Below are 55,873 nucleotides of genomic sequence, written 5' to 3'. Positions count from 1 at the left end.
GCACGTCGACTACGACACCCAGGTCCGCACGCCGCGCGCCAGCGCCCACTGGTACGCCCGGCTGGCCCGGAAGGGGATCATGTAGCCGTCCCGCCCGCCGAGGCCCGCGGCGGCCGGCGCCCGGTCCGAGATCACGCGAAGACGTCTGCGTGGTCCTCGGCCCAGGCCCTGAAGGTGCGGGCCGGGTGGCCGGTGAGCTGCTCGACCGCGCCGGTGGTCTCGACGGGGAGGCCGTCGGTGGAGGCCCAGTACGCCAGCAGCGCCTCGGCGTAGGGGCCGGGTATCCAGCCGTCGACCTCGGCCTTCCACTGCTCGGCCGGGACTGCCTCGAAGGGCAGGGGCCGGCCGAGGACCTCGCCCAGTATCGAGAGCTGGGCGGCGAAGGTCAGCGACTGCGGGCCGGTCAGCGTGTACGCGCGGCCGGCCAGGGCCGGATCGGTGAGGACCGCGAGGGCCGCCTCGGCGAGGTCGGCCTCGTGCACGGGGTCGCAGTGGGCACCGGGGTAGGGCAGACGGACTGGGCGGCCCGACGCCACCGACCGGGCCCACCCTCGGGCATTGCTCGCGAAGGACCCCGGCCGCAGCAGGGTGGTGCGCAGCGGGGAGGCCGACAGGGCCTGCTCGACCACGAGGTGGGAGGCCGACAGCGGGCTGTCGGCGGCATCCGGGGCGAGCACCGAGGAGGAGGACAGGAGCACGACGTGCTCCACCCCGGCGGCGAGCGCCTCCTCGACGAACGCCTCGATGCCGGACGCCTCCGCGTAGAGGAAGACGGAACGGATTCCGGCGAGGGCTCCGCGACACGTCGCCGGATCGGTGAGATCGCAGTGGACCGCACCGGGGGTGTCCCGCTCGCGGGAGCCCAGACGGTAGGGGATGCCGCGGGCGGCGAGAAGGCCGACAAGACCGCGGGCGACGGCACCGCGGCCGCCGGTCACGAGAATGGACATGGCTGTTTCCTCATTCCTGAGTGGAGCGGACCGACGCTAGGATGACGATGACTACGCGGCACAGATTCTGCACCACACATCCTCTGCGTCACACAGATAAATTTGGAGCACGGAGAATCCGATGTCAACCGATTCCCCCCGTACGGGTGATGAGTGGAGCCGCGCCGAGCTGCTCGCGCGCATCGTCGTCGAAAGCCAGCGGCACTACGCCGACTACTCCCTCTTCAACCAGGCGATGGCCGACTCGGTCGGTCTGCACCCCACCGACATGCAGTGCGTCGCCCTCCTCGACATGGAGCCCGGCCCCGTCAGCACCGGCGACATCGCCCGCCTCACCGGCCTGACCTCCGGCTCGGCCACCCGTCTCGTCGACCGGATGGTCAAGGCGGGCATCGTCGAACGGCACGCCGACCCCCACGACCGCCGCCGCTCCCTCGTCTCCCTCTCCCCCGAGGCCCGCAAGCGCATCGGCGCGGCGTGGGACACCCCGGGCCGTGCCTTCGGCGCCGTACTGGAGAGCTACTCCGACTCCGAACTCGCCGTCATCGCCGACTACCTGCACCGCGCCGCCGAAGTGGGTCGGTCCCAGGCCAAGCGGCTGACCTCGGGCGAGCCGGGCTGACGCGCCGCGAAACCGAGCGAAACCGAGCGGAACCGGCAGCCGGACGAACAGCGGAGCCGACAGCGCAACCGGCTGCGGAACCGACCGCGCGAGGGCTTCCGCAGGGACCGCCGCGGCACTACGGTCCGGGGCAACGGGCAACAGCGCGCGCCGGAGAAACGGGAGGGTCGGCGCGCGGTTGGAGGTTGTCCGTGTCCCGGCCCACGCCCTCGTCCGCACCCACGCCTGCGCCCGCGCCCCCGCCCTCGTCCTCGTCCGCACCCACGCCGCCTCCCCCGCCCGGCGGCCTGCGCGCGGTGTTCGCCCTCGGCGGCAGCGCCCTCCCCCTCCACGCGTTCCTCGCGCGGCTCCCCGCCGCGCTGTGCCCCATCGGAACGCTCATGCTCCTCACCGAACGCGACGGCATCGCCGCCGCGGGCCCCGTCGCCGCCGCGCTCTGGCTCGGCCAGGCCCTCGGCGGCCCCGTCATCGGCCGGGCGGCCGACCTGCGCGGCCACCGCCCCGTACTGCTCCTCGCCTGCGCCGCGAACGCCACCGCCCTCCTCGCCCTCGTCGCGGCCGTCCTCGGCGGGTGGCCGCCGGGCGCCCTCCTGGCGCTGGCCGCCGCGGCCGGTCTGACCGTCCCGCAGGTCGGCCCCCTGGCCAGGGCTCGCTGGGCCCGGCTGGCCGGCGGGGACAGGCGCCTGCTCGGGGCGGCCCTGTCCTTCGACACCACGCTGGACGAGGTCGGCTTCATGGTCGGCCCCGCGCTGGCCGGCGTCCTGGCCGTGACCGTGCACCCGGCCTCGGCGCTCGTCCTCGCGGCCGGGCTGATCCTGGTGTCCGGCACCCTGTTCGCGGTGCACCCGACCGCTCCGGACCCGGCCGCCGGCTCCCCGGGCGCCGGCTCCCCGGGCGCGCGGGCCGGCGTACGGCTGTGGTCGCCCGGGCTGGTCCTGCTGTTCACGATGGCCGTGCTGCAGGGAGCCGCGTGGAGCGGGGCCAACACGGGCGTCAACGCCCTCGCCGCGTCGCTGGGCGAGCCCGGCGCGGCCGGGCTCGTATGGGCCGCCATGGCCGTGACCAGCTCGATCGCCGGCTTCGTCACGGTCGCCCGGCCCGGCTCGGCGGACCTGGCCGTACGGCTGCGGTGGACGATCGCCCTCCAGGCCCTGCTCACGCTCCCCCTGCTCGCGGTGTCCGGGATGTGGGCGGCCGCCTTCGCGGTCGCGGGCATCGGCCTGGCCGTGGCCCCGCACCTGATCGCGCTGTTCGGACTGGTGGAACGGTCCGGCCCGGCGGAGCGGATGGGCGAGGCCATGACCGTCATCGGCAGCGGCCTGATCCTCGGCCAGGCCCTGGCCGCGGCGCTCGCGGGTCCCCTGGCGGCCGCCCACGGCCACCGGGCCGCCTTCGCCGTCTCCTGCGCCGCGGTCACGGCCTCGGCCGCACTCGCCGTGGCGTGGACCGCGGGCGCGAGGAATCGGTCCGGCCCTCCTGCCCCTGAACGGACGTGATCGAACTGTGGCCCGTTCAACCCCGGTCAGGCATAGGAGACTTCCGTGCCACTCGGTACGCTGAGCCGATTTTCGAATACTTTCAGCCACTAGGTCAGGGGGGCCGGTGCGCAGTCGCCGACTCGTTGTCTCAGCTGCCGCTCTCGCGGTCGGCATAGGTCTCGTACCGGGCACGGCGCAGGCCGCCGGTCCTGCGACGCCCGGGGTTTCCGCACCGCCCCCGGAAGGCACTCCTGACGCCGCTCCCGATGCCACCGCCGACGAGTCGGCCGCCGCCGAGTCCGGATCCTTCCGCAGTCCGGGCGAACGCACGGTCCGTACGGCCCTGCCCTCCGGCACCGCGAAGGGCGGCTCGGCACAGGCCTCCGCCAGTGCCTCGAAGCTCGAACTCGGCATGTGGGCCGACATCAGGACCGCGCGCAGCGTGTCCTTCGGCGTCAACCTCTACAACGGCGAGCCCGTCCCCCACGAGGTCACCATCGCCTGGGGCGACGGCACGACGCACCAGGCCACCGTCACCGGCGGCGACATCCTGCGCGATGTCAGGCACACCTACTCCCGGCCCGGTGACTACACCATCTCCGTGACGGCGACGGACACCGTGAACCACGTCCAGGCGGTCAACCAGCTCCAGTTCTCCACCGCCGGCTCCTTCTTCGTGCCGCACGCCCCCACCCGGCTGCTCGACACCCGGGCCGGCATCGGCGCGGCGAAGGCCAAGGTCGCCGCCTACACGCCGGTCAGGCTGAAGATCGCGGGCAGCGCGAAGGTACCGGCCGGGGTCGCCGCGGTGGTCCTCAACGTCACCGTCACCAACACCACCGCCGCCGGCCACGTCAGCGTGTACCCCTCGGGCAGGGAACGGCCCGAGAGCTCGAACCTGAACTACGCCACCGGCCAGACCGTCCCGAACCAGGTGATCGTCCCGGTCGGCAAGGACGGGTACATCGAGCTGTACAACGGCGGCTGGAAGGCCGTGGACCTGCTCGCGGACGTGACCGGCTACTTCGACCGGGCGGCCGACGACGGCTACACCTCGCTGAACCCGGCCCGCTTCGTCGACACCCGCGAAGGCCTCGGCACGGCGCGGGGCCAGGTCGCCGGGCAGGGCACCTTCGGGGTCCAGATCACCGGCAGGAGCGGCATCCCGGCCGGTGCCACGGCCGTGGCGCTCAACGTGACCGTCACCAACCCCCGGGAGGCGGGCCACCTGACGGTCTTCCCGAGCGGTCAGGCGGCCCCGTCCACCTCCAGCCTGAACTTCACCGCCGGCCAGACGGTCGCCAACTCGGTCATCGTCCCCGTCGGCGCCGACGGGAAGATCAACATCCGCAACGGCGCCTGGGCCGGAACGGACGTCATCGTCGACGTCGTCGGCTACTACGGCGCCGGCAGCAAGGCGGCCTTCACCAGCACGACCCCCGGCATCTGGAAGGGCGCGCCGTGGCGGCTGATGGACTCGCGGCGACTGCCGGCCGGCAGCTGGCCCTGCCTCGCCGGCGGGTACTTCCCCATGAACCTGGACTCCATGAACCGCGGTGACCTCCCCATCGAGGCCTACGTCCTGAACGTCACCGTCGCCGCCACGACCGGAGCGGGCCACCTCTCGGTCGCCCCCGACCCGTATTCGATGGACGCGTACCGCAACGGTCGCCCGGTCCCGCCGCCCCGCCCCACCAGCTCCGCGCTGAACTGGACGGCGGGCAAGGACGTCTCCAACCTGGTCCAGGCGAAGCCCGGCCCGCACGAGATCGTCGACCTGTGGAACCAGAGCAGCCGCGAGGTCCACTACATCGTCGACTGGTTCGGCGAGTACGACGCCTACTGACCGGGACGCCCCCGGGCCCCCGGGCCCGGCCCGGGGGCGCGACGCCGCGCGCGACGTCGATCAGAACCTTGTCGCCGCCGGGTCAGCCCCGGCCCAGGATCCCGATGTCGGAGAAGAACCGGTACCGGTTCGGGGCGTCCGGGAGGAACCAGTGGAAGCCCTCCTCCAGGAAGACGGCCACCATGCTCACGACGATGACCGCGCCCAGGAACCAGAGCGCGAACAGCCCCGCCGTCCGCAGCAGCCCTGGCGCGGTCGCCGGAACGCCGTGCTCCGCCGTCGTGTGCGCCGTGGCCAGGGCGATGCCGACGACGACCACCGACACCTGGAAGAGGATCAGCGCCCACACGTACAGGTGCAGGCCGAACACCTCGCCCCCGTACCCCTTGGCACCCGGCAGGATGTGCAGCGTCGTCTGCCGCCAGGACGCGAACGAGCCGCCCATGAGCGCGACCAGCGCCAGGCCCCAGCCCGTCATGTAGTGGCGGCCCGTGACCGAGCCGCGCAGCAGGGCCGTACGGATGATGTACGCCGCTCCCAGCGCCGCCAGCAGCATGAACATCCGCTGCACCACGCAGAGCCGGCACGGGAACTCCCGCGCCCCGAACTCGTGGACGAGGCTCGCGCCCACCACGCCCGCCCAGCCGATGGCGAAGAAGCAGGCGAACCAGTACTGGACCTTGCCCGGCTGGGTGGCCTCGGGCGTGCTCGCCGGGACGAGGCTCTCGATCGTCGCCATCGTCACCAGCTCAGCGTCAGGGCCAGGCTGCCGGTGATGTGGCGTGCCATCAGCAGGGTGACGGCGATGAGCATGACCCACCACGCCCCGAGCACGAGCATCCGGGACGTCTCCCGGTACATGGCGATCAGCGTGGCGAGGAGCCCGCCGAAGATGAGGGTGTCCATGCCGCGGACCGTACCCAGACCAGGACATCCTGCCTGCTAGGCGCGCCCCCGGTCACGGCGTGGCGCGCCCCCGGTTACGTCGGTTGCCGCGTCGGCCGCGGCCGGGCCGCCCCCCGCCCGGGCCGCCCGTGCTCCGGCCGTCCAGGCCGATCCACACGCGGACCTCGGTGCCGCCGAGCACCGAACGCCCCAGCCGCACGTCCCCGCCGGTCGACTCCGCGACCCGGCGCACGATGTCCAGGCCGAGGCCCGTGGACCCGTCCCGGCCGCCGTCGTTGCCGCGGCGCAGGGCGGCGTCCGGGTCGGCGATGCCGGGGCCCGCGTCCGAGACGAGCACGATCACCGCGTCGCCGGCGTCGTGGACGTCCACCGCGAAGGGGGTGCCCTCGGGGGTGTGCCGGAAGACGTTGCCGAGCATGGCGTCGAGGGCGGCGGCGAGTTCGGGCCGCGCCACGGGGATGCGTACCGTACGGTCCACGCCCGCGAGCCGCACCTCGCGGCCCTCGTCCTCCGCGAGCGCCGACCAGAAGTCCATCCGGTCGCGGATCACCTCGGAGGCGTCGCAGCCCGCGCCCGCCCCGGTCATGCCGGTGGCCGGGCGCTGCTCCCGGGCCGTGCGGATGATCGTGTCGACCTCGCGCTCCAGCTGCTCCACCGCAGCCCGGGTCTGTTCGGCGGCCGGGCCGTCCCCGAGCGAGGCGGTGTTGAGCCGGAGCACCGTCAGCGGGGTGCGCAGCCGGTGCGAGAGGTCGGCGGCCAGTTCCCGCTCGTTGGCCAAGAGCTCGACCACCTGGTCCGCCATCGCGTTGAAGGCGAGGGCCGCGGAGCGCAGCTCCTTCGGGCCGGCCTCCGGCACGCGCGCCCCGAGCCGCCCCTCGCCCAGCTGGTGGGCGGCGTCCGCGAGCCGTTCGGCGGGCCGGACCAGCCGGGCGCCGAGCCGGTCGGCGACCGCGACCGAGCCCACGATCAGCGCCAGTCCGACGCCCGCCAGCACCAGCCAGGCGGTCGCGACACCATTGCTGACCTCGCTCTCCGGTACGAAGACCTCCACCACGGCGATGTCCCCGGACCCGAGCGCGGTGGGCTGGAGCAGCGCCGAGCCGCCGCCGGACAGCTTGGCCGTCGTGGCCCGCCCCATCCGCCGGGTCTCGGCGATGGCGCGTTCCCCGGCGCGGCCCTGGCCGATGCTGACCGGCGGGCTGTCGCCGATCGCGGGGACGTGGACGGCCATCCGCCGGGCGGCGCCCATCTGCGTGGACTCCACCGCCTTGCTCAGCTGCGTCGGGTCGGTGGTGATCGACAGCGTCGGCCCGATGGTGGCGGCCTGCCGCTCGGCGTTGGAGAAGGCGCGGTCGCTGGCCATCTCCTGGACGACGAGCCCGAGGGGTACGGCGAAGGCCACGACGACCATGGCCGTGACCGCGAGGCACACCTTGACCAGGGCCCATCTCATCGCGGCATCACTGCGCCCGCCGCAGCCACCGCAGCCCCTGTGGTCACCGCGGTCACTGTGGTGGCTCCAGCTTCACGCCGACACCGCGCAGGGTGTGCAGGTACCGGGGCCGGGCGGCGGTCTCGCCGAGTTTGCGGCGCAGCCAGGACAGGTGGACGTCGATGGTCTGGTCGTCGCCGTACGACTGCTGCCAGACCTCGGCGAGCAGCTCGCGCCGGGCCACGACCACCCCGGGCCGCCCGGCGAGGAAGGCCAGCAGGTCGAACTCCCGGCGCGTGAGGTCCAGTACCGCCCCGTCGAGCTCCGCCTGGCGGCGCAGCGGGTCGATGGCGAGGCCCCCGACCCGCAGGACGCGCGAGGGCGGTTCGGCGCCGGCGGCGGCCCGGGCGCGGCGCAGCACGGCGGCCATCCGGGCGGAGAGGTGCTCGACGGAGAAGGGTTTGGTCAGGTAGTCGTCGGCGCCGTCGTTGAGCAGCCGGACGATCTCAGCCTCGTCGTCGCGCGCGGTGGCGATGATCACGGGCACGTCGGTGATGCCGCGCAGCATCTTGAGCGCCTCCGACCCGTCCAGGTCGGGCAGGCCGAGGTCGAGGATGACCACGTCGAAGCGGTGGTGCGCGACCTCGCGCAGGGCCTCCAGGGCCGTGCCGACGCTGCGCACGGTGTGCGAGGCCTCGGTCAGGTGCCGGATGAGGGCGGAACGTACGAACTGGTCGTCCTCGACCACGAGCACACTTGCCATGGGCCGCACGGTAGTCCATCCGGGCGACTGCACGGGGTGTCGGGCCACTCTTGTGACGCGTGGTGCAGTATGTGCCCTGATGCGAAGAGGACTTGTGCATGCCATGGCGTGGATGCTCGCGACCGGGGCGGCGGTGACGCTGTGCTGGTGGGGTGTCCATACCGTCATGTCGGGCACGGCCTACGACCGGCCGCTCGCGGTGCCGCTGACCGGGCAGCCGCTGTCCTCCTCGACGCAGCGCGCGCAGCCCCAGGGGTCCCCGTCGCCGACCCCGTCCGCCCCGACCTCCCAGTCGCCCGGCCCGACGGCGTCGCCGACGGCCGGCGCCTCCGCCGACAAGCCGGCGCCGAAGCCCTCCGCCTCACCGGACGGCCGGCAGCAGGCGGGCGGCCAGGACGCGGGGAAGGTGCAGGCCTATCCGGTCTCCGGCGGCCGGGTCACCTTCTCCCTGGGCGCCTCCTCGGCCGAGCTGGTCTCGGCGACCCCGGCGGCGGGCTGGCGGATGCAGGTGTGGAAGCAGGACTTCTGGATCCGGGTCACCTTCACCCGGGATGGCCGCGAGGTGTCGGTCTTCTGCACCTGGCACGACCATCCGCCGCTGGTGGAGATCGTCGACCCCTGAGGCTGCGCGGGCGGACGCCGTGCAGGGCCGCACCCCCGTGGGTCCCGGCCCTGCACGGATCACGCCCGGTCTCAGAACTTCGGCGCGAGCTCCGACCCGAAGGTGTAGGTCCCCGAGAGGCGCAGCTCATTGGTGTCCGCCAGGGTGGCGGTGGCCGAGCCGGGCTTGGACAGCCAGGAGTGCTGGTTGTAGTACCCGTTGTGCGGGGTGATGCAGTCGCTCCAGGTGTACCAGCCGGCCGCTATGAAGATGTCGCGGTTGGGGACGCGGGCGCCGCCGAGGATCTGGGACCACTTGTAGTCGCCGGTCGCCAGGTAGATGTCCCTGGTCACACAGGCGCTCTGCATGGCCTCCGTCGGGAAGGCGGACAGGGTCACCGAGCGCGTGTTGTACGCCGTGGCGGCCGCCTCCGCGGGTGCTCCGGCGAGGGCGAGAATGGCGGTGGCGGAAGCCGCCGTCGCGGCAATCTTGGCAAGCTTGTTCATGGCAGGAATGGCTCCTTTTTGCGGTGAATCGGCCTCACTGATCGACTTCACGCTATCCAGTTGACGGGAAGCGGATCTACGTAAAACCTGGAGCCACCTTGATAAGCGTGAGTTATCAATGAGCGGGGGGCTCCGAGGTGGAACTGCGGGACGTAGAGGTCTTTCTGGCGCTGGCGGACGAGCTCCATTTCGGGCGGACGGCCGAGCGGCTGCACATCTCCCAGGCCCGGGTCAGCCAGGTCGTCAAGAAGCTGGAACGGGCCACCGGTGCGGCCCTGTTCGAGCGCACCACGCGCACCGTGCACCTCACGCCGATCGGCCGCCGCCTGCGCGACGACCTCTCGCACGCGCGGGACCTTTTCCAGGACGCGCTCGTGCGGGCCAACTGCTCGGCCCAGGGGGTGGGCGGGGCATTGCGGCTGGGAGTGCCCGGAGCCATGGGGCATGAAATTCGGCCTTTGATCGAGGAATTCCGGTCACGCCATCCGGGCGGTGAAGTCCAATTGCTGGAGTCCCGCCTTTCCGACCCTTTCGGCCCTCTCCGCGCCGGCCAGGTGGACGCCCAGGTCCTGTGGCTGCCGGTCCAGGAACCGGATCTGGTCGTCGGCCCGGTGGTTCTGACCGAAGGGCGGGTGCTCGCCGTGCCGGCCGGATCCGACATGGCCCGCCTGGACTCCGTCACCTGGGACCAGCTCGACGGCCACCCGGTCGCCGACATCGGCAGCATGGCGCCGCCCTACTGGGGGGAGGCGCTGGCGCCGCGGCGGACACCGGGCGGACGCCTCATCAAGCGGGGTCCGGCCGCCTGCACCATCCAGGAGGTGCTGGCCCTGGTCGCGGACGGAAAGGCCGTCGGCCCGCTGCACCAGCACTCCACCCGGTACTTCTCCCACCCGGGCATCACCTACGTGCCGCTCCGCGAGGCCCCGAGCACCCAGTGGGCCCTGGTGTGGTCCAGCACCACCTACCGGAGCGGGGTCGTGCGCGCCTTCGCCCGGGTGGCGGAGGAACTCGTCGGCCCTTCGGCTTGACGGCCGGAAGGAGGGCCTACCGGAAGACGGAGGGCGGCGGCTGGGGCGAGGCCACCGCGGAGGCGTCGGCCACCGGGGCCGCGCCGCCCGCGAAGTCCGCGAGGGCCCGGCCGTGCTCGACCCGGCCCGGATGCGGGTCGCTCGCGACCCGGCGGGTGAATTCCGCGACGGGCAGTTCCCGGTCGGCCGCCACCAGCACGGCATTGCCGAAACGTTTCCCCCGCCACACCACCGGGTCCGCGGCCAGCGCCAGCTCCGTGAACCGGGACGCCGCCGTCGCGATCTGGCCGCGCAGGTGGGTCAGCGGCGGCCCGTCCGCGAGGTTCGCCACGTACCACCCGGTGGGCGCCAGGGCCCGGCGTACGTCGTCCAGGAACTCGGTGCTCGTCAGGTGCGCCGGGGTGCGCGCCCCGCTGAACACGTCCGCGATCACCAGGTCCGCCCAGCCGTCCGGCACCTTCGCCAGGCCGGCCCGCGCGTCCACCGCCCGGACCCGGATCCGCGCCTGCGGGTCCAGCGGCAGGTGCTCCCGTACGAAGGCCACCAGGGCGGCGTCGATCTCCACGACCTGCTGCGTGGAGCGGGGGCGGGACGCCGCGGTGTAGCGGGCGAGGGTGAAGGCGCCGCCGCCCAGGTGCACCACGTTCAGGGACTGGCGGGCGGGTGCGGCGAGATCGATGAGGTGGCCGATCCGCCGCTGGTAGGAGAAGTCCAGGTACGCCGGATCGTCGAGGTCGACGTGCGACTGCGGGGCGCCGTCGATCAGCAGGGTCCAGGCGCCGGGGCGCTCGCGGTCCGGCTCCAGCTCCGCCCGGCCGCCGTCCACCTGCCCGGCGACCGCCTCCGCGCCGCCCCGACCGCGCTGCCTGCCCTTGTTCCTGTCCTTGCCTGCCACCACCCCATTGTGCGGGGCGGCCGGCCGGGAGGAGTCAGCGGCAGTTGTCCGCGGCCTCGATCAGCCGGGCCGCCTCGCCCAGCGCCGCGCGCAGCACCTCGGGGTCGGTGACCGGCCCGACCGCCTCCGGCGGGAGCAGCCAGCCCGTGGCCCCCGCGGTGGGGGAGACGGCGTCGCCGAAGCGCATCCCGCGCCCGTCGGACTGCGTGCACGCGCTGCCCGGCAGGTCCCAGGCGTCGGCGGTGCCGGGCGGGACGAGGAAACCGAGGGTGCCGCCGGACCCGTCGTGCAGGACGGGTCCCACCGGGCCGGACCGGCCGGCGGAGCGGCGGATGATGTCGACCGCCTCCAGGCCCTGCCGCGCGGGCACGGTCACCAGGTCCAGATCCAGGTCCGGGGCCGTGCCGGGTCCGGACGCGGTGTTCGTTGCAGTGCTCTCCATGCCGGCCTCCACCAAGGGGAACCCCTCCTCGATCCGTATCCGCATGGGTTCAACGCACGGGAACGTCAACGGGTGACGCACCAAAGACGCCGCAAAGGATGGCAGTTCATGGCGGATCACGGGTGAGATATCCGTTTTGTAGCTAAACATCGCGTGAACACCCCCTCGCTGGCGGTACGTTCATGCGCGCCGGGCCCAACTGCACCAGCCACCGCACCGGCGCTGGGTTCCTTGCCAGAGAGGTCACGTCCATGGCGGCGTTCCCCCACTCACCCAACTCCACGTTCCGGCGGCTGCGCGGGCAGCACTCCCCCGCCGAGTTCGCGGCCCTGGTACGACGGGCGGCGAAGGAAATCGGAGAAACGGTTTCCTGCGACGCGCGCTACATCGGCCGGGTCGAGTCCGGCGAGATCCGCTGCCCCAACTACGCCTACGAGCGGGTCTTCCTCCATATGTTCCCCGGCCGCACCCTGGCCGACCTGGGCTTCTCCCCCCGCGAGAGCGTCCGCGGGCGCGCCGCGCAGCGCGGCCCTCAGCCCGCGGCCCTCCCCGTCCCCCGTTCCCCTTCCAGTGCCAAGGAGAGCGACGTGCTGCGTCGCGCGTTCATGGCGGGCGGCTCCGCGACCGTGGCGGCCGCGACGCTCGGCCTCACCCTGCTCGGCGACAACCGCCGGCTGCCCTCGCGTGCCGGCGAGTCCGAGGCCGCCGCCGTCGAGGACGCCGTACGCCGGATCCGGCTGCTGGACGACCGGCACGGCGCGGACGCCCTGTACCGCAAGGCGTCCGAACCCCTGCGCACCGCCTACGCCCTGCTCGACGCCGGGGCGACGCGGCAGTCCACCGAGGACAGGCTGCACTCGGGCGCCGGTGAACTGGCCGTCTCGGTCGGCTGGCTGGCCCACGACTCCGGACGCTTCGACGACGCCCGCTCGCACTACGCGGAGGCACTGGCCACGGCCCGGGTGGCGCGGGACGCGGGCCTGGAGGCGCACGCCTTCAGCAACATGTCCTTCCTGGCCCGCGACACCGGCCGGGCCCGCGAGGCGGTACGCGCGGCCCAGGCGGGCCGGCGCGCCGCCTCCGCGCTCGGCTCGCCCCGGCTGCTGTCGCTGCTGGCGCTGCGGGAGGCGGGCGGCTGGGCCGGGCTGGAGGACCGCAAGGCCTGCGAGGAATCGCTGGCGCGGGCGCACCGGGAGTTCTCCAGGGGAGCGGCGGAGGCCGACCCGGAGTGGATGTCCTTCTTCGGGGAGGCGGAGCTGGAGTCGCTGGAGGCGCGGTGCTGGTCGGCGCTCGGGGAACACGCCCGCGCGGCCCGGCACGCGCGGCGGGCGGCCGACCTCCAGGATCCGCACTTCGCCCGGAACGTGGCCCTCTACACCGCCGAGCTGGCCGGTGACCTGGCGCGGGCCGACGCCCCCGACGAGGCCGCGTGGGCGGGCGGCCGGGTACTCGACCTCTTGGGCGAGGTGCAGTCGACGCGGGTCCGGTCGATGCTCGCGGAGACGGCCGCGACCCTGGTCCCCCACCAGCGCTCGCCCCGCGTGGACGCGTTCCTGACCCGCCACGCCTCTATCTGAGGCTCGGCTCCGGCCACTGCCCTGGGGCTCCGCCCCGGACCCCGCGCCTCAATCGCCGGCGAGGCTGAATGGGGCCGGGTTTCCCCGGGGCGGGATGCGAGGGGTGGGGCGGTGCCCCGCCGGAGTGTCTCCTCGGCTCGGCGCCTGCGGGGTGTCGCGGCCAGGCGGCCGTGGTCGCGCGCTCGTCCTGCGGGGACACTCCGCCGTGTCCCCACCCCACGCCAGCGCTTTGCCCGGACAGGACCATGCCTCCGGGAACCGGGCTCGCGCTGCTGGAGTGGGGACGGTGAGGGGTGTCCCCGCAGGACGAGCGCGCAACCACCCTGCACAGCCGAGAAGTGGCCGCACGCGCCGAGCCGAGGAGACACCCCTCGGCGGCACCGCGACCCACCCGCACCGCGCCCGAATCCCGCCCCGCATCCCGCGAGGGAACCCGCACCGAGCCCCGATCCCGCCCGACTGCTACCCCCGCGGAGCGCAAAGGCAGAGCCAGGGGCACCCCGGTCCGCCGAAGCCAGCGCTACGCGTCCAGGTGGCCCGTGTCGTTCCAGCGTTCCAGTGCCGGCGCGCCGTACGCCCAGCCCAGGACCGACAGGGACGTCGGTTCCAGGCGGATCCGGGCGCCGAAGGAGGCTTCGAAGCCCAGCCAGCGCGCGGCCAGGGTGCGCAGGATGTGCCCGTGGGCGAAGACGAGCACGTCCCGCTCCGCCGAGCGCGCCCACGCCACCACCTCGTCGGCGCGCGCCGAGACGTCGGCGACGGACTCGCCGCCCGGGACCCCGTCGCGCCAGATCAGCCAGCCCGGCCGGACCGCCTGGATCTCGGCCGGGGTCATGCCCTCGTAGTCGCCGTAGTCCCACTCCAGCAGCGCGTCCCACGGTTCGGCCCGGGCGCCGAAGCCCGCCAGGTCGCAGCTCTCGCTCGCGCGCAGCAGCGGGCTGGTGCGCACCTCCAGGCCGGGCAGGCCCCGCCACGGGTCGCGGGCCAGGCGTTCGCCGAGCAGTTTCGCGCCCTGCCTGCCCTCCTCCAGCAGCGGCACGTCCGTGCGTCCGGTGTGCTTGCCGAGCTGGGACCACGCCGTCTGGCCGTGACGGGCCAGCAGGATGCGGGGGGCCATGCGAATCTCCCGATCGGTGCGAGATTGTGCGTTTTTACGATGGTTTCCTCGTGCGTCCATCATCCATCACGCCCCCGCCCGGCCCTCCCACCGGCCCGTTTCCCCGCTCCGCACACGATTGTCAGTGGCGGATGGGACACTTCCGCGGGTGAGCTCTTACCCGCCCAGCAGTCCCGCGCAGCCGACCACGCTGCGGCAGCGGCTCGCCGGCCTGCGAGGCCCCGCCGTGCCGCCCCGCCCGCTCGACGCGCGGGCACTCGCGGCCCTCGCCGCCAACCCCGGCTGCGGCAGACGCGCACTGCTCGACGGTGCCGGTGTGGACAAGAACGCCCTCGCCACGGCCCTCGGCTCGCCCGCCGCCTTCGGCCAGTCGCAGTTCGCCATCGTCCGCGGGAACTCCTTCGAGGCGAAGGTCAAGGGCGACGGCGGGGCCGAACTGCTGCGGCTGGTGCACGCACACCTCGACACGGCCGCCGAGCCGCCCGGTTCCGGCGCGCTCGTCCCCGACCTGACGGCCGCCGGGCCCGAGGGCCGCGCCGCCCGGACGGCCCTCGCCCTGCGCGAGGCCACGTCGGCGAAGGACTGGACCCTGCTCGACCACCCGATGCTGGCCCTGGAGGTGGCCGGCACCCCGGCGTACCTGGAGCCGGACGCCGTCGTCGTGCACCCCGACGGCCGCTGGACCGTGGTGGAGATCAAGTCGTTCCCCATGATCGACGCGGCCGCGGACGCGGCGAAGGTGGGCGCGGCGGCCCGCCAGGCCGCCGTCTACGTACTGGCCCTGGAGCGGATCGCCGGGAAGGTGGCCGGCGCCGAGGTCGGGCACACCGTGCTGCTGGTCTGCCCCAAGGACTTCTCCAACCTGCCGACCGCCGCCTCCGTCGACGTCCGCCGCGAGCGCGCGGTGACCCGCCGCCAGCTGGACCGGCTGACCCGGGTCGAGGAGCTGGCCGCCGCACTGCCGGAGGGGCTCAGCTTCGACCCGGAGCGGACCGCCGAGGAGCTGGCCGAGGCGGTGTCCGCGGTGGACGCCGCCTACGCGCCCGAGTGCCTGGCCGCCTGCGAGCTGGCCTTCCACTGCCGGGAGAAGGCCCGCGCGGCCGACGAGGTGACGGCACTGGGCCGGTCCGTACGGGGCGAGCTGGGCGCGCTGACCACCGTCGAGCAGGCCCTCGCGGCCGCCGCCGGCGGCGGCTGCGCCGACGACCCCACGGCCGCCGCCCTGCACCGCGCGGCGCTGCTGCGCGCCGAGGCGCTGGAGCCGGCCGCCGCCCTTCCCCGTCCGCACGTCCCGGAGTCCCCCGAATGCCCCTGCTGAGCACCCTGGCCCGGCTGGAGGCCGTCCGCGCCGGCCGCGCCCAGCCGCTCGCGACGGTGCGCCACCGCCACCTGAGCGACAAGCCGCTGGTCTTCGTGCCGCTGACCACGGCCGGTGAGGCCGGAGCCCCGCTGGGCGCGATGGTCGGCACCGATCCGAACGAGCCGCGGGTCTTCGTGATACCCCAGCCCCGCGACCGGGACCTGCGCTGGGCGTTCCTGGCCGACCTCGCGGTCCACGTGCTGGCGCACATCGACGCGTACGCCGACGAGGTGGAGCCGGCCGAGCGCAGCGAGACCGACCCGGAGACGGGCAAGCGGGTCAAGGTGGAGACCGAGCTGTGCGTGGACGCCCCGCAGCTGATCGTGCCGAGCCGGGCGGGCATCGAGTACGTGCGGCTGCTGGGCCGGTCGATGCGCTTCCGGCGTACGGCGGAGGAGGATCCGGACAATCCGTATCCGACGCCGTCGCGGGTGCCGCTGCTGGGCCGCTGGTTCACCCACCTCGGCGAGCGGGCGCGGGTGCCCGGGTCCTCGATGCTGCTGTCGGCGACGGACCTGCTGTCCCGGCACTGGGCGACGGGCCAGAGCAATCTGGAGGACCAGCACCTGGGCGCGCTCATGGCCTGGATCGACCCGCCGGCGGGCGGGTCGGGGGCCGAGGCGGCCCTGCGTGCGGAGGTGGGCCGTGACGGGCACGGCCAGTTGCTGTGCCCGCCGGCCGGTCCCGCGACCGATCCGGCGTTCGACAACAAGCTGTTGGCTCCTGCCATCTCCCGCTACGACGCCGCGCGCGCGGCCCTGGCGGCCGGGCCCGGGGACGACGACCGCGAGGTGCGCGCGGCCGAGCGGGCGGTGCGCCGGCTGGTCGTGGACCAGATGTCGAACACCTGGTGGGCGACGTGGGAGGCGATCGGCCTGGTGCGCGGGCTGCCGCCGGGCGAGCGGGCGGAGGAGCGCTGGACGCGCGACCGCTGGTCGTACACCGGTCACCGGGACCGGGTGCGGGCGGGCGAGCCGCCGCAGCCGCGCCGCGACGACGCGGTGACGGCGGCGCAGAAGCTGGCCACGCGGGAGACGGAGCAGGTGCGCCTGGACGCGCAGGAGGCGCTGGACGACCCGCTGGTCATGGCGGGCCGGCGGCTGGCGGGCGAGGCCTTCGCGGGCGAGGTCACCGAGGTGGTGATGGAGTGGACGGAGTCGAAGCGGCCCAGTCCGCGGCCGCTGGTGACGGTGTCCACGCGGGACCGGCCGCAGCTCGCGGACGGCGGCGCCCCGAAGGTGTACCGCTCGCTGGACGGGCGGCCGCAGAGCGCGCAGTTCGTCCGTTTCGAGGAGGACGGGCGGGTGGTGCTGCGGCTCCTCGACAAGATGGGCCGCGGCCGGGACCCGGAGCCGGGTTCCGTGCCCGAGGAGGGCGACCGCGTGTGCTGGACGCTCTTCGAGCACGACGCGCGCGGCGGCCCGAAGCTCCCGGACCCGGAGCAGACGCCGTGGACCCATGGCGGCCCGCCGGGGTCCGGGTCCGCCGTCCACCTTCCCGACGCCGTCACCGACGAGGACATCCTGTGACCCCTGTGTCCGCGCCCGCCGCCTTCGACCCGGGTGCCGCGGCCGCCCGGGCGACCGCCGCGATCCTGCACGACACCCTGCACGGGACCGAGCGGGGCGTGGTCGTCGATTCCCCGCCGGGGGCCGGCAAGTCCACGCTCGTCGTCCGCGCGGCCCGGGAGCTGGCCGCGGCGGGGCGCCGGCTGATGGTGGTGGCGCAGACGAACGCGCAGGTCGACGATCTGGTGCTGCGGCTGGCCGAGAAGGACCCGGAGCTGAAGGTGGGCCGGCTGCACAGCAGCGAGGGGGATTCCTACGATCCTGCGCTGCGGGAGCTGCCGTCGGTGACCCTCTCGGCCAAGCCGGCCGACCTCGCGGAGCTGCCGATCACCATCTCCACGGCGGCGAAGTGGGCGTTCGTCAAGGACGTGGAGCCGTGGCAGCACGCCATCGTCGACGAGGCGTACCAGATGCGCTCCGACGCGCTGCTGGCCGTGGCCGGGCTGTTCGAGCGGGCGCTGTTCGTGGGCGACCCGGGGCAGCTGGACCCCTTCAGCGTGGTCGGCGCCGAGCAGTGGGCCGGGCTGTCCTACGACCCGTCGGCGTCGGCGGTGAGCACGCTGCTCGCGCACAACCCGCAGCTGCCGCAGCACCGGCTGCCGGTGTCCTGGCGGCTCCCGGCGACGGCGGCGCCGCTGGTCTCGCGTGCGTTCTACCCGTACACGCAGTTCCGCAGCGGTACGGGGCCGGGCGACCGGAAGCTCTCGTACGGGGTGCCCTCGGACGGGTCGGGTCCGGACCGGGTGCTGGACGAGGCCGCCGAGGCGGGCTGGGGCCTGCTGGAGCTGCCGGCGCGGCACACGCCGCGCACCGACCCGGAGGCGGTCGGCGCGGTGGCCCTGGTGGTGCGCCGGGCCCTGGACCGCGGTGCGGTGACCTCCGACGAGCGGTCCCCGGGCCCGGTGGCGCTGACGGCCGACCGGATCGCGGTCGGCACGGCCCACCGCGACCAGGCGGCCGCGGTGCGGGCGGCGCTGGCCTCGCTCGGGGTCTCGGGGGTCACGGTGGACACGGCGAACCGGCTGCAGGGCCGCGAGTACGACCTCACGGTGGTGCTGCACCCGCTGTCGGGGCGCCCGGACGCGACGGCCTTCCACCTGGAGACGGGACGGCTGTGCGTGCTGGCCTCCCGGCACCGGCACGCCTGCGTGGTGGTGGCCCGGGCGGGCATAGCGGAGCTGCTGGACGACCATCCGTCGACGGAGCCGGTGCAGCTGGGCGTGACGGTGAAGTTCCCGGACGGCTGGGAGGCGAACCACTCGGTCCTGGCGCACCTGGCGGAGCACCGGGTGTCCTGGCGGCCGTAGGGCCGTAGAGGCGTCGGCGCGGCTCAGTCCCGGCCCTTGCGGGGGGCGGCGAACCGGTGGCGCAGCACCTCGCCGATCTCGGCCAGGGCCCGGAGCTGCTCCGGGGTCAGGACGTCCACGAGGTGGCGGCGCACCGATGCGACGTGGAACGGGGCGGCGTCCGTGATCGCGGCCACCCCGGTCCCGGTGAGGACCACCTCGGCGCCCCGGCCGTCGGTCGCGACGTCCTCGCGGCGGACGATGCCGCGCTGTTCCATGCGCGTGAGCTGGTGGGACAGCCGGCTGCGGGACCACTGCATCAGCTCGGCGAGCGCGCTGATGCGCATGCGGTGGCCGTCCGTGGAGCCGAGGACGGACAGCACGTCGTAGTCGGCTTCGGAGAGTCCGCTGTCCTGGCTGAGGTCGCGTGCGATCTCGGCGTTGACCAGCGGGAACATCCGGCGCCACGCGTACCAGGCGTCCTGCTCGGCCTCGGTGAGCCAGCGGGGCTCGGATGCGGGGGTCATGCGTTCCACTTTAGCCAGATCGGTGACACATCATCTACCTTGTTGACACGTCACTCACATAACGCTTTGATAGATGACACATCAACAACCGCACCGACCGGGAGCCGCTTCCATGACCCGCCTGCACGTCGTCTCCGCCGCCACCCGCCCCACCTCCTCCGGCCGCCCGCTCGCCCGGTGGGTCGCCGGCCAGGCCCGCGACCACGGCGCCTTCGAGGTCACCCCCGTCGACCTCGCCGAGATCGCGCTGCCCTTCCTGGACGAGCCCGAATACGCCTCCACCGGGAACTACGCCCACCAGCACACCCGCGACTGGAGCGCCCTGGTCGACTCCGCCGACGCCTTCCTCTTCGTCCTGCCGATGTACAACGGCGGCTTCACCGCCCCCTTCAAGAACGCCATCGACTTCCTCTACGACGAGTGGAAGGGCAAGCCGGTCGGCATCGTCAGCTACAGCGCCGGCCCCACCGGCGGCGCCCCCGCCGCCGAGATGCTGCTCCCGATCCTGACCCGTCTCGGCATGCTGCCCGCCGAGCACTCCGTCGCGATCCCGGGCATCCCGAAGCTGATCGGCGCCGAGGGCTTCGAGGCCCCCGAGACCCTCGCGGACGAGCTGGCCGCCGTCCTGGCCGACGTGGCCGAGCTGGCGGCGAAGCGCGAGGCGGAGCTCGCGGCGGAGGCCGTGGTCACCGTCTGAGCGGCCCCCGGCCGGGTGGTTTTCGCACGCCGCGCCGCTGACGGCCGATCACCTGAGCGACTCCCCCGCCACCCGGTCCACCCGTCTGCTCGCGCGCCCCACCGGCCGTACAGGTGTTCCCACCCGTCGGGGCGCGCTCTTGCGGGGCGTTGGACAATGGACGGTGGCCCGGAAGGATTTCGCACGCAGCAGCAGGAGGACAGGGATGGCAGAGCCCGAGCGGACCGAGCGACGGCTGCGGCCGGCGCCGCTGCTCTTCGAACCCTCGGAGGCCGTGGCCGATCCGGAGCACTTCTTCGACCTGGAATCGATCGAGGACCCGCGGGAGCTGCTGGCCCGTGCGACCGAGCTGACGCTGGCCTTCCGGGCGGCGCAGGAGCGGGCGGTGGAGTTCCAGGCCCTGGCCGCGGCGCAGCTGGCGGACCCGCGGCGCTTCGACCGGCTCACCGCCGGGGCCATCGCCGAGCAGGCGGAGTGGACCGAGGACTACGCCCTCAAGATGATCGAGTTCGGCGAGACCCTCCAGCGCGGCCGCGCCGACCTGGCGTGACAACCGACTGTCATATGCGGGGGCAATGTACTCCCGACCTACCCGCCCTGTCCCGATTTTCGGTAACTCCGAGGGTTCGGATCGCTACGGCGGGTAGACCTTGGCATATGACGACGCTGACGACGGCCCACGGATGCACCGCCCTCCACGCGCCCGGCGAGCGCACGCGCACCGCGCCCGCCGCGCACGTCACCCCGCAGGGGGCCGCCTGGCTCGCCTCGGCCTGCGCGAACCCCCGCCGCACCCTCGCGCTGTGGGAGGCCCGGCCCGAACTGCCGGCGACACTGCCCTGCGGGAACGCCTTCGACGTCGTCAACGTCCCGCTGGTCCTCGGGCGGCGCGTCCTGGACCTGCTCCGGGCCGAGGGCCCCGGCTCCGGCCCGGTCGCCGTGCACCGCGGCCGGATGCTGCTCTTCGCCGCCCCCGGGGCCGCCCACCGGCTGCCCGCCCTGTTGGCGTGGGAGGAGTGGGGTGCCTCCCGCGGCACCCCGGCGCCCCTGTGCCACGGCCGCGGCGACGCCGTCACCGTGCCGCCGCTGGCGGCGGGCCCCGGGCCGTCGCGGTGGCTCGTGGCCCCCGACGCCCGGGAGCCCTGGCTCCCCGGGGCCGAGGCCCTGCTCTGGGCCTTCGTACGGGCGGCCCGCACCGCCGCACCGACGGGACCTGGGGATATCGATTTTTCGTTCCGCCGATCCTCCTGCTAATGTCTTCCTCGTCAGCAAGCGCCGCTAGCTCAGTTGGTTAGAGCAGCTGACTCTTAATCAGCGGGTCCGGGGTTCGAGTCCCTGGCGGCGCACAGACGGAAGAAGGCCCCCCACGCGAGTGGGGGGCCTTCTTCGTGTGCCGTCACAGCGTCACGCCATCAGGTCGTCACGTCGTGATCTTCACCGTGTACGCGCCGGACCGGGTCCGGTCGGCCACCTCGATGGTGATCCGCTCCCCCGGCACCGTGAACGTCTCGCCCACCTCCAGCGGCGCGTCCGCCAGCGGCGGGTACACCGACCGGTCCCAGCAGGCCTCCGTCCCCGGGTGCGCGTCCATCACCTCGATGGGTCCGCCGCCCGAGGCCGCCTCGTTGCGCACCCGGTAGACGAGGACCCCTTCGGTGCAGGTGTCGCCGTCGTTGCCGGACGAGCCCCGCGCCTCGACGGCGATCGCGCTGCCGGGCCCGGTACGGACGACCGCGAGCCGGGTCCCGCCCGTGCCGCCGCTCGGCGGGGCCTGCCCCAGCGGCTGCAGGGTGTGCAGGGACGAGCCCGACTGGACGCAGTCCACCTGGGAGGCGTCCAGCCAGCCGAGCTTCCACTTGTGCCAGGCGAAGAGGTCGGGGGACATCCCGAACTGGCTGCCCATGACGTCCCAGTCCCCGACGTAGGTGTCCCAGTCGCCCTTGCCGTCCGTGGGCCGGTGGTAGAGGTCGGGCAGGTCGAAGACGTGCCCGGTCTCGTGGGCCAGCACGTTGCGGTCCGGCGGGTGGCGCTCGAAGACGGTGACGATCCGCCGCAGTTCCGTGCCGTCCGCGACGATCGGGCGGTCGAAGTTCACGACCTTCGTGGCGTCGGAGTCCACCCCGGGCGCGTCCGGGTCGGCGACGAAGTAGACGATGTCGTACTTGCCGAAGTCCACCTGCGCGTCGGCGGCGGCGACCGCGTCGCGCAGGTAGGCGGCCCGGTCGCCGGGGGCCCAGTCGCGCTTTATCCCGTACGCGGTGGACGGCCGGGGCATCCGGATCCACTGCTTCTGCGGGTGCGGGACCAGGCGGAACCGCCCGTACGAGGCCTGCTCGAAGAAGTCGCTGGTGGCGGGGAAGTAGTCGCGGGTGAGCAGTTCGGGCGTCAGGGTGCCCTCGTGGTCGGGGAAGGAGAGGAAGACCATCACCGCGTCGAGGGTGCGTTCGGGCTTGGGGTAGGCGCCGTTCCAGGTGTCCAGGCCCAGGGAGTGGTGCGCCCCCGTGCGGGTCAGCGCGCAGGGCCCGGCGCCCGGGTCGGCCACCGCGGGACCCGCGACGAGCGACATGGCGGCGAGCGCCGTCAGGGAAGTGAGTGCCGCGGCGGTACTTCGGACGCGAGAGCGGTCCACTCCCCCGGGTGTCTGCTGTCGCGTCACATCGACCTCCGGTGGTGGATTGATACCTGTTTAGCCACCTTGAGGCGATTGTCTTACTAATGCCCAGTTCCAGTGCCCCGCACGAGTGAGGGGTGGGGCAAGCCGGTGACCCCCGAAGTTCACGGGGGTGCCTACAGAACGTCACGACCGATCACCTGAGATCAACAGGACCCCCGTCCCGCTCATTGCCGCGCAGAAACGATCACGCGATCTTGGTCCGCCGATCCGTCATCACGCCGAACTCCCGCGTCTCAACCGGTGACGCCGCTGGATAGGGCCTCCCGGCAGCCTCTATGATCGGCACACTTTCCTGCACGGACACTCACGAACACTGCGGGGCCAACGGTGAGCGGAACCTCAGAAGGAACCGGTTCGGCGGCCGACGGCATCCGATCCGCCATTACGGAGCGTCACCCTGCGGTGCCGTCAGTGCCGTCGGCACCGGCAGCGCCGTCGGTGTCCCATCGCGCCGCGTCCGAGCTGCGCGACTACCGGGCCGCCTTCAACGCGGCGCACCTCCCCATGGCCGTCGTCGACCGCGAGGGCTACGTGGTGACGGCCAATCAGGCCTTCGCCGGCCTGCTGGGCAGCGAACCCCACGCGCTAGTCCACCGCTGCGCCGCCGATCTGGTGGACCTGGCCGCGGAGGCCCGGACCTGGGCCGCCTACCAGGAGGTCCTGCGCGGCCGGCAGGCACGGCTGCGCTGCACCCGCCGCCTCAAGCACCCCGACGGGCACTCGCTGTGGACCGAGGTCACCCTGGGGCCGGTACCGGGCACCGGGAACGTCCTGCTGTCCGTCTCCGACATCAGCGACCGGCGCGACCTCCAGGCCCGGCTGCGGCACCTGCAGATGCACGACCCGGTCACGCGCCTGCCCAACCGGGCACTGTTCTTCGAGCGGCTCTCCGCCGCCCTGGAGGCGTCCTCGTACGAGCACGGCGGGGGCACCGGCCGGATCGGCCTGTGCTACCTCGACCTGGACGGCTTCAAGGCCGTCAACGACACCCTCGGCCACCGCGTCGGCGACCGGCTGCTGACGGCCGTCGCCTCCCGGCTGACCCAGTGCGCCGACCAGTCCGGCTACGGGCGCACCGGCGGGCACCTGGTCGCACGCCTCGGCGGCGACGAGTTCGCCCTGCTCGTCGAGGACTCCACCGGCACCGAGCAGCTCGCGGACCTGGCGCGCAGCGTCCTGGCCGCCGTGCAGGAGCCCTTCGACCTGGCCGGGCAGCGGCTGTCGGTGTCCGCGTCCATCGGCGTGGTGGAGCGGGCCACGGACGGCACCTCGGCGACCGGGCTGATGCAGGCCGCCGACACGACCCTGTACTGGGCCAAGGCCGACGGCAAGGCCCGCTGGACCCTCTTCGACCCGGAGCGCAACGCCCACCGCATGACCCGGCAGGCGCTGTCCTCCACGCTGCGGCCGGCCGTGGAGCGGGGCGAGTTCGCCCTGGAGTACCAGCCGCTGGTGGATCTGGAGAGCGGTGCGCTGCGCGGTGTCGAGGCCCTGGTGCGCTGGCGGCACCCGCAGTTCGGCACGCTGACGCCGAATCGGTTCATCGGTATCGCCGAGGAGGACGGGTCGATCGTCCAGCTCGGGCAGTGGGTCCTGCGGACCGCGTGCCGGCAGGCGCGCCGCTGGCAGATCGAACAGCCCAGCGACACCCCGGTCTTCGTGTCGGTCAACGTCGCCGTGCGCCAGGTGTGGGACTCGGACCTGGTCGGCGACGTCGCGGAGATCCTCGCCGAGACGGGGCTGGCGCCGCAGCTGCTCCAGCTGGAGCTGACCGAGTCGGCGGTGATGGGCTCCGCCGGAAGGCCGCTGCAGGCCCTCCAGGCGCTGAGCGACATGGGCGTCCGCATCGCCATCGACGACTTCGGCACCGGCTACTCGAACCTGGCCTACCTCAGCCGGCTGCCGGTCTCGGTGCTGAAGCTGGACGGCTCCTTCGTCCGGGGCTTCCGCTACGACGAGGGCGCGCACCCCAACCCGGCCGACGAGACCATCGTCGAGGCCCTGGTCCAGCTCGCGCACCGGCTGGGCCTCACGGTGACCGCGGAATGCGTGGAGACGGCCGGTCAGGCGGCCCGGCTCCGCCGCGTCGGCTGCGACACGGGCCAGGGCTGGCTGTACTCGCGGGCCGTCGCCCCGGACGTGATCGCCCGCATGATCGGCCGCCGCGTGGAGGCGGCGGCCCCCTCCCAGCCCGACGAACCGGCCCAGCACCCGCTGGTCTGACGGGCCGTGTGACCGACCCGCTCCGAACGTGCCGGAAGGCCGGACCGTCCGAGGGCGGTCCGGCCTTCCGGTGTGCGGACGTGCGGGTCAGCCGCTGATGGCCTTGTCGTAGCGCAGGGCCACGTAGCCGGAGGCGGCGTGGCCGGCGATGCGGCCGTCGCTGCCGCCGCTCAGGTAGTCCTGGCCGCGCATCATGTCGTCGTTCGGGTTGGACTCGTGGATGTAGGAGAACTTCCCGGCGCCCTTGTCGATCCACTTCTCGAAGAGCACCACGTGCCCGTCCGAGGTGTTCAGCGCGTCGCCGGGCTGCAGGTCGGACTTGGAGATGGTGGTGCTGACGCTCGGCAGGCTGGCGGTGGTGTAGCTGGTGGAGGCGTGCCAGGCCATGGAGATGAAGCCCGAGCAGTCGGTGCGGTAGGTGTGGTCGCCGTCCGGGTCGGAGGCGTACGCGCTCTGGCTGTAGGGGATGTCCCGGCCGAGCCAGTTCAGGGCGCGGCTCATGATCTCGCTGCGGGCGATCTGGCCGCCCTTGGTGGAGGGGGTGGGGGTCGGCGGGGCCGGCGGGCGGTAGGTGCAGTCGCCCGCGAACGCGGACAGCAGCGTCTGGGTCCAGCCGCTCGCGTCGACCGGGTCGCCGGGGTGGTAGGCGATGTCGTCGCCCTTGCCGTCGGTGGGGTCGGCGTCGTGGTACCAGTACATACCGCCGTTCGTCCGGCCGTAGTAGAGGCCGCCGCCGGGCGAGACCAGGCTGTCGACCGCCGACCAGCCGCTGCCCTTGAGCTCCGAGCTCTCCCAGTCCCCGACGCCGTTGATCTGGTACGACAGCAGCCGCCCGTCGGCGGTGCTGGCGACGAGGACGTCGTCGCCGGCCGCGGCGAGGGTCTTCAGGACGAAGCCCTCGTCGATGACGACGTGCTTGGCGATGTGGGCGGGCCCGGCGGGCTTGGCCTGGGAGACGTTGTACCGGTGGAGCTGGCCGCCGACGGTGCCGTAGAGGTGGCCCGCGCCGTCGTAGGTCATCTTGTCGAAGGTCCAGCCGCTGTCCCAGATCTTCGTGACGCCCGCCAGGGTGAGGGCGTTGCCGTTGGTCTGGATGTCCACGCGGTACAGCTCGCCGGCCGTCGAGGTCACCAGGACGGTGTTGAAGTTGAGGGTGGCCATCGCCTTGGGCGTGAAGCCGAGGTCCGCGCCGATCAGCGTCTTCACGCGGTCCCCGGTGTTCGGGGATATCGCCGTGTAGGTGAGGCGGCCGTCCGGGAGGGTGCCGTAGACGGACACGTCGCCGCCGCAGATGGCGGCGGCCTGGGCGGGCGCCGAGGTCACGGTGACCAGGCCGAGGGTGGTGGCGCCGACGGCGAGGGTCGCGGCGAGGCGGCGCTTGAGGGACGTCGAGAGCATGGGTGTCTCCGGTTTTCGGGCAGCCCTGACGTACGCGCGTCGGGCCGGGGAGGTCGAGAAGTGGAGGGGGTACGGGCGCGGGCGCGGGAAGGGGCCGCGGCTCAGTACCAGTTGTTGTTCTGGAAGTGGGTCCAGGCGCCGCAGGGCGTGCCGTACCGGCCGTCGATGTAGGACAGGCCCCACTTGATCTGCGTGACGGGGTTGGTGCGCCAGTCGTCGCCGAAGGCGTCCATCTTGGAGCCGGGCAGGGCCTGCGGGATGCCGTAGGCGGTGGAGTTGGGGTTGTCGGCCCAGTAGCGCCAGCCGCTCTCCTTGTCCCAGAGCTGCTCCAGGCAGTTCCACTGGGCGGAGCTGTTCCAGGCGCCGCCGTCGTGCTTGTCCATCAGGTCGCGTCCGGCCGCCTTCACCGCGGGGATGTCCCGGCCGTCGAGGGGGTCCGCGGTGGTGGTGCAGCTGAAGGTCGCCGGCTGGGCGGAGAGCAACTGCTGCGTCCAGCCGCCGGTGTTGACGGGCGTCTCGTTGTGGTGGGCGATGTCGGCGCCGGAGCCGTCGGCCGGGTTGGCGTCCTTGTACCAGTACATGGCGCCGGTGGTGGCGATCCGGCCGTAGTAGAGGCCGCCGCCGGGCGAGACGACCTGGTCGAAGGCGGACCAGCCCGAGGTCTTGAGGTCGTCGCGGTCCCAGCCGCCATCGCTGTTGATCTTGTACGAGTAGAGGGCGCCGGCCGCGGTGGTGGCCAGGAGCCGGTCGTCCCCGGCGGCGGTGAGGGTCTTCAGGGCGAAGCCGCTGCCGATCTCCTTGCGCCGGCCGATGTGCGCCGAGCCGGTCGGCTTGGGCTGCGAGACCAGGTACTGGATCAGCAGTCCCCCGGCCGTCCCGTAGAGGTGGCCGTGCCCGTCGTAGGTGAGCTTGTCGTGGGTCCAGCCGCTGTCGAAGAGCTTGACGGGCGGGCGTTCCAGGACGAGGGAGGTGTTGTTGGTGAGTACGTCGAGGCGGTAGAGGGCGCCGGCCGTGGACGTGACGAGGATCGTGTTGAAGTTCAGGGTGGCCATCGCCCTGGGCTCGAAGCCCAGGTGGGCGCCGACCAGCACCTTCTTCAGGTCGCCGGTGGCGGGCGTGATGGTGCTGAAGGTGAGCCGGCCGTCGGGGAGGACGCCGTAGAGGGAGGCGGTCCCGCTGCAGGTGGTCGCGGCGGTCGCCGCAGGGGCGGCGGCGACGGCCGCGGCGGTGAGCAGCCCGGCTCCGAGGGCGCCGGACAGGGCGGCGACCGAGGCCTTGCGGGCGGCCCGGCGGAGGGTGGTGGTCACGGTGTTCCTTCGTGGGGGCGTCGGGGACGCGGTTCGGCGGTGCGGTAGCCGTGGGCGCGCAGGGGGGCTCGGGCGCCGTCGAGGAGCGCGCGGGCCTGGTCCAGCGCGGCGGTCTCGGAGACGGCCCGCAGGAAGAGGTAGAGGTCGACGCCTTGGCCGGCCGGTTTGGCCCGTACGTGTTCGAGCCCGTGGGCGGCCTCGGCGTGGGCCCAGATCAGGTCGGAGAGGAGCGCGAGCCCGCCGGGGCGGTCGGGGTCCTGGTGCGGGCCCGAGAGGGCGGCCCGGACGATGCGCACGCCGGCTAGTCCCAGTTGATGCTGGCGTCGGCGTCCGCCGGGGGCGCGTCCCGGTTGATGCCGGCGCTGACGTGGGCGGCCTCGGCGGGGGCGGGTGGCGCGGTGGCGGTGACGGCGGCGGCGCAGAGGGCGGCGAGGGCGGCGGCGACAGCGGCGAAGCGGCGGGCGGTGCGGGACATGGTTTTCCCCCGAGGTCAGGTGCTGGGTGGTGGTCCGTCGGTGCGGTGTGCGGTGTGCTGCTGCGCGCTGTCCCGGTACGTCCGTGGGCTCTGGCCTGAGCCGGGGGGCTTCCGCCCCCGCCGTTCCGGTGATCACCATGGTGCTGCGCCCGCGACCCGCGCAGAAGGGTTTCCGGCTGGCACCAAAGGGCCTGGCACCTTGGTGCCAGCTTTCGCCTACGATCACCGCAGACGGCACCCGCGTGGATGCCGAAGTTGCGCTGGGGGGCGGGGACTTGCTGCAGACATTGGGGCTCGGAGCCGAGGTGGAGGCCGTGTACCGGGGGATGCTGGCCGACCCCTCCGGAGGTGTCGCCGAGCTGGCCGCACGCCTCGGCCTCACCGAGACGCAGGTCCGCGAGGGCCTGGACCGGCTGGTCGACCTGGACCTGCTCAGACCGTCCCGGGACAGCCCGGGCGCGCTGCGGGCGGTCCGCCCGGAACTGGGCCTGGAGCTGCTGCTGCGCCGCCAGGAGGAGGAACTGGCGCGGCAGCAGGAGGAACTGGCCCGCAGCAAGGCCGCGGCGGCCCAGGTGGTCTCCGAGTTCGCGGAACTGCGCCCGAACACCGAGGTCGACGGCGCGGAACGCCTGGTGGGCATGGACGCCATCCAGAGCCGGCTGGAGGAACTCGCCCACGGGCTGGAGCGCGAGTGCCTGGCGATCCTGCCGGGCGGCGCCCTGTCCGAAGCCAGCCTGGAGTCCTCCCGGCCGCTCGACGAGCGGGCGCTGGCCCGGGGCATCGAGATGCGGTCCGTCTACCAGGACAGCGCCCGCAACGACCCGGCGACCCTGGCCTACGCCCGCTGGCTCACGGAGCAGGGCGGCCAGGTGCGTACGAGCCCGCTGCTCCCGCCGCGCCTGCTGGTCTTCGACCGGACGGTGGCGGTCGTACCGATCGACCCGGCGAACTCACGGCTGGGCGCGCTGTGCACCAGCGCCCCGGGGATCGTGGCGTCCCTGGTCACCCTGTTCGAGCAGACGTGGCAGGCCGCCGTGCCGCTGGGCGCGGACCGCTGCCGTACGGGCGACTCCCGCCCGAGCGCGGCCGAGCTGGAGCTGCTCAAGCTGCTGGCCTCCGGCCTGACGGACGAGGCCGCGGGCAAGCGGCTCGGGGTGTCGCTGCGGACCGTACGGCGGCAGATGTCCGCGCTGATGGAACGGCTCCACGCCACGAGCCGCTTCGAGGCGGGCCTCAAAGCGGCTCAGCAGGGCTGGCTCTGAGTCACAGGCTGCGGGCGAAGGCGGCGAACGCCGCCGCCCCGACGGTGAAGACGGGCCCGTCGGGGTTCTTGGAATCCCGCACGGCGACCCGGCACGGCTGCGCGGCCACCTCGACGCAGTCTCCGTTGTCGCTGTACGAAGCCGTGCGCCAGGCGGCGCCGTCGAGCGGTGCGCACTCGACGCACTCGCCGCCGTTCGAGCCGCTGTAGGACGACTTACGCCACTGTGCGCCCGTCAGCTTCTGGATGCTTGCCATAGCGTTCCTCCATTACGCGAGCGATCAGCCCAGCCGACGCCCGGGGTGGGAGGGCCTCGGCTTGCAAGTGAGCGTAGCCGACCGAACGCTCCTTGATCACTTGCGCGTTGGCTGTCATGTGACCGGAGTCGTAGCTCTCGCTGTAGTGGATGTCCGGGGCGCCGTCGAAGCGCAGCAAGGTGAACGAGCCCATCATTCCAGCGTGCTGCCCAGCGCTGAAGGGCAGCACCTGGATTTCCAGCCACCGCCGCTCTACGAGGCTCAACAGATGGGCCAGTTGGCCGCGCATCACCTCGCGACCTCCGATCTCCCGATGCAGAGCTGCTTCGTCAAGCACCGCCCACAGCACCGGCGGGCTCTCCCGAGTCAGGATGCGCTGCCGGTCCATTCGTGCCGCCACCGCAGCGTCGAGCTTGTCAGGCTTCTCAACGCCGAGAACGGCCCGCGCGTAGGGCTCCGTCTGGAGCAGCCCGTGGACCAGCTGGCACTGGTAGGTGGAGATGAACGCCGCCTGGCCCTCCATCTCCGCGTACGGCTGGAACCAGCTCGGCAACTGGCTCCGCAGGACCAGCCCCACCAGGCGGGAGAACACCCCGCCCGTGTTCAGGGCCGCATCCACCCGCTCCGAGAAGTCGCGGGTCGGGACGCGGCGGCCGTTTTCGACCATGCCGATCAGGGAGCCCGTGCAGAAGATGATCGCGCCCAGCTGGGACTGCTTCAGGCCGGCCTCTTCTCTCAGGCGGCGCAGCTCGTAGCTGTAGTAGTCCAGCGGCGAGGCGCTGGGATCGATGTCGCGGGCCAGGACCATGGAACGGCACCCCCAAGCGGGAAACGGGCTCGTGGCCGAGCGTAACGACCCCGCTACCACCCGGTGTCCGAAATCCGGCAACCATGTCACACACCTCCGCCCCGCCCCCGGGCGAAGGGGGCGGGGCGGAGGCGTCGCTCGGCGCGGGGTGGGGGGAGATCAGCAGGCGCCGAGGTCCTTCCAGACACCCCATTCACCGGTGGTGCCCGGCGTCTCGTTCTGCGTCCACCACTGGGCCTTGTACTTGCGGCCGTTGTGGGAGACCTCGCTGCCGCCGGTGTAGACGGTGCCCGCGACGTACGCCGGGGTCGAGCCGCAGCCCGTGGTCGGCGGGGTCGTCGGAGGCGTGGTCGGCGGGGTGGTCGGCGGCGTCGTGGGAGGCGTGGTCGGCGGGACCGTGGTGCCGCCCAGGGCGTCGGAGATCTGGCCCAGCAGCGTGGCGTTGTTGTCCAGGCCGAGCAGGGAGTACATCATCGCGCCGGCCAGGCCTCGCTGCTTGCCGTAGTCGACCCGGGCCTGGATGGACTTCTGGTTCAGGCCGGTGAAGAACTCGCCGTCCTTGTAGAAGTACGAGGACTTCGACTGGTCGTCCCAGAAGGTGGTCGCCGCGTTGTCGACGATGCCGCCGAGCTCCTTGTAGTGCGCGATGCCCGCCTGCTGGCTGAGCGGTCGCGCGGCGGAGCCGCCGGTCGCGGTCTGGGCGAGGCCGTTGGTCGTGCCGGCCGGGACGCCCTTCCAGCCGCGGTAGTAGAACTCGTAGCCCAGGGTCAGCTTGTTGGCGGGGAAGCCACCGGTGATGCCGTAGGCCGGGTTGCCGTCGATCCAGGAGTCGATGGCGTTGTCGATGCTGTACTTCTCGGTGCCCGGCGCGATCGGGTCGGTCGGGTCGGCCGCGGACGGGTACAGCGGGGACTGGTGGTACGTCGGCCCGTCGCCGTCCCAGGCGCCGTGCATGTCGTACGTCATGATGTTGGCGTAGTCCAAGTACTGGCCGATCTTGTCGGTCTCGATGTACTTGATCTTGTCCTGGCCCGCCGGGAGGGCCGCGGTCAGCATGTACTTCTTGCCGCCGTTGGCCGCGCCCTCGGCGTCGAGCTGCTTGCGGAACTCCTGGAGCAGCAGCGTGAAGTTCTGCTTGTCCTCGGGGCCGTAGTGGTTGCCCAGGTGGCCGCCGGAGGAGCCGGGGTACTCCCAGTCGATGTCGATGCCGTCGAAGATGCCGGCCGCGGTGCCGGCGCCGCCGAAGCCGCCCTCCACCGGGAGGTCGCCCTTGATGTACTGCTTGATGCAGGAGGCGACGAACTTCTTGCGGGAGGCGTCGGTCTTGGCCGCGTCGTGGAAGTACTTGGAGTACGTCCAGCCGCCCAGCGAGATGTTGATCTTCAGGTGGGGGTACTTGGCCTTCAGTTCCTTGAACTGGTTGAAGACGCCCACGATCGGCTGGTTCCAGGTGTCGGCGACGCCGTCCACGCTGTCGGCCGCGCTGAAGGACTTCTGGTAGTCGGCGTAGCTGTCGCCCGCGCCGTCACCGGCGTTGGGGTTGTTGTCGTCGCCGGCGGCCTTGTTCGCCTCGAAGCAGGTGAGCTCGGTGGGGTGGATGTTGCCGAACGAGTAGTTGATGACGTCCAGCTTGCTCGCTATGCCCCGGGTGTCGAGGTGCTTGGGGTAGAAGGCGTTCCCGTACACGCTCCACTGGTCGTAGTAGGCGATGCGGACGCCGCCCGCGGCGGCTCCGGCCGCGGTGTCGGCGGCCTGGGCGGTGCCGAGTCCCGCGAAGGAGGCAAGCGCTCCGGCTGCCAGCGCGGCCGTGGCGGCGGCCGCGGCGAGGGGTTTACGGATGTGCATGAACTGCCTCCGGGGGGCTGGGAGGAGAGTGCTGGAGGTTCGGGTGAGAGAAGTGATAGCGATCACTCCAGCCCCGCGTCAATGGTTCGGACCAAAGAAGGACTAGACCACTCCAGCGCTATTTCCCCAAGTCAGAGACCTGAGCGCACATCAGAAACCGCCCGCCACCCCGGGTGACGAGCGGTTTAAGGCTGCCTTGAGACACGCTCCCGCAAGGTTTTGGCAATGAACCAGCCAAATCCCGTTGGTGCGCGGTCAGTCGGCGTCGAGTACCTCCGCGGGCATGCCGTACGCGTCCGCGACGAGTTCGTAGGAACGCAGCCGAGCCGCCCCGCTGTGGGCGTTGGCGGTCAGCATCAGCTCGTCCGCGCCGGTGCGCTTGGCGAGCCCGTCGAGCCCGTCGGCGACCGCGCCGGGGGTGCCGTGGACGATGTTGGCGAGCCAGCCGTCCACGAACTCCCGCTCCAGCGGGGTGTAGGGGTAGGCCGCGGCCTCCTCGGGCGTGGGCACCAGCCCCGGGCGCCCGGTGCGCAGCCGCAGCATCGACAGCGCGCCGGTGAGCACCTGGGCGCGGGCCTCCTCGTCGGTGTCGGCGGCGAGGGCCGAGACACCGATGACGGCGTAGGGGGCGTCCAGTACGGCGGAGGGCCGGAAGCTCTCGCGGTAGAGGTCGAGCGCGGGGATGGTGCCGGCCGCGGAGAAGTGGTGGGCGTAGGCGAAGGGCAGGCCGAGCTCGCCGGCGAGGCGCGCACTGAAGCCGGAGGAGCCCAGCAGCCACAGCGGCGGCCGCCCGGCCGGGCCCTGCACCGGGCCGGGTACGGCGTGGACGCGGGCGTACGGGTGCCCGTCGGGGAAGTCGTCGTCGAGGAAGCGGGTGAGCTCCGCGAGGCGGCGCGGGAACTCGTCCGCGCCCTCTTCGAGGCGTCCGGGCCCGCGCAGCGCGGCGGCGGTGCGGCCGTCGGTGCCGGGGGCCCGGCCGAGGCCGAGGTCGATCCGGCCCGGGGCGAGCGCCTCCAGCGTGCCGAACTGCTCGGCGACGGCGAGCGGGGCGTGGTTGGGCAGCATCACGCCGCCCGAGCCGAGCCGGATGCGGGAGGTGTGCGCGGCCAGGTGGGCCAGGATCACGGCCGGCGAGGAACTGGCGACGCCGGGCATGGAGTGGTGCTCGGCGACCCAGTGGCGGTGGTAGCCGCGGGATTCCGCAAGGCGGGATATGGCCACGCTGGTGCGCAGGGAGTCGGACGCGGTGCTGCCGGCGCCGACGGTGACGAGGTCCAGGACGGACAGGGGAACGGGCGCCCGGCCGAGGGCGGTGCCCCGGATGCCGCCGCCGCTGTCGCCGCCGCTGCCGATCTCCTCGGGCAGCCCGTGCGCCCCGCCGCTCGCGTCCCCGGTGTCACTCATCGTCGCTCCCGTCCCGTGCTCCGCGCCCGCACGCCGTCCGTGCGAAACCGTACGAAGAACTCGAACCGTGACGCGCCGCCGGGCATTCCCGGAAAGCCGGGAGTTGCGTGTGACCATGGCATATGCCAGAGGCGTAGATAGAGGCAGACGGACGTGATCGAGCCATCAATCTCCCCAACAGGCGCTCCACATGGGCCTCTTGATGGCTATCGTGGTAGGGCAAGCGGTAACAACCTGCTAGGGGGAAACCGTGGCGCTGAAGCCCGAGCCGACCGCGCCGTTCCACTCGGTGCAGTACGCACTGCGCGTACTCGAAACGATCGCACGGCACACCGGCGGTGTGACCGAGGTGCAGATCACGCGTGAGACCGGCCTGCCCGCAGTCCATCTCGCCCCGATGCTGCTCATGCTGCGCCGGGAGGGATACGTGCTGCAGGTGGCGGACGGCGCGTACGCCATAGGGGACTCCCTCGTCCTGCTCGGCTCCGGCACCGACCGCCAGCAGGCCCTGACCGACAAGCTCCAGGAGACCCTCGACCGGCTGCGCGACTCGGTCGGCGCGGCCGTCTACATCAGCAGGTACGTGGACGGCGAGGTCAGGATCACGCAGTTCGCGGACAGCCCGCGCACCCCGAAGGTCCACGAGTGGGTGGACTTCCGGTCCGCGGCGCACGCCAGCGCCGTCGGCAAGTGCCTGCTCACACAGCTGGACCTGAACGGACGGCGCGACCACCTGTCCCGGCACAAGATCGCGCGGCTCACGTCGAAGACGATCGTCAACGAGCGGATCCTCTTCTCCAAGCTGGACTCCCAGCCGGCCACCGTCCCCATGCTGGACCTGCAGGAGTACGCCGTGGGCACGGTCTGCGCGGCCGTCCCGATCACGGCGGGCGCCTCGGTCGGCTGCCTGGCGCTGTCCATGCCGGTCGAGCACGCGCACCGGCTGCGGGCCGCGGCCGACACCCTGAACCGCAAGGCCGCGCCGCTGCTGCTGTCGCTCACGCTCTAGGACCCCGGCTGCGCCGGGCCCTGCGGGGCCCGTCCCGCGCCATCCGCGGCCGTCCGCCATCCGGCCGGAAAACACTTCGGGCGGTTCCCGGTGAACCGGAAACCGCCCGAAGGACAGGTGCGCCGCCAGGGACTCGAACCCCGGACCCGCTGATTAAGAGTCAGCTGCTCTAACCAACTGAGCTAGCGGCGCCTGCTGACAGAGAAAATACTACCCGGTCCTCAGGGGTGCTCCAAACCATTACCCGCGCAGGTAGGCGAGGACCGCCAGCACCCGGCGGTGGGTGTCCTGCGCGGGCGGCAGGTCCAGCTTTCCCAGGATGTTCCCGATGTGTTTGCCCACGGCCGCCTCGGACACCACCAGCTCCCGGGCGATGGACCCGTTGGACCTCCCCTCCGCGACCAGGCCCAGCACCTCCCGCTCGCGCGGGGTCAGCGCGGCCAGCGGATCGCGCCGCCGGCGCAGCAGCTGGCGTACGACCTCCGGGTCGACCACGGTGCCGCCGCCGGCCACCGTGACCACCGCGTCGAGGAACTGCTCCACGTGACCGACCCGGTCCTTGAGGAGGTAGCCGACGCCACTGCCGTCGCCGGAGTCCAGCAGGTCGGCCGCGTACGAGCGCTGCACGTACTGGCTGAGCACGAGGACGGGCAGGGCCGGGCGGGCCGTGCGCAGCTCCACGGCGGCGCGCAGTCCCTCGTCGCCGAAGCCGGGGGGCATCCGTACGTCGGTCACGACGACGTCCGGGTCGTGGGCGGCGACGGCGGCGCGGAGCGCGTCCGCGTCCCCGACGGCGGCGGCCACCTCGTGGCCGAAACGCGTCAGCAGACCGACGAGCCCTTCGCGGAGCAGGACCGCGTCCTCGGCGAGGACGATCTTCAAGGGGCGCTGTTCTCGGGGCTGCTCACCGGGCACGGGATCTCCAGGCTCAGGACGGTGGGGCCGCCGGGCGGGCTGGTGATCGTCAGTGTGCCATCGAGGACCGCGATCCGGTCGGCCAGTCCGGTCAGTCCGGAGCCGGTGGCCGGGTCGGCGCCGCCGCGGCCGTCGTCGCTCACGTCGATCAGGAGCGCCCCGCCGGTGTGCCGGGCGGTGACGGCGGCGCGGCCGGCGCCGCTGTGCCGGCCGACGTTGGCGAGGGCCTCGCAGACACCGAAGTACGCGGCGGCCTCGACCGGCTCGGGCAGGCGGGGCAGGGCGGCCGACAGGTCGGTGGTGACGGGGACGGCGGAGCGCTCGGCGATGTCGGCGAGGGCTCCGGTGAGGCCGTAGTCGGTGAGCACCTGGGGGTGGATGCCGTGGATGAGTTCGCGCAGCTCGGCGAGGACCCGGCCGGCCTCCGCGTGGGCGGTGGCGAGCCGGTCGGCGAGCGGGCCGGGCGGGGCGTCGAGGCGGGCGAGGCCGAGGGTCATGGTGAGGGCGACGAGTCGCTGCTGGGCACCGTCGTGGAGGTCGCGCTCGATCCGGCGGCGCTCGGCGTCGAAGGCGGCGACGAGCCGGGCGCGCGAGCGGGTGACCTCGGTGAGCCGGGCACGGAGCTCGCGCTCGCGGGGCGCGAGGAGGGCGCGGGTCAGGGCGGCGCGGGCGCCGGCGAGGGCGCCGAGGGCGTGCAGGAACACGGGCAGGAGCACGGCTCCGGCGGCGGCGACGGCGAGGGCGGCCGGGTGGGAGGTGACCAGCGCGAGCTTGAGCACCTTGACCTCGCCGTCGGCGGCGAGGGCCAGCTGGAGCGGGGTGGTGAGCAGCAGGAGGGGCAGGCCGAGGAGGGCCGCGACGGCGGCGAGGTCGACCCACCACAGGACGAAGCCGTGCAGGACGGCGTAGGCGAGCTCGCGCCAGGTGGCCTGCTCGCGGTAGCGCAGCCGGGCCCAGGCGAGGACGCCGGGCTCGGCGGGCGTGCGGTGCGGGGTGGGGGCGGGGTCGGCGTCGACGATCCGCAGGCGGCGGCGCTCGACGGCGCCGGTGGGGAGCCCGGCGAGGCCGAGGAGGGCGAGCAGGGGGAAGGCGACGATGCCGGCGGCGGCGAGCAGGACGAGACCGAGGAGGAGCGGCGGGCCGGTGAGGGCGCCGCCGGCGAGGTACCCGGCGGCGCGCCAGGGCCAGGCGGAGCGGAGGTAGCGGCCGCGGGCCAGGGCCTGCCAGGGGGTACGGGCGTGATCGTCCATGCGGGCACGCTACGGCGCTGCCAGCGGCGGAACCATGGCCCCAGGGGGCGTGCGCGGGGTGGGACCGGCCCTACCCCTCCCTTTCCCAGACGCTGCCCGGCCCCGGTCACTACACGGCGCTCCGCGCCCGCGCCTCAATCGCCGGCGGGGCTGGAATACCCGGCCAGCACCGAGCAGGGCGGCGAGGCTGGAATACCCGGCCCGCACCGAGCAGGGCGGCGGGGCTGGAATACCCGGCCAGCACCGATTGAGGCGGCGGCGGCCAAAACCAGCCTCGCCGGCGATTGAGGCGCGGGGGGTCGGGGGCAGAGCCCCCGCAGCGGCGGTGCAGACGTCAGCGGTGCAGGAGGTCGAGGCGGCCCTGGGCCTCGTAGCGGGCCAGGAGGGCGGACCGGGCCGACGGGGTCAGAACGGCGTAGCCCCCGGCAGGGGCGCGGTGCCAGACCGGGTCCTCGCAGCGGAAGCCGGCCCGGCGGAGCGCCACGCGGTGGACCTTGTTCGTCGCGGTGACCGGCATCTCCGCCACGATGCGGACGTAGCGCGGGGCCATCTTCGTGCCCAGGTCCGGCTGGCGGGCGAGGAAGTCCTCGAAGGCCGCCGGGGAGAACTCGGCGCCTTCCCGGAGGGACAGGGCCGCCATCACCTGGTCGCCGGCGACCTCGTCCGGGACCCCGTAGACGGCCACGGCGGCCGCGTCCGCCCAGCGGGCCAGGATGTTCTCGATCACGGCCGCGGCGAGGTTCTCGCTGTCGACGCGGAGCCGGTCGTCGGTGCGGCCGGCGAAGTAGAGGAAGCCCGCCGCGTCGCGGAAGAAGAGGTCGCCCGTCCAGTACCAGCCGTCGCGGGTGCGGTCGGCCTCCGCGTCGGGGTTGCGCCAGTAGCCCTCGAACAGGCTGCGGCCCCGGTTGACCAGTTCGCCGATGGCGGCCGAGCCGTTGAGGAGGCGGCCGTCCGCGTCCAGGACGGCCGGCGGGCATTCGGTGCCCGTCTCCGGGTCGATGACCGCCAGGTCGTCGCCCGCGCCCGCCCGGCCGAGCGCGCCCGGCGGGGTGTCCGGGGTGCGCTGGACGGAGGCGCCGCCCTCGGTGGCGCCGTAGCCCTCCACCAGGCGGACCCCGAAGCGTTCGGCGAAGCGTGCCGCGTCCACCGCCCCGGCCTCGGTGCCGAAGCCGAGCCGCAGGGGGTGGGCGCGGTCGTCGGGGCGGGGCTCGGTGGCCAGGAGGTACTGGATCGCCCGGCCGACGTAGGTGAAGTAGGTGGCCCCGTAGGCGCGTACGTCGTCCAGGAACGCCGAGGCGGAGAAGCGCCGGCGCAGGGCCACCGCGGCCCCGCCGACGAGTGCCGGGAGCCAGTCGGCGATGACGGCGTTGCCGTGGAAGAGCGGCATGCAGACGTAGTGGACGTCGTCCGGGCCGACGGAGAACTGGCGGGCGAGCGAGGCTCCGGCAGCCGCGAGCCGGCCCTGGCTGCACAGGGCGGCCTTGGGGGCGCCGGTGGAGCCGGAGGTGAAGTAGAGGAGGAGGCGGGCGTCGGGGGCGGGGGCGCGCAGGGTCGCCTCGCCGGGCTTGGCGGCGGCGTAGGGCGCGAGGAGGGCCGCGTACTCCTCGGTGCCGGTGACCAGGACCCGTACGCCCGGCAGGTCCAGGCCGCGCAGCAGGGGCAGGTGGGCGGGCTCGGTGATCAGGAGCCGGCAGTCGGTGTGCAGGATGTCGCGGGCCAGTTCGGGGCCGCGCCGGGTCGGGTTGATCCCGGCGACGGCGGCCCCGGCCAGGGCCGCCGCGCCGAGCCAGAACGGGAACTCGGGGGTGTTGTCGAGCAGGACCCCGAGGTGCGGCTCGGCCTCCGCGGGCATGAGGTCGACGAGGAGCGCGGCGCGCGCGGCGGCTTCCTGGGCGGTCCGGTGGTGGGTGAGGACACCTTCCGCGTGTTTCAGCCCGGGCCGGTGGTCGCCCCATTGGCGCGCTATGAGCTCCGCGACGGTTCCGGGTGCTGTCGTCGTCCGCATGCCGCCGGAGGGTAGCTGACGTACTGTCAGAATTGAACGTCCGAGCAGGCGTAGAAGGCCATCGGGGTGTCGTTGACGGTCCAGACCGCCAGGATCAGGTGCCGGCCCGACTTGCCGGCGGGCATGGCGCCCTGGTGGACGGTGGTCATGGCGGGGCGGGCGCCGTTGTAGGCGACGGTGAGGAAGGGCTGGGGTTCGAGGTCGGCGCGGGTGAGGGCCTTGGTGCCGGTCCAGCCGTCCTTGGTGACGTAGTACTTGAAGTCGGTGGTGGAGTGGTTGGCGGTGAACTGCCACCGGAAGGCGTAGCTCTGGCCGCTGGTCACCTTGGTGGTGGGCCAGGCGCCGCCGCGCGGGTTGTCGAGCTCGGCGAACTGCGGCAGGCCCGCGGAACATATCTTGCCGTCGGCGGGGCCGGCGGCCGGGAAGCCCTTGAAGCCCTCGACGCTCTGCGGCTCCCACTGGATCGCGCCACAGTCGGACACGGCCCTGTTGGCGCAGAGCTTCTGGCGGCTGATGGGGGTGTCGGTGTAGCCGTGGCTGCTGGCGCTGGGGGCGCCGACGAGGGTGATTCCGGCGACGAGGCCGAGGCCGAGCGCGGCGACGCCGGCCCGTCCGGGCATGCGGACGTTACGCATGATGCTCCTTGAACGTGGGGGGAGTTCCGTGAGAGCGCGCGCGTGGGGATTAGGTCTAGACCAAGTCCCAGATTATTGACGAGAGTTGGCCATGTCCAGACCAATGAGGAAACGGGTGGTCCGGTCGATACCGGCCACCCGTTTCCCTGTGGTGCGATGTGGTGCGCGATGCGTGGTGCGTGGTGCGTGATGGGTGATGGGTGATGCGTGTCCCGCTATTCGGTGCGGCCCGTGTAGAAGGCGACCGTGAGGTCCTTCACGAGGGCCTTGCGCTCGTAGTCGTCGAGCTCGACGAGTCCGCGCGAGGTCAGCCGGTGGACGGTGTCGTCCACGGCGTCCACGACCGAGGTCAGCACGGTGTCCCGGTGCTTGGCGTCGATCGCGGCGACCCGCCGGCGGCGCATCGCCTCGGCGACCTCGGCCGCGTACTCGATCCGGGTCGGCTGGGCCGAGAACACCTCGATCCCGACCGCCTCGGTCTCGGCAGCCAGCATCCGGGTCAGCGCGTCGCCGACGGCCTCGGCGTCGCGCAGGGTCGGGGCGTCCTCGTGGAAGGCGTCCGCCGGGAGCTGGGACAGGACGCGGGCCATGGCCGACTCGACCTGCTCGGCAAGGTACTCGGTGTGGTCCGCGACGGCGAGCGTGGCCCGGGCGGTGTCCTTGACCTGCCAGACGACCTGGACGACGACCTGGAGGGCGAGGCCGCCGGAGTCGACGGCGGGCATCGGGTCGCTGCGCCAGTGGCGCAGCCGCACGTCGACCCGGCGGCGCAGCAGGAGGGGGCTGACCCAGGTCAGGCCGGTACGGCGGACCGTGCCGCGGTAGCGGCCGAAGAGGGTGAGCACCCAGGCGTGGCCGGTACGGGCCCGGCCGAGGCCGCCGAGCGCGACGAGGGCGACGACGCCGAGGAAGGCGAGCGGGGGCCAGTGGGTGGCGCGCAGGCCGTGGTAGGCGCGGGGGGCCGCGCCGAAGGCCGCCGCGAACGCGTCGGGGACGGCCCCGGCCCGCCAGAGCACTGCCGCGCAGCCGGCGAGGGCGAGGCCGCCGACGGCCACGCCGACCCAGCCGGGGAGCACCGGGCCGCGGTGCTCGCGGAGGCGGTCGTCCCCGCGGGGGACGCGGCGGCCGGGGGCGGGGCGCGCGGGCCGGGGTGCGGGGGCGGGCTCGCGCTTCGGCAGGGGGGTGGCCGACGCGGCGGCCCGGAACGGCAGGTTCACCGGTACCTCGGTGACGGCGGTACCGCGGTGGGGGGCGGAGACGTGCGGGAGGTCCTGCGTGTCGTCCTCCTCCATGGCGCGTGCCACGGCCTGGGCGACGATCTCGGCGACGCCGGGTCCGGGCACGCCGGAGTTCGGGGCGGTGTCGGGGTCGGGGTCGGGGTCGGGGTGCTGCTCGTGCTCGGGCTCCTCGGGCCCGTCGTTCTCTTCGTGCTGCGGGTGCGGGCGCGGGATGTGCGGGCCGCCGCCGGGCGCGGAGTCGGCCGTCGTGTGCACGGGCTCGGGCTCGGACTCCCCCCGCGCGGCGGGCACCGCCGCCGCCCCGCCGTCCGGCAGGGCCTGCGGTCCGGGTGCGGCTTCCGGCTCCGCCGGAACGGAATGCGATGCGGGCGGCGAGGCCTGCCCGAACGGCACCGGGACGGGCACGGCCTCGGGCTCCGCCGGGCTCACGGCGCGGTGCGCGGCGGGCCGCTCCGGCGCCCGGGCCGGGGCCGCTACGGCGGCAGGTACGTTCCCCGCCTCCGCCGTCCCGGTGGGCAGGCCGTACGCGACCGGGGCTTCCGGCGGCTCCACCGCCCGGGGCACGGCTCCGGCAGGCACCGGAACGGTCTCCGCCGGGCCCCGGTGCGGGGCGCGCGCGGTCGGCGGCTCCGCCGCCAGGGGAGCAGCCTCACCGGCAGGCGCCGGAACGGCACGGGCCGGCACGGTGTGCGGGGCGGGGTCGGCCGCCGGCTCCTGCGCGCCGGGCGGTGCGTACGTGCCGAGCGGGGCGGCCCGCGGGGGCTGCACCGCGGGCGCCGCGCCGTCGCCCGGCTCCCCCGGCGCGAGCGCCGCGGGGCGCGCCACCCGGACCGGAGCGGGCCCGGCCTCCGCCACGGCAGGGGCCGGCTCCGCCGACGCAGCGGGTGGGGGAACAGTGGCAGGCGCGGCTACCGGGTCGGCGCCCCGGTACCCCGCCAGGGCCGGGGTCGAGGCGGCGGGCCGAGGCGCGGCGGGGTGCCCGTCGGGCGCCGCCTCCCCGGTGGGCACGCACGACGGCGCTTCCCCGGCCGACACCGGGACGGAACCGGGCACGCCCCCCGGGGCGGCCGCCCCCGGCGAAGCGGACCCGGCGGGGGCGAGGGCGGGCTCGGCCCCCAGGGCGGAGGTCGCGGCGCCCAGGCCGGCCGCCCGAGGCGAAGCCGCCCCGGCGGGGGCAGAAGTACAGGCGGGCACCGCCCCGGGGGCGGCGGGCACCACGCCGGCCGCCCCGGGCGAAGCCTCCCCGGCGGAAGCCGGGACGGGCTGCGGTGCCGCAGGGGTCGGGACGGGACCGGGCACGTGCCCCGGGGCGGCCGCCCACGGCGAAGCAGACCCGGCGGGGGCGCGGGCGGGCTCGGCCCCCAGGGCGGAGGCCCCGGCGCCCAGGCCTGCCGCCCGAGGTGAAGCCTCCCTGACGGGGGCAGAGGTACAGGCGGGCACCGCCCCCGGGGTGGCGGGTGCCGCGCCCAGGTCGGCCGCCCACGGTGAAGTCGCCTCGGCGGAAGCCGGGACGGGCTGCGGTGCCGCAGGGGTCGGGACGGGCACGGGCCCCGGGGCTGCCGGCGAAGCGGACCCGGCCGGGACAGAGGCGGGCGCGGCCGCCTGGACGGGGGCCGGGACCGGCGGGGTCTGGGCGGCCGCCGGAGTCGGGGGCGTGAGGCGGAGGGAGAGGGTCGGGGTGGTGGTGGCCCAGCCGAAGGAGGTCGGGGCGGGCTTGGGCGCGGCCGGTACGCGGAGGGTGCCCGTCGTCGAGGTGGTGCGCGTGGGAAACATCGTTACCTCCGTCATGCGAACAGCCGGCGCCAGGTTTCCGGGCCCGGGTAGCCGTTGGCCGCGGCCCCGCGCCAGCCCTGCGCGCGCTGGAAGGCCTCGACGTTGCGGCGGTCCGCCTCGCCCCAGCGGGCGCTCGGACCGGACGTGTAGTACTTGCCGAAGCCCTTCTTCACCAGCTGCCGGCCGAGGGCCTCGACGGCCGGGTGCGACACCCCCGGACGGAACACCGCGGCCCCCGGGAAGGCCCGTACGCCGCCGGGCCCGGGCGCCGCGCCCACCAGCGGCGCGATGTTCTTGCCCTGCTTCTCGACGAGCAGGCGCCAGGTGTGCGCGCCGGGGACCCCGTCGGCGTCGGCGCCCGTCCAGCCCTGCGCCCGCTGGAACGCCTGGGTGGCGAGCCGGTCGTGGTCGCTCCACGTCCGGTCGGCGACACCCTTGGGGTAGAAGCGGTACCCGCCCCGCTCGATCAGCATCCGGCCCAGCTGGGCCACGTGGTCGTTGACGGCGCCCGGGGCGAACATGGCCGCGCCCGGGAAGGTCTTCGGCGCGTCGCCCGGCTTCGGACCGGCCGCCGGCGGTTCGGGGGCGGGCACGGCGCCCGGGACCTCCGGGACGATGCCGCCCGTCACCCCGTTGAACCGGTACGGGACGTACTTCGCCGCGTTGGTCCAGTAGCCGTAGGGCGTGGCCAGCTTCCGCGTCGTGGGGCGGGTCTGCTCGTAGGCGACGTAGTGGGTGCGCGTCTCGTCGACCCAGCCGCCGAAGAGGACCACGTGCGAGCCGTTGTTGGGGTCCGCCGGGTTGTGGAAGAGCAGCATGTCCCCCGGCAGCAGCTCATCCTTCGTGATCTTGGTGGCGAACGCGTCGAGGCTGCCGGTCCACTCGTTCGAGCCGAGGTTCCAGGCCATGGAGACGTAGCCGGAGCAGTCCTGCCGGTAGCCGTCCGTCCAGTACGTGGACATGCTGTAGGGGACCTGGGCGTCCAGCCACAGCTTCGCCCTGTTGATGATCGTCGTGCGGTCGATCCGCTTCACGACCCCGGGCCGGGCCGGGGCTCCGGGGCTGCCCGGCTTGCCCTTCGGGCCGTGCAGGGGGGTGCGGCCGCCCTGCGGGCTGCCGGGATCGTCGCCGGGGACCGGACCGGTGGCCGGACCCGTGGCCGGCGCGCTCAGGGCCACGGCGGTCCCGGTGCCGCCGCCGAGGACCACTCCGGCAGCGGTGGCCAGGACCAGCGCCCGGCGTGCGCCGCGCGCGGCGGGGTGACCGCCGTCCCGGAGCGGTATGGCCCTGGCGCGGGCGAGGGCGCGGCGGCTCTGGGCGCACCCCGGGCACACGCAGTCGCCCGCGGGCTCGTACTCCTCGAAAGCGGGCATCGGCATCTGCACATGCGTCGGGGGCTGCATCGTCATGCGGTTCCGTCCACTCCCCTGCGGTTCCAGTGGTCGACCGGGACCACACCTGATAAAGCATCAGATGTGGTCGGCGCAGACATATCGTGCACGATAAACCACTCAAACATGGGTTAATCGGACAGGGCGGGCGTGGCTGGTCACGAGCACCCGCGGAGGTGGGGTAGAGTTTTCCCTGTCAGCAAGCGCCGCTAGCTCAGTTGGTTAGAGCAGCTGACTCTTAATCAGCGGGTCCGGGGTTCGAGTCCCTGGCGGCGCACAGACGGAGGAAGCCCCTCACAGCGAAAGCTGTGAGGGGCTTCTTCGTTCCCGGAACCTCGTTCCCGGAACCCTCTACACCGACGTGCCGGAGCGGACGCCCACGCCCGTCAGGTAGGCGGAGACCACCACGTTCGCCGTGTACTGCTCGGCCGCCTTGTCGTACGTACCCCCGCAGGTCACCAGCCTCAGCTCGGCGCGGCCCCGCACCCGCGGGCCGTACGCCTTGTGCGCGTCGAAGGCCGCCCGCTCGTAGACCCGTACGTCCTCGATCGTGAACTCCGCGACGGAACCGTCCGCCCGCACCACCCGCACCTTGTCGCCCGGCTTGGCCGAACTCAGGCCGTAGAAGACCGCCGGCTTGGACCGCGTGTCCACGTGCCCCACCATCAGCGCCGTCCCCGCCGCCCCCGGCTGGACGCCCTGCCCCCACCAGCCCACCGTGCCCGGGCTGTCGTACGGCGGCGGATCGATCGCGCCGTCCTTGTCCAGGCCCCGGGAGACCACCGGGGCCTGGATGCCTATGGACGGCACGTCGACGCGTTGCGGCAGCGATCCCGTGACGGGCGCGTGCGCGGCCGGCAGCCCCGCACTGAGCGCCCCTCCGGCCTGACCGGAGGGCGGAGCCGGCGCCACCGTCAGCTCGCGCCCCCACAGCCACAGGCCCAGCACCAGCACCGACCAGGCCGCGAAGGTCAGCATCCGGCCCCCGGCGGAGGCCTTGGCCTCGTCCGTCCGCCACTGCTCGCTCACGCGGCGCCCGCCTCACTCGCCGCTGCGACGGCGGCGCAGGGCCAGCGCCCGGCCCGCGACGGCCAGCGTGGCCACCGCCGCGAGGACGGCGCCGATCACCGTGTGCGGCATCCCCGGGCCGTCGCCGCCGGTGTGCTCCTTCTTCGCCGCGGTGAGCAGGCCGGGGGCCTCGGCCGGGCGGTCCGCCATGCCGCCGCCGCCCGCGTGGACCGGCCAGATCGGCGAGGCGTGGTGCGAGGGGTGGCGGTAGGCGGAGATCTGCACGGAGCCGGTGAACTTCTCGTCGCCGTCGCAGTACACCCGGACGGCGTGCCAGCCCGGCGAGGCGTGCGAGCTGATCATCGCGTCGCCGTAGAGCGGGCTGCGCCGCCCGCCGTCCCGCCCGTAGAGGTCGGCGTCCGACACGAAGACGGAGGACTTGGCCGCCCCCTTGTTGCCCTCGCAGCCGTGGACCCGCAGCTTGACCTGCGCTCCCGGGTTGGCCGGGTTCGGGTCGACCGTGATGCTGCCGCGGTCGCCGCGGTCCTCCTCACCCGCGAGGGCGGTGGGCGCGGACACGACGGTCACCGCGGAGAACGCCGCCAGAGCGGCGGCCACGGCGGCGGTGCGGACAGCGATCGGAACACTGCGCATGGTGAACCTCCTCGACAAGGAGATTCACGCGCGGCGCGCCGCTCCGCATCCGGAGCGGCGCCGTACGTGTCAGCCGTACGCCCCAAACGCGGTACGCCCGGACGGCCGCACGGTCAGCGTCCGCACGGTCCACGTCCGTACGGACCACGGCCGTACGGTCCGCGTCCGCACGGCCGTCGGTCAGACCAGGTCGACCAGGTCCGCGATCGAGGGGACCGTCTTGGTCGGACGGTAGGGGAACTTCTCGGTGTCCTGCTCGCTGGTCAGACCGGTCAGTACGAGGAAGGTCTGCATGCCGGCCTCCAGGCCGGCCAGCACGTCGGTGTCCATCCGGTCGCCGATCATCGCGCTGGTCTCCGAGTGCGCGCCGATGGCGTTCAGGCCGGTCCGCATCATCAGCGGGTTCGGCTTGCCCGCGAAGTACGGCTGCTTGCCGGTCGCCTTCGTGATCAGGGCGGCCACGGCGCCGGTGGCCGGGAGCGGGCCCTCGGTGGAGGGGCCGGTCTCGTCGGGGTTGGTGCAGATGAAGCGCGCCCCGGCGTTGATCAGGCGGACCGCCTTGGTCATGGCCTCGAAGCTGTAGGTGCGGGTCTCGCCCAGGACCACGTAGTCGGGCTCGTGGTCGGTGAGGACGTAGCCGATGTCGTGCAGGGCGGTCGTCAGGCCGGCCTCGCCGATGACGTACGCCGTGCCGCCCGGGCGCTGGTCGTCGAGGAACTTCGCGGTGGCCAGGGCGGAGGTCCAGATGTTCTCGACGGGAACGTCCAGGCCCATCCGGGCCAGGCGGGCCTGGAGGTCGCGCGGGGTGTAGATGGAGTTGTTGGTCAGCACCAGGAAGGGCTTGCCGGACTCGCGCAGCCGCTTGATGAAGTCAGCGGCGCCCGGGATGGGGGTGCCCTCGTGGATGAGGACCCCGTCCATGTCGGTGAGCCAGGATTCGATCGGCTTGCGCTCTGCCACTGGACTGTTCTCCGCTCTCGCTGACCTGCTGCCTCTGGTCTCTACCACCCTATCGGGGCCGGGCCGCGGACGTGGTTGACGTCCACAGCCCGGACGCGAGGGGGCGGGACCGGGCCGGAAGGTCAGCCCAGGCGGACGTTGTCGACGGTCCAGAACCAGTTGTTGCTGCCGCTGTAGCGGAAGCGGACCTGGACGTCGGTGGCACCGGCCGGGACCTGGAGGGCGAGGGAGTCGGCCTTGGCGACGGCGTCGGCGGTGTAGGTCTTCACCACCGCCGGGGCGGCGCCGTTGTAGGAGACGAGGACCTGCGCGGTCTGGCCGGCCTCGTGGCGGTAGTGCGTCTGGAAGGTGAGGGTGCGCGTACTGCCGCCCGCCACCGGCCACTTGGGGGTGACGAGGGTGGAGTCGAAGGTGCCGGTGTGGGTCTTGTCGTCCCACTCGTCGGAGTCGGCGACGGCGAAGACGTCACGGGAGCGGACGTTCAGCTCGCGCCACTGGTCGCGCTGCGACTGGGTCCAGAACTCGTCGGTCGCGAAGGCCCAGCCGGCCCACTCGGTGACACCGCCCGTGCCCATCCTGGAGTTGTCCACGGACCAGCCGGCGGGCGGGGTGTGCGTGAATCCCTTCACCCCGGCCGGGATGCCCGTCTCGTCCACCCGGGCCTGCAGGGCCGGGCGCACGGTGTCGAAGGGGTCGCTGTCCGGGGAGCCCAGCGGGACGCCGTCGATGCCGGGTGCGGCGACGCCGAACTGGGCGAGGGCGGTCGCGGCCACGTTGGCGAGCTTGACGTCGTCGCGGACCGAACCGGCCGGGATCCCGGCTCCCTTGGCGATCACGAAGGTGCCGCGCTCGGCGATGGTCGAACCGCCGTGGCCGCCGGAGGAGGTGTGGCCGTGGTCGGTGGTGACCAGGATCTTCCAGTTCTCCTGGCCGTACGTCGGGCGGTTCTGGACGGCGGTGAGGAGCTGGCCGACCAGGGCGTCGACGCGGGCGACGGCGTCGAGGTACTGCTGGCTGGCCGCCCCGTAGGAGTGGCCGGCGGCGTCGATCTCGCCGAGGTAGACGAAGGCGGCGTCCGGGTTCTGGGTCCGCAGTTCGGTGGCGGCAGCGGCGGCCACCTTCGGGTCCTCGTTGCGGTAGCCGTCGCGGTCGCCCTTGAGGGAGAGGCGCTTGTCGACCTTGGCGGAGAAGATCGGACCGTTCTGGTCGGTGGAGGTGATGGGCTCCCAGTCGGCGGCCGCGTACGTGTTGAGCGCCGGCCGGGCGTTCTCGATGCGGGTCAGGAAGTCCGGGTACGCGGCGTAGTTCTTGCCGGTGAAGGAGTTGTCCTTCACGCCGTGCTTGTCGGGCCAGACGCCGGTGGCGATGGTGGACCAGCCCGGGCCCGAGGAGGTGGCGGCCATCGGGCCCGCGTAGAGGGTGCTGCGGGCGGTCAGCCCCTGGGCCATCAGGCCCTGCAGGTGCGGGGCGTTGGCGGCCTTGACGCGGTCGAGGACCGCGCCGTCGACGCCGATGACGAGGACCTTGTCGGTGGGGGCGGCCGCGGTGGCCGTGGCGGTGTGGGCGCCGAGGGCGGTGGCGAGCAGGGCGGTGGCGGTGGCGGCCACGGCGAGGGTGCGTCCGGCAGGGACGGCAGGGGACACGAACTCCTCCGGGAGTGATCGTGGGAAGGCGCTGGGGAGAGGTGCTGGGGCGCTGGGGACGTGCGCCGGGTCCGGACCGAAGGTGCGGTCTTCGGTCCAGACCCGTTATACAAAAATCACTGTGCAGGGCGTGGATGACGAGGAAGCAACGAGTCAGCTTCCGGTTGCCGACTTCCACGCGTCCACGTAGCCGGTGAGGTTCTTGTCGATGTCTGCCCAGTCGGGCTCGAATATCTCGACACCCGTCATGAGCCTGGTGAGTTCGACGGCGTTGGCGTCGGTCGGCTTGACGTCGCTGCGGGCCGGGAAGCCGCCCCCGACCTCGCTGACCAGCCGCTGCGCCTCCTCGCTGAGCAGGTGGTCGAGGAGCTTCCTGCCGTTCTCGGAGTGCGGGGCCTTGGCGACCAGGCCCGCCGCGTACGGCAGGGCGAAGGTGGTGGGCCTGCCGCCCTCCTTCGCGGGGAACCAGATGCCCAGGTTCGGCATGGACTTGGACTGCGCGAAGTTCATCTGGACGTCGCCGTTGGCCACGAGCAGCTCGCCCTTGTCGGTCTTGGGCGCGAGCTTGCTGGTGGAGGAGGACGGGCCGACGTTGTTGGCCTGGAGCTTCTTGAGGTACTCCATCGCCGGCTCCTTGCCGCCGAAGTCGTGCATCGACTTGATGAGGACGGCGGTGCCGTCGCCCGCGACGCCGGGCGTGGAGTACTGGAGCTTGCCCTTGTAGCGGGCGTCCAGCAGCTCCTCCCAGGTCCTGGGGGCCTCGGCGAGCTCCTTCTTGTTGTAGACGAAGCCGAAGTAGTTGTTGACGACCGAGGTCCACTTGCCTTCGGTGGACTTGTCGGCGCCGTTGACCTTGTCGGCGCCCTGGGGCACGTAGGACTGGAGCAGGCCCTTGCCGTCGGCCTGCTGGATGAAGGGCGGCAGGGTGATCAGTACGTCGGCCTGGGTGTTGGTCTTCTCCCGGACGGCGCGCTGCACCATCTCGCCGGAGCCGCCCTCGACGTACTTGACCTCGATGCCGGTCTTCTTGGTGAAGTCGGCGAAGACACGGTCGTACCAGCCGTCGCCCTTCTCGCTCTTGAGGCCGTCGGCGCTGTAGACGGTGACGACCTTCTCGGCGCCCTTGGAGTCGGCCGAACCGGCCGGGCCGGCCGGGGAGGAGCCGCCGCAGGCGGTGAGGGCGGTGGTGAGGGCGAGGCTGCCGGTGACGGCGGCGGCGACGCGGAGCGGGCGGGTTCCGGGCATGGCTGTGCTGGGCATGGAACTTCCTCACGGGGAAAGGGAGTCGACTGGGATCAGCGGGGATCAGCGGTACGAGGCCCTGGTGCGGACGCGGGAGACGGCGAGCAGGACCAGCAGGGTGGTGGCCATCAGGACCACCGCGACGGCGGAGCCGCTGAAGAGCGAACCGCGGTCGGTGGCGGTGAAGATGCGGACCGGGAGGGGCATCCAGTCCGGCGGGTAGAGCATCATCGTGGCGCTGAGCTCACCCATGGACAGGGCGAAGCAGAGGCCGGCCGCGGCCGTGAGGGACGGCAGCAGGAGGGGGAGCCGGACCCGCCACAGCACGTACGCGGGGCGGGCCCCGAGGGAGGCCGCAGCCTGCTCGTAGGCGGGGTCGAGCCGGACGATCGCGGCGGACACCGACTGGTGCGCGAACGCCGTGACGAGGACGGTGTGGGCCAGGACGACGATCGGGGCGGTGCCGTTGAGCAGGACGGGCGGGCGGCTGAAGGCGACGAGCACGGCGAGGCCGACGACCACGGACGGCACGGCGACGGGCAGCATGAACAGCGCGTCGAGCAGCCGCTTGCCCCGCTTCTTCAGCGCGGCCCCGGCCAGCGCGGCCCAGGTTCCGACGGTGAGTGCGAGGAGGCTGGCGGCGACGGCGGTGACCAGGCTGGTGGTGAGGGCCTGGAGGGACTCGCCGCGTACGGCGGCGGCGTAGTTCGCGGTGGTCGGCCCGGAGGGCAGGGCGCCGGACCAGTGGGTGGCGAAGGACGCGGCGACCACGACGAGCAGGGGCAGCGCGAAGAGCGGCAGGAAGAGGAGGCCGAAGAGGCCCCAGGCGGCCCAGCGGCCGGCCTTGCTATGCACCAGCACGCTTGCTCACCACCCGGTAGAGGCCGAACAGGCCGACGGAGATCGCGATGTTGACGACGGCGACCACGCAGGCGGCCGGGTAGTCGGATTCGAGGATGGCCTTGCCGTAGATGAGCATCGGCAGGGTCGTGACGTCCTTGGCGCCGGTGAACAGGACGATCCCGAACTCGTTGAGGCACATGACGAGGACGAGGCTGCCGCCGGCGCCGAGGGCCGGGAGGGCCTCGGGCAGGATCACCTGCCGGACGATGCGGGCGGGGCGGGCGCCGAGGCCCGCGGCGACCTCCAGCTGGGCGGTGTCCAGCTGGGAGAACGCGGCGAGGAGCGGGCGGATCACGAAGGGCGTGAAGTACGTGATCTCCGCGAGGAGGACGCCCCAGGGGGTGGTGAGGAAGTGGAAGGGCCCCTCGGCGGCGCCGGTGAACTCGGTGACGAGGCCGTTGGCCATGCCGACGGTGCCGTAGAGGAAGAGGAGGGCGAGGGTGATGAGGAAGGAGGGGAAGGAGAGGAAGACGTCGATGAACTTCGCGACGGCGCGGGCTCCGGGGAACGGCACGAAGGCGATGATCAGCGCGAGCGTGAACCCGAGGACCAGGCACCCGAGGGTGGCCCCGACGGCCAGCCAGACGGTGGTGCCGAGGGCCTCCTGGAAGGCCCGCGACCCGAAGACGCCGGCGTAGGCGTCGAAGGCGCCGCCACTGCCGTCGGGGGTGAAGGACTGCTGGACCACCAGCGCGAGCGGATAGAGGAACAGCAGCGCGAGCACCCCCACGGGCGGCAGCGCCCACACGCCGCGCGGCACCGCCCACCCCCTCCGGCCCCCTTGAGGAACCGCGCCGACGCCCTTCGCACCCGCCGCCCCGTCCAGGCCCGGCGACCTTTCCAGCCCCGCCGGCGTTTGAGGCGCGGGGTCCGGGGCGGAGCCCCGAGCCTGCACGGGCACGGGCGCTCCGGCGTCCGGCAGTGGGGACGGCGCGGCTCGCCGCGAGGCGTCAGGCACCGGCCACCCCCGCCCCCAGCAGCACCGCATCGCGCGGCTCGAAGTGCAGCGTGACCCGGTCCCCCAGCGCGGGCGTCTCCCGCAGTTCGGGGAGGTCCGCCTTCACGCGGTGGCCGTCGACGTCCACGTACAGCCGGTGCGTCGAGCCCCGCCACTGCACCTCGGCGATGGTGCCGCTCAGCGCGTTGGGGCCGGCGCCGAGGCCGAGCAGGTGCGGACGTACGCACAGGGTCGCCGCGGCGCCCGGTGCCGCCCGCCCGCGGTCGAGGGTCAGCGACCGGCCCTCGAAAACCGCGCCGCCCTCGGCCACCGTGACCGGGAGCAGGTTCGCGTTGCCGACGAAGGACGCGGTGAACTCCGTACGCGGGGCCCGGTACAGCTCCTGCGGTGTCCCGCAGTCCTGGAGCCGGGCCCGGTCCATGACGGCGATCCGGTCGGCCAGGGTGAGGGCCTCCACCTGGTCGTGGGTGACGTACAGGATGGACACGTCGGGCAGTTCGCGGTGCAGCCGGGCCAGTTCGGCGAGCATCCCGGAGCGCAGCTGCGCGTCGAGGGCGGACAGCGGTTCGTCCAGCAGCAGCACGCCGGGGCGGATGGCGAGGGCGCGGGCGATGGCGACCCGCTGCTGCTGCCCGCCCGACAGTTCGCGCGGGTAGCGCCGGGCGTAGGCCGCCATGCCCGTCATCTCCAGGGCCTCGGCGACCCGGCCGGGTATCCCGGCTTTCGGCGCCTTCTGCGCCTTGAGGCCGAAGGCGACGTTGTCCTCGACCCGCATGTGCGGGAAGAGCGCGTATTGCTGGACGACCATGCCGATGCCGCGCTTGTGCGGCGGGAGCGCGGTGACGTCCCGGCCGCCGATGAGCACCCGGCCCGCGGCGGGCCGCACGAAGCCGGCGACCGCGCGCAGGGCGGTGGTCTTCCCCGAGCCGGAGGGGCCGAGGAGCGCCATCACCTCGCCCGCCTCCACGGTCAGGTCGAGGCGGTCCAGGACGGTGTTGCCGTCGTAGACGACGCTGACCCCGTCGAAACGGATGCCGCTCACGCCGACTCCGCGAGGAGGTCCGGGAGTTCGGCGACGGAATCGAGGACGTGGGTCGCGCCGTTGCGCGTCAGCGTCGCGCGGTCATGGGCGCCGGTGAGGACGCCCGCCACCGTGGCGGCGCCGGCGCGCCGCCCGCTGAGCATGTCGTAGGCGGTGTCCCCGACGACCACGACGTCGCTCACGTCGGCGACGGCGCCGGTGCGCAGGAACGCGGTCAGCACCATGTCGGGGTGGGGGCGGCCGCGGCCGCCCGCGTCGGCGGGGCAGAGGGTGAGGTCGGCGAGGTCCTGCCAGCCGAGGGCATCGAGGATGGCGTCCTGGGTGACGCGGGCGAAGCCGGTGGTCAGGGCGACGGTCCGGCCGTCGGCGCGGAGCTTCTCGATCGCGGCGCGGGCGCCGGGGACCGGGGAGACGAGGCCGCCGTCGACGAGCTCCGCGTACGCCTCCTCGAAGGCGGAGTTGGCACGCCGGGCGCGTTCCTCCGTGCCGAAGAGGTGGCGGAAGACGGAGATCTTGGACTCGCCCATGGTGGCGAGTACGTACTGCAGCTTCTCGGCGTGGTCGGGGGTGCCGGGCTCGACGCCGAGGCGCTCGGCGGCCCGCTCGAAGGCGCGCTCGACGAGGCCGCCGTCGGCGACGGTGGTGCCGGCCATGTCGAGGACGACCAGGCGGCGGCTGTCGGCGGTGGTGGCGGCCGTGGTCTCGGTGGCCGTGTTGGTCTCGGTGGTCGTGGTCTCGGTGGTCGTGTTGGTTTCGGTCATCGGTGTTACCAGCCCAGTTCGTTCGCGGTGGTCTCGGCTATGGCGGGCGAGCAGGTCATGCCGCGCCCGCCCGGTCCGGTCACCAGCCAGACGCCGTCGGCGACCTGCTGGCGGTGGACGACGCGGGAGGTGTCCGTGCACTGCGCGTACACGCCCGCCCAGCGGTGCCTGATCTTCGGCAGGGGGCGGCCCAGGAAGGACTCGACGACCTCGGTGAGGTGCTCGTAGGGGTCCTCGAGGGTGTCGAAGGCGAAGGGGTGTTCGTATTCATGGGTGTCGCCGATGGTCAGCCCGCCGTCCTGGCGCTGCACCATCAGCAGCTGCATCTTGTGCGCGGCGGCGACCGGCGTCTGGGCCTGGCGGGCGTTCAGCTCGTCGAGGGCCGCTGACCGGTAGGCGGGGTAGTAGCGGAAGCTGTCGGCGTCCGCGACGGAGGTGGTGAGCGGCTCGCCGAGCGGGGCGGTCTGCATCATCTGGAGCCGGACCCGGCGCACGGGCAGGTCGGGGGCCAGCTCGCGGACCAGCCCGGACAGCCAGGCGCCGGTGGCGAGGACCACGACGTCGCCGCGGTGGACGTCGCCGTGGTCGTCGCGGACCGCGCCGGGGCCGGTGACCTCGCGGACCTCGCGGCCGGCGAGGAAGGTGTAGCGGCCGCCGGCCCTGGCGCGCAGCGCTTCGCGCAGGTGCAGTTGGGCGGTGCGCGGTTCGACGGCCGCGTCCCGCTCGCACCACAGGGCGGCTTCGAAGGCGCCGCGCAGGGCCGGGTTGATCGTGCGCGCCTGCTCGGCGGTGACCAGTTCGTAGCCGCGGGCGGCGGCGTCCGGGCGGGCCAGGGCCGCCTCGGCGACGGCGTACTCACGGGCGTTGCGGACGGGGGTGAGGGAGCCGATCGCGCGGAAGCCCAGGCCGGGCACCTCCGCGCCGATGCGCTCCCAGAGCTCGCGGGCCCGCAGGGCGGTGTCGAGCTCCTCTCCCCCGGCTCGTCCACTGACCCAGATCTGGCCGAAATTGCGCAGCGAGGCGCCGCGCGCCTCGGCCTCGCGCTCGATCTGGACGACCTCGTGGCCGCGTTCGACTGCTTGCCAGGCGTGCATGGTGCCGACCACGCCGCCTCCGACGACTATGACTCTCACGCCGCCAACGGTGGGCGCGGACCGTGACCCGGGAGGGTCGGCCCGGCGACGCGTCGGTGAACAGCCCTCGACGCTTGGACTAGACCCGTTATCTTTTTGTGACTTCACTACGCCCCTTTTCGATTGGTACGGGTGAGTTGCTGCCGGGCTATTCGGCCCGTAGGCGGGTCGTGAAACTGAACCGGTCACCACGGTAGAGCGAACGGACCCGCTCCAGGGGCCTGCCCCCCTGGTCCCGCGAGAAACGGTGGATGAGCAGCATGGGCAGGGCCGGCGGGGTGCCGATCAGCAGGGCCTCGCGGGGGGTGGCGAGCACGGTCTCCAGCTTCTCGTCGGCTTCGCCGAAGGAGATGCCGAGGCTGTCGCGGAGGTAGCCGTAGAAGGAGGAGTCCGGCTGGAAATCGCTGTTCAGGCGGGGGGCGCGGGCCACCCGGAGGTACGTGCTCTCCAGACCGACGCGCTCGTCGTCGGCGAGCAGGACCCGCTCCAGGTGCCAGACGGGCTCGCCGGTCTCGGCCCCGATGCCGGGCGCGAGGTCGGGCGGGCAGGGGAACTGCTCCAGCCCGATCAGCTGCCGGCCCGGCCTGCGGCCCTGGCGGCGCACGCCCTCGGTGTAGCTGGCGAGGGAGAGGGGCTGTTCCAGCTTGGGCCCGGCAACGACGGTCCCGCGGCCGGAACGGCGCAGCCGGCCCTCCAGCAGCAGCTCGCGCAGGGCCTGCCGGACGGTCTCGCGGGACACCTCGTACCGCTCGGCCAGGTCCCGCTCGGTGGGCAGGGTCCCGCCCTCGCCGAGTTCGTCGAGGAGCTCGGCGATCCGAGCCTTGACGGCGTAGTACTTGGGGATCCGGCCGTGCTCGGGGATGCCGGACCGCACGGGCGAGCCGGCGCGGTGACCCTGGAGGTTCTTGTCCACAACGGGACTCTATGCGGGACGGTCGCGGCCGCCGTACGGGAGCCCGGGGACGGGATCGAGTACGGGAGCCCGGGGGCGGGATCGAGTACGAGCGAGCGGGGCCGCGGGATCAGTGCGCGCGGGTCCCGGCACGGATGCGGAGCCGGCGGGCCCCGAGCAGGAGACCGCCGCCCGCGGCGAGGGCGGCCACGGCGCCCGCGCCGTACACCCACTCGCGGGGGCCGGTGTGGGCGAGGGAGCCGCCCTCGGCGGAGTCCTCGGACTGCTCGACGGAGAAGCGGTAGCCGCCCGCCTCGCCGATCCAGTCGCCGTCGTCGCCCTTGCGCTGGACGAGGGCGGCGTCGGCGACGACCTCGCCGGTGGGGGCGTCGGGGGCGAAGGCGAGGGAGACCTTGACGGTGCGGGTGCCGCCGGGGCCGACGGTGAAGCCGGGGAAGGCCTCGCCCCCGTCGAAGACGGCGATGATCTCGTCGCGGTCGCTGCGTTCGAGGCCGGCGGGCAGGGTGCCGCCCGGGGCGTCGAACTCCATCCGCAGGTGGGCGGGGCGCAGGGTGCGGGCCTTGTCCGTGAGGACCACGACGGGGTGGATGGCCCTGCACTCGGAGTCGGTGGTGTTGGTCAGGTCCAGGTACCAGGTCTGCGGCTCGCCGCCGGTGCGGTACACGGCCGGGCCGCCGCGGATGCGGGCCCCGATGGGGAAGGCGGAACTCTTGCCGTCCCCGCAGGTGGCCTGGACCCGGGAGGGCATCGCGGGGGCGGGGCGGGCACCGCCGCCGGTGCCGATGTCCGCGCCGGCGGTGGGCGCGGTGGTGACGGCCAGCGCGGCGGAGAGGAAGGCGGTGAGGGCAAGGGCTTTGCGCAGTCGCATGGAAGACCTTCGCTGCTCGCCGGACAGGACGATGGTCGGACGAGGTGACAATCACCCCGACCTGCCCGCACCCTCCCACGCACGCGCGAACCCTCACCGCACACCACGCCTGAGTCGTTCCGGTTTACGCCCGAACGGTGCAGGCGTCAACCCCCACCCCACCAGCCACTCCGGCCCCGCCGCACCATCCGGCCCCGCCGCACATACAGCCTCGCCAGGGGGCACCTCCCAGCGGTAGCTGGGGGAGTTTGAGGCGCGGGGTCCGGGGCGGAGCGCGCGGCGAGCACCCGGCGCTCGGCCTGGATCCAGGCCGTAC

At 73.4% G+C, this 55,873-nt stretch carries 52 protein-coding genes, 3 tRNA genes and 1 pseudogene (1 of these 56 cut by a window edge); 18 read left to right on the top strand and 38 right to left on the bottom strand.

Annotation, left to right across the window (positions count from 1 at the left end; all coding sequences use genetic code 11):
- Positions 1-85: the 3' portion of a GH1 family beta-glucosidase gene (locus tag AB0O53_RS21175; protein ID WP_350995164.1), read on the top strand. It extends 1,319 nt beyond the left edge of the window; only the last 85 of its 1,404 coding nucleotides appear in the window; the start codon falls outside the window, past its left edge; its stop codon occupies positions 83-85.
- A gap of 46 nt (positions 86-131) precedes the next feature.
- Here AB0O53_RS21175 and AB0O53_RS21170 read toward each other — a convergent pair whose 3' ends face one another.
- Entirely contained in the window at positions 132-950 is an 819-nt protein-coding gene (locus AB0O53_RS21170) for an NAD(P)H-binding protein (RefSeq protein WP_365197428.1), read from the bottom strand.
- 121 nt (positions 951-1,071) lie between these two features.
- On the opposite strand from AB0O53_RS21170, the gene AB0O53_RS21165 reads away from it, so the two are divergent.
- The 3 genes from AB0O53_RS21165 (at position 1,072) to AB0O53_RS21155 (ending at position 4,896) form a co-directional block, all read left to right on the top strand.
- The gene (locus AB0O53_RS21165; RefSeq protein ID WP_350995160.1) at positions 1,072-1,572 is read left to right on the top strand and encodes a MarR family winged helix-turn-helix transcriptional regulator; all 501 of its coding nucleotides are present in this window, start codon (positions 1,072-1,074) and stop codon (positions 1,570-1,572) included.
- 191 nt (positions 1,573-1,763) lie between these two features.
- Complete coding sequence (locus tag AB0O53_RS21160) at positions 1,764-3,068, top strand: MFS transporter (protein ID WP_365197425.1); 1,305 nt, start codon at positions 1,764-1,766, stop codon at positions 3,066-3,068.
- A 106-nt stretch (positions 3,069-3,174) separates the two neighbouring features.
- A complete protein-coding gene (locus AB0O53_RS21155) occupies positions 3,175-4,896 on the top strand; it encodes a PKD domain-containing protein (RefSeq protein ID WP_365197422.1) in 1,722 nt (573 codons plus the stop codon).
- An 82-nt stretch (positions 4,897-4,978) separates the two neighbouring features.
- Here AB0O53_RS21155 and AB0O53_RS21150 read toward each other — a convergent pair whose 3' ends face one another.
- From AB0O53_RS21150 to AB0O53_RS21135, 4 genes are read right to left on the bottom strand one after another with little or no spacing between them, the layout of a single operon-like run.
- Positions 4,979-5,635 (bottom strand): disulfide bond formation protein B, encoded by a 657-nt coding sequence (locus tag AB0O53_RS21150; protein ID WP_350995412.1) that lies wholly within the window; start codon positions 5,633-5,635, stop codon positions 4,979-4,981.
- A 2-nt stretch (positions 5,636-5,637) separates the two neighbouring features.
- Entirely contained in the window at positions 5,638-5,802 is a 165-nt protein-coding gene (locus AB0O53_RS21145; protein ID WP_350995154.1) for a DUF5993 family protein, read from the bottom strand.
- Between the two features lie 52 nt (positions 5,803-5,854).
- A complete protein-coding gene (locus AB0O53_RS21140; RefSeq protein ID WP_365197418.1) occupies positions 5,855-7,255 on the bottom strand; it encodes a sensor histidine kinase in 1,401 nt (466 codons plus the stop codon).
- A gap of 52 nt (positions 7,256-7,307) precedes the next feature.
- The gene (locus AB0O53_RS21135; protein ID WP_030655573.1) at positions 7,308-7,997 is read right to left on the bottom strand and encodes a response regulator transcription factor; all 690 of its coding nucleotides are present in this window, start codon (positions 7,995-7,997) and stop codon (positions 7,308-7,310) included.
- Between the two features lie 79 nt (positions 7,998-8,076).
- Between AB0O53_RS21135 and AB0O53_RS21130 the strand changes: the two genes are divergently transcribed.
- Positions 8,077-8,619 carry a superantigen-like protein SSL4 gene (locus tag AB0O53_RS21130; RefSeq protein ID WP_350995150.1) on the top strand — a complete coding sequence of 181 codons (543 nt, stop codon included), beginning with the start codon at positions 8,077-8,079 and terminating at the stop codon, positions 8,617-8,619.
- Positions 8,620-8,690: 71 nt separating this feature from the next.
- On the opposite strand, the gene AB0O53_RS21125 is transcribed toward AB0O53_RS21130, so the two are convergent.
- A complete protein-coding gene (locus AB0O53_RS21125) occupies positions 8,691-9,104 on the bottom strand; it encodes a hypothetical protein (protein ID WP_365197414.1) in 414 nt (137 codons plus the stop codon).
- Between the two features lie 137 nt (positions 9,105-9,241).
- On the opposite strand from AB0O53_RS21125, the gene AB0O53_RS21120 reads away from it, so the two are divergent.
- On the top strand, positions 9,242-10,135 hold the full coding sequence (locus AB0O53_RS21120; RefSeq protein WP_350995146.1) for a LysR family transcriptional regulator: 894 nt from the start codon (positions 9,242-9,244) through the stop codon (positions 10,133-10,135).
- Positions 10,136-10,151: 16 nt separating this feature from the next.
- Here the strand turns inward: AB0O53_RS21120 and AB0O53_RS21115 are convergent, their stop codons facing one another.
- Together AB0O53_RS21115 and AB0O53_RS21110 are read right to left on the bottom strand one after the other, a co-directional pair.
- Positions 10,152-11,030 carry a spermidine synthase gene (locus AB0O53_RS21115; protein WP_350995144.1) on the bottom strand — a complete coding sequence of 293 codons (879 nt, stop codon included), beginning with the start codon at positions 11,028-11,030 and terminating at the stop codon, positions 10,152-10,154.
- Positions 11,031-11,064: 34 nt separating this feature from the next.
- Positions 11,065-11,472, bottom strand: a complete 408-nt coding sequence (locus tag AB0O53_RS21110) for a hypothetical protein (RefSeq protein ID WP_350995142.1) — start codon at positions 11,470-11,472, stop codon at positions 11,065-11,067.
- A 251-nt stretch (positions 11,473-11,723) separates the two neighbouring features.
- Here AB0O53_RS21110 and AB0O53_RS21105 point away from each other — a divergent pair, with 251 nt between their 5' ends.
- The gene (locus AB0O53_RS21105; protein ID WP_365197409.1) at positions 11,724-13,049 is read left to right on the top strand and encodes an NsdA family TPR-like regulatory protein; all 1,326 of its coding nucleotides are present in this window, start codon (positions 11,724-11,726) and stop codon (positions 13,047-13,049) included.
- Between the two features lie 520 nt (positions 13,050-13,569).
- Here AB0O53_RS21105 and AB0O53_RS21100 read toward each other — a convergent pair.
- Positions 13,570-14,166 carry a histidine phosphatase family protein gene (locus AB0O53_RS21100; RefSeq protein WP_350995138.1) on the bottom strand — a complete coding sequence of 199 codons (597 nt, stop codon included), beginning with the start codon at positions 14,164-14,166 and terminating at the stop codon, positions 13,570-13,572.
- Between the two features lie 148 nt (positions 14,167-14,314).
- Between AB0O53_RS21100 and AB0O53_RS21095 the strand changes: the two genes are divergently transcribed.
- From AB0O53_RS21095 to AB0O53_RS21085, 3 genes are read left to right on the top strand one after another with little or no spacing between them, the layout of a single operon-like run.
- On the top strand, positions 14,315-15,484 hold the full coding sequence (locus AB0O53_RS21095) for a hypothetical protein (protein ID WP_365197405.1): 1,170 nt from the start codon (positions 14,315-14,317) through the stop codon (positions 15,482-15,484).
- Positions 15,472-17,055: a hypothetical protein gene (locus tag AB0O53_RS21090; RefSeq protein ID WP_365197402.1), complete on the top strand. Its 1,584-nt coding sequence runs from the start codon at positions 15,472-15,474 to the stop codon at positions 17,053-17,055. Before AB0O53_RS21095 ends, AB0O53_RS21090 begins: the two co-directional genes overlap by 13 nt.
- Positions 17,052-18,401: an AAA domain-containing protein gene (locus AB0O53_RS21085; RefSeq protein ID WP_365197399.1), complete on the top strand. Its 1,350-nt coding sequence runs from the start codon at positions 17,052-17,054 to the stop codon at positions 18,399-18,401. Before AB0O53_RS21090 ends, AB0O53_RS21085 begins: the two co-directional genes overlap by 4 nt.
- A gap of 23 nt (positions 18,402-18,424) precedes the next feature.
- On the opposite strand, the gene AB0O53_RS21080 is transcribed toward AB0O53_RS21085, so the two are convergent.
- Positions 18,425-18,907 (bottom strand): MarR family winged helix-turn-helix transcriptional regulator, encoded by a 483-nt coding sequence (locus tag AB0O53_RS21080; protein WP_365197396.1) that lies wholly within the window; start codon positions 18,905-18,907, stop codon positions 18,425-18,427.
- 112 nt (positions 18,908-19,019) lie between these two features.
- On the opposite strand from AB0O53_RS21080, the gene AB0O53_RS21075 reads away from it, so the two are divergent.
- The 4 genes and pseudogenes from AB0O53_RS21075 to AB0O53_RS21060 all read left to right on the top strand — a co-directional run bounded on the left by AB0O53_RS21075 (position 19,020) and on the right by AB0O53_RS21060 (position 20,950).
- A complete protein-coding gene (locus AB0O53_RS21075) occupies positions 19,020-19,604 on the top strand; it encodes an NADPH-dependent FMN reductase (RefSeq protein ID WP_365197394.1) in 585 nt (194 codons plus the stop codon).
- A 205-nt stretch (positions 19,605-19,809) separates the two neighbouring features.
- A complete protein-coding gene (locus AB0O53_RS21070; protein WP_350995126.1) occupies positions 19,810-20,154 on the top strand; it encodes a DUF8844 domain-containing protein in 345 nt (114 codons plus the stop codon).
- A gap of 107 nt (positions 20,155-20,261) precedes the next feature.
- Positions 20,262-20,886, top strand: a pseudogene (locus AB0O53_RS21065) (bifunctional DNA primase/polymerase).
- Positions 20,877-20,950: transfer RNA gene (locus AB0O53_RS21060), tRNA-Lys, on the top strand. Before AB0O53_RS21065 ends, AB0O53_RS21060 begins: the two are co-directional and overlap by 10 nt.
- 74 nt (positions 20,951-21,024) lie before the next feature.
- On the opposite strand, the gene AB0O53_RS21055 is transcribed toward AB0O53_RS21060, so the two are convergent.
- Positions 21,025-22,260 (bottom strand): M6 family metalloprotease domain-containing protein, encoded by a 1,236-nt coding sequence (locus tag AB0O53_RS21055; protein WP_350995124.1) that lies wholly within the window; start codon positions 22,258-22,260, stop codon positions 21,025-21,027.
- A gap of 345 nt (positions 22,261-22,605) precedes the next feature.
- Between AB0O53_RS21055 and AB0O53_RS21050 the strand changes: the two genes are divergently transcribed.
- Positions 22,606-24,501, top strand: a complete 1,896-nt coding sequence (locus tag AB0O53_RS21050) for a putative bifunctional diguanylate cyclase/phosphodiesterase (RefSeq protein ID WP_350995122.1) — start codon at positions 22,606-22,608, stop codon at positions 24,499-24,501.
- An 87-nt stretch (positions 24,502-24,588) separates the two neighbouring features.
- On the opposite strand, the gene AB0O53_RS21045 is transcribed toward AB0O53_RS21050, so the two are convergent.
- The 4 genes from AB0O53_RS21045 to AB0O53_RS21030 form a co-directional block, all read right to left on the bottom strand.
- Positions 24,589-25,899, bottom strand: coding sequence for an NlpC/P60 family protein (locus tag AB0O53_RS21045; protein WP_350995121.1), 1,311 nt, complete (start codon positions 25,897-25,899; stop codon positions 24,589-24,591).
- 101 nt (positions 25,900-26,000) lie between these two features.
- A complete protein-coding gene (locus AB0O53_RS21040; RefSeq protein WP_350995119.1) occupies positions 26,001-27,206 on the bottom strand; it encodes an aggregation-promoting factor C-terminal-like domain-containing protein in 1,206 nt (401 codons plus the stop codon).
- Entirely contained in the window at positions 27,203-27,502 is a 300-nt protein-coding gene (locus tag AB0O53_RS21035; RefSeq protein ID WP_350995117.1) for a hypothetical protein, read from the bottom strand. The genes AB0O53_RS21040 and AB0O53_RS21035 overlap by 4 nt, the downstream gene beginning before the upstream one ends.
- Before the next feature lie 5 nt (positions 27,503-27,507).
- A complete protein-coding gene (locus tag AB0O53_RS21030; protein WP_365197387.1) occupies positions 27,508-27,681 on the bottom strand; it encodes a hypothetical protein in 174 nt (57 codons plus the stop codon).
- A 275-nt stretch (positions 27,682-27,956) separates the two neighbouring features.
- Between AB0O53_RS21030 and AB0O53_RS21025 the strand changes: the two genes are divergently transcribed.
- A complete protein-coding gene (locus AB0O53_RS21025) occupies positions 27,957-28,943 on the top strand; it encodes a LuxR C-terminal-related transcriptional regulator (RefSeq protein ID WP_350995113.1) in 987 nt (328 codons plus the stop codon).
- Between the two features lies 1 nt (position 28,944).
- On the opposite strand, the gene AB0O53_RS21020 is transcribed toward AB0O53_RS21025, so the two are convergent.
- From AB0O53_RS21020 to AB0O53_RS21005, 4 genes are all read right to left on the bottom strand, one after another.
- Positions 28,945-29,199: a DUF397 domain-containing protein gene (locus AB0O53_RS21020; protein WP_365197384.1), complete on the bottom strand. Its 255-nt coding sequence runs from the start codon at positions 29,197-29,199 to the stop codon at positions 28,945-28,947.
- On the bottom strand, positions 29,159-30,007 hold the full coding sequence (locus AB0O53_RS21015; protein WP_350995110.1) for a helix-turn-helix domain-containing protein: 849 nt from the start codon (positions 30,005-30,007) through the stop codon (positions 29,159-29,161). The genes AB0O53_RS21020 and AB0O53_RS21015 overlap by 41 nt, the downstream gene beginning before the upstream one ends.
- 159 nt (positions 30,008-30,166) lie before the next feature.
- Complete coding sequence (locus AB0O53_RS21010; RefSeq protein WP_350995108.1) at positions 30,167-31,852, bottom strand: glycosyl hydrolase family 18 protein; 1,686 nt, start codon at positions 31,850-31,852, stop codon at positions 30,167-30,169.
- Positions 31,853-32,107: 255 nt separating this feature from the next.
- Positions 32,108-33,256 (bottom strand): LLM class flavin-dependent oxidoreductase, encoded by a 1,149-nt coding sequence (locus AB0O53_RS21005; protein ID WP_365197380.1) that lies wholly within the window; start codon positions 33,254-33,256, stop codon positions 32,108-32,110.
- Positions 33,257-33,506: 250 nt separating this feature from the next.
- Between AB0O53_RS21005 and AB0O53_RS21000 the strand changes: the two genes are divergently transcribed.
- Positions 33,507-34,265, top strand: coding sequence for an IclR family transcriptional regulator (locus AB0O53_RS21000; RefSeq protein ID WP_359117936.1), 759 nt, complete (start codon positions 33,507-33,509; stop codon positions 34,263-34,265).
- Between the two features lie 118 nt (positions 34,266-34,383).
- Here AB0O53_RS21000 and AB0O53_RS20995 read toward each other — a convergent pair.
- The 7 genes from AB0O53_RS20995 to AB0O53_RS20965 form a co-directional block, all read right to left on the bottom strand.
- A tRNA-Lys gene (locus AB0O53_RS20995) sits at positions 34,384-34,457 on the bottom strand.
- A gap of 48 nt (positions 34,458-34,505) precedes the next feature.
- Positions 34,506-35,147, bottom strand: a complete 642-nt coding sequence (locus tag AB0O53_RS20990) for a response regulator (RefSeq protein WP_350995102.1) — start codon at positions 35,145-35,147, stop codon at positions 34,506-34,508.
- Positions 35,144-36,430: a sensor histidine kinase gene (locus AB0O53_RS20985; RefSeq protein ID WP_365197375.1), complete on the bottom strand. Its 1,287-nt coding sequence runs from the start codon at positions 36,428-36,430 to the stop codon at positions 35,144-35,146. Before AB0O53_RS20985 ends, AB0O53_RS20990 begins: the two co-directional genes overlap by 4 nt.
- 334 nt (positions 36,431-36,764) lie before the next feature.
- Entirely contained in the window at positions 36,765-38,435 is a 1,671-nt protein-coding gene (locus AB0O53_RS20980; protein WP_365197372.1) for an AMP-binding protein, read from the bottom strand.
- Between the two features lie 26 nt (positions 38,436-38,461).
- Positions 38,462-39,055, bottom strand: a complete 594-nt coding sequence (locus AB0O53_RS20975; protein ID WP_350999207.1) for a lytic polysaccharide monooxygenase auxiliary activity family 9 protein — start codon at positions 39,053-39,055, stop codon at positions 38,462-38,464.
- A 230-nt stretch (positions 39,056-39,285) separates the two neighbouring features.
- On the bottom strand, positions 39,286-41,163 hold the full coding sequence (locus tag AB0O53_RS20970; RefSeq protein WP_365197369.1) for an SPFH domain-containing protein: 1,878 nt from the start codon (positions 41,161-41,163) through the stop codon (positions 39,286-39,288).
- Positions 41,164-42,092: 929 nt separating this feature from the next.
- Positions 42,093-43,460, bottom strand: coding sequence for a peptidoglycan-binding protein (locus AB0O53_RS20965; RefSeq protein ID WP_350999208.1), 1,368 nt, complete (start codon positions 43,458-43,460; stop codon positions 42,093-42,095).
- A gap of 215 nt (positions 43,461-43,675) precedes the next feature.
- Between AB0O53_RS20965 and AB0O53_RS20960 the strand changes: the two genes are divergently transcribed.
- Positions 43,676-43,749, top strand: a tRNA-Lys gene (locus AB0O53_RS20960).
- A gap of 74 nt (positions 43,750-43,823) precedes the next feature.
- On the opposite strand, the gene AB0O53_RS20955 is transcribed toward AB0O53_RS20960, so the two are convergent.
- From AB0O53_RS20955 to AB0O53_RS20900, 12 genes are all read right to left on the bottom strand, one after another.
- On the bottom strand, positions 43,824-44,450 hold the full coding sequence (locus tag AB0O53_RS20955) for a class F sortase (RefSeq protein ID WP_350999211.1): 627 nt from the start codon (positions 44,448-44,450) through the stop codon (positions 43,824-43,826).
- A gap of 63 nt (positions 44,451-44,513) precedes the next feature.
- Entirely contained in the window at positions 44,514-45,134 is a 621-nt protein-coding gene (locus AB0O53_RS20950; RefSeq protein ID WP_328739982.1) for a hypothetical protein, read from the bottom strand.
- Positions 45,135-45,314: 180 nt separating this feature from the next.
- Entirely contained in the window at positions 45,315-46,094 is a 780-nt protein-coding gene (locus AB0O53_RS20945) for an HAD-IIA family hydrolase (protein WP_350998921.1), read from the bottom strand.
- 122 nt (positions 46,095-46,216) lie between these two features.
- Entirely contained in the window at positions 46,217-47,737 is a 1,521-nt protein-coding gene (locus AB0O53_RS20940; RefSeq protein WP_365197366.1) for an alkaline phosphatase family protein, read from the bottom strand.
- A 153-nt stretch (positions 47,738-47,890) separates the two neighbouring features.
- Complete coding sequence (locus AB0O53_RS20935) at positions 47,891-48,982, bottom strand: 2-aminoethylphosphonate ABC transporter substrate-binding protein (protein ID WP_350999214.1); 1,092 nt, start codon at positions 48,980-48,982, stop codon at positions 47,891-47,893.
- Between the two features lie 60 nt (positions 48,983-49,042).
- Positions 49,043-49,840, bottom strand: coding sequence for an ABC transporter permease (locus AB0O53_RS20930; RefSeq protein ID WP_350998927.1), 798 nt, complete (start codon positions 49,838-49,840; stop codon positions 49,043-49,045).
- Positions 49,827-50,642 (bottom strand): 2-aminoethylphosphonate ABC transporter permease subunit, encoded by an 816-nt coding sequence (locus AB0O53_RS20925; RefSeq protein ID WP_365197364.1) that lies wholly within the window; start codon positions 50,640-50,642, stop codon positions 49,827-49,829. Before AB0O53_RS20925 ends, AB0O53_RS20930 begins: the two co-directional genes overlap by 14 nt.
- A gap of 190 nt (positions 50,643-50,832) precedes the next feature.
- Positions 50,833-51,882, bottom strand: coding sequence for an ABC transporter ATP-binding protein (locus AB0O53_RS20920; protein ID WP_350998932.1), 1,050 nt, complete (start codon positions 51,880-51,882; stop codon positions 50,833-50,835).
- Complete coding sequence (locus tag AB0O53_RS20915) at positions 51,879-52,643, bottom strand: phosphonatase-like hydrolase (protein ID WP_365197361.1); 765 nt, start codon at positions 52,641-52,643, stop codon at positions 51,879-51,881. The genes AB0O53_RS20920 and AB0O53_RS20915 overlap by 4 nt, the downstream gene beginning before the upstream one ends.
- A 5-nt stretch (positions 52,644-52,648) precedes the next feature.
- Positions 52,649-53,776, bottom strand: a complete 1,128-nt coding sequence (locus AB0O53_RS20910) for a TIGR03364 family FAD-dependent oxidoreductase (protein ID WP_365197358.1) — start codon at positions 53,774-53,776, stop codon at positions 52,649-52,651.
- Between the two features lie 148 nt (positions 53,777-53,924).
- Positions 53,925-54,689 (bottom strand): GntR family transcriptional regulator, encoded by a 765-nt coding sequence (locus tag AB0O53_RS20905; protein ID WP_350998940.1) that lies wholly within the window; start codon positions 54,687-54,689, stop codon positions 53,925-53,927.
- 109 nt (positions 54,690-54,798) lie between these two features.
- Positions 54,799-55,557 carry a hypothetical protein gene (locus AB0O53_RS20900; protein ID WP_350998943.1) on the bottom strand — a complete coding sequence of 253 codons (759 nt, stop codon included), beginning with the start codon at positions 55,555-55,557 and terminating at the stop codon, positions 54,799-54,801.
- Positions 55,558-55,873: the final 316 nt, after the last annotated feature.

Source organism: Streptomyces erythrochromogenes, from assembly GCF_040684695.1.
Taxonomy (GTDB): domain Bacteria; phylum Actinomycetota; class Actinomycetes; order Streptomycetales; family Streptomycetaceae; genus Streptomyces; species Streptomyces erythrochromogenes_C.
This window is presented reverse-complemented; position numbering and strand designations above follow the sequence as displayed.

Coding starts and splice junctions, on each gene's coding strand:
- AB0O53_RS21170 (WP_365197428.1), bottom strand. CDS start 950: ATGTCCATTCTCGTGACCGGCGGCCGCGGTGCCGTCGCCCGCGGTCTT.
- AB0O53_RS20985 (WP_365197375.1), bottom strand. CDS start 36,430: ATGGACGATCACGCCCGTACCCCCTGGCAGGCCCTGGCCCGCGGCCGC.
- AB0O53_RS21150 (WP_350995412.1), bottom strand. CDS start 5,635: ATGGCGACGATCGAGAGCCTCGTCCCGGCGAGCACGCCCGAGGCCACC.
- AB0O53_RS21110 (WP_350995142.1), bottom strand. CDS start 11,472: ATGGAGAGCACTGCAACGAACACCGCGTCCGGACCCGGCACGGCCCCG.
- AB0O53_RS21130 (WP_350995150.1), top strand. CDS start 8,077: ATGCGAAGAGGACTTGTGCATGCCATGGCGTGGATGCTCGCGACCGGG.
- AB0O53_RS21140 (WP_365197418.1), bottom strand. CDS start 7,255: ATGAGATGGGCCCTGGTCAAGGTGTGCCTCGCGGTCACGGCCATGGTC.
- AB0O53_RS21030 (WP_365197387.1), bottom strand. CDS start 27,681: ATGTCCCGCACCGCCCGCCGCTTCGCCGCTGTCGCCGCCGCCCTCGCC.
- AB0O53_RS21135 (WP_030655573.1), bottom strand. CDS start 7,997: ATGGCAAGTGTGCTCGTGGTCGAGGACGACCAGTTCGTACGTTCCGCC.
- AB0O53_RS21010 (WP_350995108.1), bottom strand. CDS start 31,852: ATGCACATCCGTAAACCCCTCGCCGCGGCCGCCGCCACGGCCGCGCTG.
- AB0O53_RS20900 (WP_350998943.1), bottom strand. CDS start 55,557: ATGCGACTGCGCAAAGCCCTTGCCCTCACCGCCTTCCTCTCCGCCGCG.
- AB0O53_RS20975 (WP_350999207.1), bottom strand. CDS start 39,055: ATGCCCGGACGGGCCGGCGTCGCCGCGCTCGGCCTCGGCCTCGTCGCC.
- AB0O53_RS20935 (WP_350999214.1), bottom strand. CDS start 48,982: ATGCCCGGAACCCGCCCGCTCCGCGTCGCCGCCGCCGTCACCGGCAGC.
- AB0O53_RS21100 (WP_350995138.1), bottom strand. CDS start 14,166: ATGGCCCCCCGCATCCTGCTGGCCCGTCACGGCCAGACGGCGTGGTCC.
- AB0O53_RS21005 (WP_365197380.1), bottom strand. CDS start 33,256: ATGAGTGACACCGGGGACGCGAGCGGCGGGGCGCACGGGCTGCCCGAG.
- AB0O53_RS20955 (WP_350999211.1), bottom strand. CDS start 44,450: ATGCTGACCTTCGCGGCCTGGTCGGTGCTGGTGCTGGGCCTGTGGCTG.
- AB0O53_RS21125 (WP_365197414.1), bottom strand. CDS start 9,104: ATGAACAAGCTTGCCAAGATTGCCGCGACGGCGGCTTCCGCCACCGCC.
- AB0O53_RS20980 (WP_365197372.1), bottom strand. CDS start 38,435: ATGCGGACGACGACAGCACCCGGAACCGTCGCGGAGCTCATAGCGCGC.
- AB0O53_RS21145 (WP_350995154.1), bottom strand. CDS start 5,802: ATGGACACCCTCATCTTCGGCGGGCTCCTCGCCACGCTGATCGCCATG.
- AB0O53_RS21075 (WP_365197394.1), top strand. CDS start 19,020: ATGACCCGCCTGCACGTCGTCTCCGCCGCCACCCGCCCCACCTCCTCC.
- AB0O53_RS21070 (WP_350995126.1), top strand. CDS start 19,810: ATGGCAGAGCCCGAGCGGACCGAGCGACGGCTGCGGCCGGCGCCGCTG.
- AB0O53_RS21105 (WP_365197409.1), top strand. CDS start 11,724: ATGGCGGCGTTCCCCCACTCACCCAACTCCACGTTCCGGCGGCTGCGC.
- AB0O53_RS20915 (WP_365197361.1), bottom strand. CDS start 52,643: ATGACCGAAACCAACACGACCACCGAGACCACGACCACCGAGACCAAC.
- AB0O53_RS21090 (WP_365197402.1), top strand. CDS start 15,472: ATGCCCCTGCTGAGCACCCTGGCCCGGCTGGAGGCCGTCCGCGCCGGC.
- AB0O53_RS21020 (WP_365197384.1), bottom strand. CDS start 29,199: ATGGCAAGCATCCAGAAGCTGACGGGCGCACAGTGGCGTAAGTCGTCC.
- AB0O53_RS21015 (WP_350995110.1), bottom strand. CDS start 30,007: ATGGTCCTGGCCCGCGACATCGATCCCAGCGCCTCGCCGCTGGACTAC.
- AB0O53_RS20950 (WP_328739982.1), bottom strand. CDS start 45,134: ATGCGCAGTGTTCCGATCGCTGTCCGCACCGCCGCCGTGGCCGCCGCT.
- AB0O53_RS21045 (WP_350995121.1), bottom strand. CDS start 25,899: ATGCTCTCGACGTCCCTCAAGCGCCGCCTCGCCGCGACCCTCGCCGTC.
- AB0O53_RS21080 (WP_365197396.1), bottom strand. CDS start 18,907: ATGACCCCCGCATCCGAGCCCCGCTGGCTCACCGAGGCCGAGCAGGAC.
- AB0O53_RS20965 (WP_350999208.1), bottom strand. CDS start 43,460: ATGCCGATGCCCGCTTTCGAGGAGTACGAGCCCGCGGGCGACTGCGTG.
- AB0O53_RS21165 (WP_350995160.1), top strand. CDS start 1,072: ATGTCAACCGATTCCCCCCGTACGGGTGATGAGTGGAGCCGCGCCGAG.